Origin of the sequence: Pedobacter lithocola (assembly GCF_042650845.1) — a bacterium.
Classification (GTDB): Bacteria; Bacteroidota; Bacteroidia; order Sphingobacteriales; family Sphingobacteriaceae; genus Pedobacter; species Pedobacter lithocola.
On sequence record NZ_JBHSBW010000011.1, the window covers coordinates 115344 to 173014 of the forward strand.

The 57671-nt window shown below is 35.7% G+C and carries 46 protein-coding genes (2 of these 46 cut by a window edge); 24 read left to right on the forward strand and 22 right to left on the reverse strand.

Going from position 1 to position 57671, the window contains the following annotated elements:
* A protein-coding gene (locus ACFOWA_RS10850) for a sensor histidine kinase (protein ID WP_378984995.1) crosses the window boundary here: on the forward strand, positions 1 to 3354 show its 3' portion. The gene continues 375 nt to the left of window position 1, outside the view; the window shows 3354 of its 3729 coding nt (coding positions 376-3729); the start codon falls outside the window, past its left edge; its stop codon occupies positions 3352 to 3354.
* 1 nt (position 3355) lies between these two features.
* Here ACFOWA_RS10850 and ACFOWA_RS10855 read toward each other — a convergent pair whose 3' ends face one another.
* Positions 3356 to 4258, reverse strand: a complete 903-nt coding sequence (locus ACFOWA_RS10855; RefSeq protein ID WP_378984997.1) for a hypothetical protein — start codon at positions 4256 to 4258, stop codon at positions 3356 to 3358.
* Between the two features lie 209 nt (positions 4259 to 4467).
* On the opposite strand from ACFOWA_RS10855, the gene ACFOWA_RS10860 reads away from it, so the two are divergent.
* Entirely contained in the window at positions 4468 to 6015 is a 1548-nt protein-coding gene (locus ACFOWA_RS10860) for a glycoside hydrolase family 10 protein (RefSeq protein ID WP_378984998.1), read from the forward strand.
* On the opposite strand, the gene ACFOWA_RS10865 is transcribed toward ACFOWA_RS10860, so the two are convergent.
* Positions 6016 to 7158: an acyltransferase family protein gene (locus ACFOWA_RS10865; RefSeq protein ID WP_378985000.1), complete on the reverse strand. Its 1143-nt coding sequence runs from the start codon at positions 7156 to 7158 to the stop codon at positions 6016 to 6018. It lies immediately after the preceding gene.
* Between the two features lie 135 nt (positions 7159 to 7293).
* Complete coding sequence (gene nagB, locus ACFOWA_RS10870; RefSeq protein WP_378985002.1) at positions 7294 to 9219, reverse strand: glucosamine-6-phosphate deaminase; 1926 nt, start codon at positions 9217 to 9219, stop codon at positions 7294 to 7296.
* A 156-nt stretch (positions 9220 to 9375) separates the two neighbouring features.
* Between nagB and ACFOWA_RS10875 the strand changes: the two genes are divergently transcribed.
* From ACFOWA_RS10875 to ACFOWA_RS10885, 3 genes are all read left to right on the forward strand, one after another.
* Positions 9376 to 10572, forward strand: a complete 1197-nt coding sequence (locus tag ACFOWA_RS10875) for an anhydro-N-acetylmuramic acid kinase (protein ID WP_378985004.1) — start codon at positions 9376 to 9378, stop codon at positions 10570 to 10572.
* A gap of 70 nt (positions 10573 to 10642) precedes the next feature.
* Complete coding sequence (locus ACFOWA_RS10880; protein ID WP_378985006.1) at positions 10643 to 13762, forward strand: SusC/RagA family TonB-linked outer membrane protein; 3120 nt, start codon at positions 10643 to 10645, stop codon at positions 13760 to 13762.
* Positions 13763 to 13780: 18 nt separating this feature from the next.
* Complete coding sequence (locus ACFOWA_RS10885; RefSeq protein ID WP_378985008.1) at positions 13781 to 15076, forward strand: RagB/SusD family nutrient uptake outer membrane protein; 1296 nt, start codon at positions 13781 to 13783, stop codon at positions 15074 to 15076.
* A 41-nt stretch (positions 15077 to 15117) separates the two neighbouring features.
* Here the strand turns inward: ACFOWA_RS10885 and ACFOWA_RS10890 are convergent, their stop codons facing one another.
* The gene (locus ACFOWA_RS10890; RefSeq protein ID WP_378985010.1) at positions 15118 to 15864 is read right to left on the reverse strand and encodes a DeoR/GlpR family DNA-binding transcription regulator; all 747 of its coding nucleotides are present in this window, start codon (positions 15862 to 15864) and stop codon (positions 15118 to 15120) included.
* Positions 15865 to 16099: 235 nt separating this feature from the next.
* Here ACFOWA_RS10890 and ACFOWA_RS10895 point away from each other — a divergent pair, with 235 nt between their 5' ends.
* The 4 genes from ACFOWA_RS10895 (at position 16100) to ACFOWA_RS10910 (ending at position 22098) form a co-directional block, all read left to right on the forward strand.
* Positions 16100 to 19201, forward strand: a complete 3102-nt coding sequence (locus ACFOWA_RS10895) for a SusC/RagA family TonB-linked outer membrane protein (protein WP_378985011.1) — start codon at positions 16100 to 16102, stop codon at positions 19199 to 19201.
* Between the two features lie 16 nt (positions 19202 to 19217).
* Positions 19218 to 20807 (forward strand): RagB/SusD family nutrient uptake outer membrane protein, encoded by a 1590-nt coding sequence (locus tag ACFOWA_RS10900; RefSeq protein WP_378985013.1) that lies wholly within the window; start codon positions 19218 to 19220, stop codon positions 20805 to 20807.
* 7 nt (positions 20808 to 20814) lie between these two features.
* Entirely contained in the window at positions 20815 to 21600 is a 786-nt protein-coding gene (locus ACFOWA_RS10905) for a DUF4397 domain-containing protein (protein ID WP_378985015.1), read from the forward strand.
* 138 nt (positions 21601 to 21738) lie between these two features.
* On the forward strand, positions 21739 to 22098 hold the full coding sequence (locus tag ACFOWA_RS10910; RefSeq protein ID WP_378985017.1) for a hypothetical protein: 360 nt from the start codon (positions 21739 to 21741) through the stop codon (positions 22096 to 22098).
* A 46-nt stretch (positions 22099 to 22144) separates the two neighbouring features.
* Here ACFOWA_RS10910 and ACFOWA_RS10915 read toward each other — a convergent pair whose 3' ends face one another.
* The gene (locus tag ACFOWA_RS10915) at positions 22145 to 22747 is read right to left on the reverse strand and encodes a porin family protein (RefSeq protein WP_378985019.1); all 603 of its coding nucleotides are present in this window, start codon (positions 22745 to 22747) and stop codon (positions 22145 to 22147) included.
* Positions 22748 to 22899: 152 nt separating this feature from the next.
* Between ACFOWA_RS10915 and ACFOWA_RS10920 the strand changes: the two genes are divergently transcribed.
* From ACFOWA_RS10920 to ACFOWA_RS10930, 3 genes are all read left to right on the forward strand, one after another.
* Entirely contained in the window at positions 22900 to 23115 is a 216-nt protein-coding gene (locus ACFOWA_RS10920; protein WP_378985021.1) for a hypothetical protein, read from the forward strand.
* A 197-nt stretch (positions 23116 to 23312) separates the two neighbouring features.
* Positions 23313 to 25004, forward strand: coding sequence for a S41 family peptidase (locus ACFOWA_RS10925; RefSeq protein ID WP_378985023.1), 1692 nt, complete (start codon positions 23313 to 23315; stop codon positions 25002 to 25004).
* Positions 25005 to 25196: 192 nt separating this feature from the next.
* The gene (locus ACFOWA_RS10930) at positions 25197 to 27800 is read left to right on the forward strand and encodes a glycoside hydrolase family 2 protein (RefSeq protein ID WP_378985025.1); all 2604 of its coding nucleotides are present in this window, start codon (positions 25197 to 25199) and stop codon (positions 27798 to 27800) included.
* A 478-nt stretch (positions 27801 to 28278) separates the two neighbouring features.
* Here the strand turns inward: ACFOWA_RS10930 and ACFOWA_RS10935 are convergent, their stop codons facing one another.
* The 3 genes from ACFOWA_RS10935 to miaB form a co-directional block, all read right to left on the reverse strand.
* Entirely contained in the window at positions 28279 to 28788 is a 510-nt protein-coding gene (locus ACFOWA_RS10935; protein WP_378985027.1) for an LptE family protein, read from the reverse strand.
* Between the two features lie 7 nt (positions 28789 to 28795).
* Positions 28796 to 30043: a sigma 54-interacting transcriptional regulator gene (locus ACFOWA_RS10940; RefSeq protein ID WP_378985029.1), complete on the reverse strand. Its 1248-nt coding sequence runs from the start codon at positions 30041 to 30043 to the stop codon at positions 28796 to 28798.
* A gap of 140 nt (positions 30044 to 30183) precedes the next feature.
* The gene (miaB, locus tag ACFOWA_RS10945; protein ID WP_378985031.1) at positions 30184 to 31599 is read right to left on the reverse strand and encodes a tRNA (N6-isopentenyl adenosine(37)-C2)-methylthiotransferase MiaB; all 1416 of its coding nucleotides are present in this window, start codon (positions 31597 to 31599) and stop codon (positions 30184 to 30186) included.
* A gap of 376 nt (positions 31600 to 31975) precedes the next feature.
* Between miaB and ACFOWA_RS10950 the strand changes: the two genes are divergently transcribed.
* The 4 genes from ACFOWA_RS10950 (at position 31976) to ACFOWA_RS10965 (ending at position 37207) form a co-directional block, all read left to right on the forward strand.
* Positions 31976 to 33763 (forward strand): hypothetical protein, encoded by a 1788-nt coding sequence (locus ACFOWA_RS10950; protein WP_378985033.1) that lies wholly within the window; start codon positions 31976 to 31978, stop codon positions 33761 to 33763.
* 61 nt (positions 33764 to 33824) lie between these two features.
* Complete coding sequence (locus ACFOWA_RS10955; RefSeq protein ID WP_378985035.1) at positions 33825 to 35642, forward strand: hypothetical protein; 1818 nt, start codon at positions 33825 to 33827, stop codon at positions 35640 to 35642.
* A gap of 57 nt (positions 35643 to 35699) precedes the next feature.
* Positions 35700 to 36254 (forward strand): LemA family protein, encoded by a 555-nt coding sequence (locus ACFOWA_RS10960; RefSeq protein ID WP_378985037.1) that lies wholly within the window; start codon positions 35700 to 35702, stop codon positions 36252 to 36254.
* The gene (locus tag ACFOWA_RS10965; protein ID WP_378985039.1) at positions 36254 to 37207 is read left to right on the forward strand and encodes a DUF3137 domain-containing protein; all 954 of its coding nucleotides are present in this window, start codon (positions 36254 to 36256) and stop codon (positions 37205 to 37207) included. The genes ACFOWA_RS10960 and ACFOWA_RS10965 overlap by 1 nt, the downstream gene beginning before the upstream one ends.
* On the opposite strand, the gene ACFOWA_RS10970 is transcribed toward ACFOWA_RS10965, so the two are convergent.
* The 8 genes from ACFOWA_RS10970 to gltX all read right to left on the reverse strand — a co-directional run bounded on the left by ACFOWA_RS10970 (position 37204) and on the right by gltX (position 46663).
* A complete protein-coding gene (locus ACFOWA_RS10970; protein WP_378985041.1) occupies positions 37204 to 37569 on the reverse strand; it encodes a response regulator in 366 nt (121 codons plus the stop codon). The two genes, ACFOWA_RS10965 and ACFOWA_RS10970, sit on opposite strands and share 4 nt — an antisense overlap.
* A 22-nt stretch (positions 37570 to 37591) precedes the next feature.
* A complete protein-coding gene (locus ACFOWA_RS10975; RefSeq protein WP_378985043.1) occupies positions 37592 to 38179 on the reverse strand; it encodes a chemotaxis protein CheB in 588 nt (195 codons plus the stop codon).
* Entirely contained in the window at positions 38164 to 38982 is an 819-nt protein-coding gene (locus ACFOWA_RS10980; protein WP_378985045.1) for a CheR family methyltransferase, read from the reverse strand. Before ACFOWA_RS10980 ends, ACFOWA_RS10975 begins: the two co-directional genes overlap by 16 nt.
* A 2-nt stretch (positions 38983 to 38984) precedes the next feature.
* A complete protein-coding gene (locus tag ACFOWA_RS10985) occupies positions 38985 to 39356 on the reverse strand; it encodes a response regulator (RefSeq protein ID WP_378985047.1) in 372 nt (123 codons plus the stop codon).
* Between the two features lie 15 nt (positions 39357 to 39371).
* Entirely contained in the window at positions 39372 to 42950 is a 3579-nt protein-coding gene (locus tag ACFOWA_RS10990; RefSeq protein WP_378985049.1) for a response regulator, read from the reverse strand.
* Positions 42951 to 42974: 24 nt separating this feature from the next.
* Positions 42975 to 44102, reverse strand: coding sequence for an ATP-binding response regulator (locus ACFOWA_RS10995; protein WP_378985051.1), 1128 nt, complete (start codon positions 44100 to 44102; stop codon positions 42975 to 42977).
* A gap of 123 nt (positions 44103 to 44225) precedes the next feature.
* Positions 44226 to 45065 carry a KPN_02809 family neutral zinc metallopeptidase gene (gene ypfJ, locus ACFOWA_RS11000; RefSeq protein WP_378985053.1) on the reverse strand — a complete coding sequence of 280 codons (840 nt, stop codon included), beginning with the start codon at positions 45063 to 45065 and terminating at the stop codon, positions 44226 to 44228.
* Between the two features lie 89 nt (positions 45066 to 45154).
* Positions 45155 to 46663 carry a glutamate--tRNA ligase gene (gene gltX, locus ACFOWA_RS11005; protein WP_378985055.1) on the reverse strand — a complete coding sequence of 503 codons (1509 nt, stop codon included), beginning with the start codon at positions 46661 to 46663 and terminating at the stop codon, positions 45155 to 45157.
* A gap of 216 nt (positions 46664 to 46879) precedes the next feature.
* Here gltX and ACFOWA_RS11010 point away from each other — a divergent pair, with 216 nt between their 5' ends.
* From ACFOWA_RS11010 to ACFOWA_RS11020, 3 genes are read left to right on the forward strand one after another with little or no spacing between them, the layout of a single operon-like run.
* Complete coding sequence (locus ACFOWA_RS11010) at positions 46880 to 48085, forward strand: sensor histidine kinase (RefSeq protein WP_378985057.1); 1206 nt, start codon at positions 46880 to 46882, stop codon at positions 48083 to 48085.
* Positions 48066 to 48575, forward strand: a complete 510-nt coding sequence (locus ACFOWA_RS11015) for a DinB family protein (protein WP_378985059.1) — start codon at positions 48066 to 48068, stop codon at positions 48573 to 48575. Before ACFOWA_RS11010 ends, ACFOWA_RS11015 begins: the two co-directional genes overlap by 20 nt.
* Positions 48565 to 48987, forward strand: coding sequence for a hotdog fold thioesterase (locus ACFOWA_RS11020; protein WP_378985061.1), 423 nt, complete (start codon positions 48565 to 48567; stop codon positions 48985 to 48987). The genes ACFOWA_RS11015 and ACFOWA_RS11020 overlap by 11 nt, the downstream gene beginning before the upstream one ends.
* Before the next feature lie 8 nt (positions 48988 to 48995).
* Here ACFOWA_RS11020 and ACFOWA_RS11025 read toward each other — a convergent pair whose 3' ends face one another.
* Together ACFOWA_RS11025 and ACFOWA_RS11030 are read right to left on the reverse strand one after the other, a co-directional pair.
* The gene (locus ACFOWA_RS11025; RefSeq protein WP_378985063.1) at positions 48996 to 49847 is read right to left on the reverse strand and encodes an alpha/beta hydrolase family protein; all 852 of its coding nucleotides are present in this window, start codon (positions 49845 to 49847) and stop codon (positions 48996 to 48998) included.
* A 71-nt stretch (positions 49848 to 49918) separates the two neighbouring features.
* A complete protein-coding gene (locus tag ACFOWA_RS11030) occupies positions 49919 to 50272 on the reverse strand; it encodes a DUF6249 domain-containing protein (protein ID WP_378985064.1) in 354 nt (117 codons plus the stop codon).
* Positions 50273 to 50511: 239 nt separating this feature from the next.
* Between ACFOWA_RS11030 and ACFOWA_RS11035 the strand changes: the two genes are divergently transcribed.
* The 3 genes from ACFOWA_RS11035 to ACFOWA_RS11045 all read left to right on the forward strand — a co-directional run bounded on the left by ACFOWA_RS11035 (position 50512) and on the right by ACFOWA_RS11045 (position 52701).
* On the forward strand, positions 50512 to 50832 hold the full coding sequence (locus tag ACFOWA_RS11035; RefSeq protein ID WP_378985066.1) for a DMT family transporter: 321 nt from the start codon (positions 50512 to 50514) through the stop codon (positions 50830 to 50832).
* Positions 50833 to 51637: 805 nt separating this feature from the next.
* Positions 51638 to 52219, forward strand: a complete 582-nt coding sequence (locus tag ACFOWA_RS11040; RefSeq protein WP_378985067.1) for an RNA polymerase sigma factor — start codon at positions 51638 to 51640, stop codon at positions 52217 to 52219.
* Positions 52216 to 52701, forward strand: a complete 486-nt coding sequence (locus ACFOWA_RS11045; protein WP_378985069.1) for a hypothetical protein — start codon at positions 52216 to 52218, stop codon at positions 52699 to 52701. The genes ACFOWA_RS11040 and ACFOWA_RS11045 overlap by 4 nt, the downstream gene beginning before the upstream one ends.
* A 104-nt stretch (positions 52702 to 52805) precedes the next feature.
* On the opposite strand, the gene ACFOWA_RS11050 is transcribed toward ACFOWA_RS11045, so the two are convergent.
* The 4 genes from ACFOWA_RS11050 to ACFOWA_RS11065 all read right to left on the reverse strand — a co-directional run bounded on the left by ACFOWA_RS11050 (position 52806) and on the right by ACFOWA_RS11065 (position 56264).
* Complete coding sequence (locus tag ACFOWA_RS11050; protein ID WP_025141747.1) at positions 52806 to 52997, reverse strand: cold-shock protein; 192 nt, start codon at positions 52995 to 52997, stop codon at positions 52806 to 52808.
* A 104-nt stretch (positions 52998 to 53101) separates the two neighbouring features.
* Complete coding sequence (locus ACFOWA_RS11055) at positions 53102 to 54028, reverse strand: hypothetical protein (RefSeq protein ID WP_378985070.1); 927 nt, start codon at positions 54026 to 54028, stop codon at positions 53102 to 53104.
* Between the two features lie 40 nt (positions 54029 to 54068).
* Positions 54069 to 54935, reverse strand: coding sequence for a phosphodiester glycosidase family protein (locus ACFOWA_RS11060; RefSeq protein ID WP_378985072.1), 867 nt, complete (start codon positions 54933 to 54935; stop codon positions 54069 to 54071).
* A 78-nt stretch (positions 54936 to 55013) separates the two neighbouring features.
* Positions 55014 to 56264 carry an aspartyl protease family protein gene (locus ACFOWA_RS11065; RefSeq protein WP_378985074.1) on the reverse strand — a complete coding sequence of 417 codons (1251 nt, stop codon included), beginning with the start codon at positions 56262 to 56264 and terminating at the stop codon, positions 55014 to 55016.
* 81 nt (positions 56265 to 56345) lie between these two features.
* Here ACFOWA_RS11065 and ACFOWA_RS11070 point away from each other — a divergent pair, with 81 nt between their 5' ends.
* Entirely contained in the window at positions 56346 to 57644 is a 1299-nt protein-coding gene (locus tag ACFOWA_RS11070) for a D-alanyl-D-alanine carboxypeptidase/D-alanyl-D-alanine-endopeptidase (protein ID WP_378985076.1), read from the forward strand.
* Between the two features lie 11 nt (positions 57645 to 57655).
* A protein-coding gene (locus ACFOWA_RS11075) for an alpha/beta hydrolase (protein ID WP_378985078.1) crosses the window boundary here: on the forward strand, positions 57656 to 57671 show its 5' end (the start). Its footprint extends 776 nt past the window's final position; only the first 16 of its 792 coding nucleotides appear in the window; the start codon lies at positions 57656 to 57658; its stop codon lies off the right edge, out of view.

A 57671-nucleotide genomic window follows, 5' to 3' on the forward strand; every position in this document is an offset into this window, starting at 1 on the left:
TCCAACGGAGATTACGAAGTCATAAAGAAAACAGATAAAGACTTCACATTACTTTTTTTAATCTCCATTCAATCTCGTTATGCCGTTCCAGAAAATAAATATTTTAAGAACGATATGGATGGTTTGCTATCCGATTCGAAGATTATAACTGTTTCCTCATACTACGATAAGGATATTTACAGTATCAAGAGCCGCGAAAATATTTTTCTTTTTGGCTTAAAAGTTAAACCAGGCTATGCAGATGATTATTATTCTGATACACAGGTTTGGTTGTTTGTTGCGGGTATCTTATGTATCTGCATGTTTTTTAATTCTTTATGCTCGTACATTGCTCGCCGAGGTTATTTAGTTCTGGGGAGTTTGTTGTTTTTTGCATTCTTTTTAATAGGGCGAATAACAGATGTAAGCTTTGGCTGGTTTAATCATCATTTTCCTTTAGAACTTTTCGATCCCAAAATCTATGCAAACAGCGATTTTATACCTTCGCTGGGTGATTTTTTATTGAATGTTTTTGCTGGTACATGGTGGCTTTTGTTTGTTTATAATCACAAAGAGCAGTATGAATTTCCAGATTGGATTAAGCGAAGTAAACCGATTGGGTTATTTATTCATGTGCTTTTGTTAATTCATATTGCAGCTATAGCATTCTTTGTCGATGATTTATTTTTCGGCCTCATCAACAATTCTAAAATTAATTTCGACATTATAAATATACTTAAGCTAAGCGGAAACAGCTGGGTAAGCATTGTTATTTTATGCCTGGTTTGGTTTCAGATTTATTTAACTACAGTTGTATCCATTGAAATATCTAAACAGCTTAATGTTACCAATAAAGAGCGGTTAATTTTGTTTTTAACAGGATTTGCAGGTGTTTTTATATATAAGGTTTTTACCGATTTTACCGCATTTTTTATAGTGTATGCCTTGGTTCTTTTTATTATTGGTAGAATATCGTACATCAAAAACAAGCATTTTTCAGTTGGCTTGCTTTCCATTCTTTTTTTCTGTTTAGCCTTCAACACTTCCATAAAATACATTAAGTATAAAGATATTAAAGAAAGAAGTGAACGCGAATTGCTTGCCAGAAAAGTACAATCTACAGAAGATCCAAATGCAATTATTGCCCTGAGTAAATTGGAAAGGCAATTGCTAGAAGATGAATTTTTGGTTAAATACTTTACAAATTCAGGCAAGGCCAATTTTGCAGTTTTAAAAAATCACCTAAAAGATTATTTAGATGGATATTTAAACAGGTATGATTACAATATTTATGATTATAACAAATTCGAAACGGCGATAAGTAATTTAGAAGCACAACCTATAGAAAAATACAAAAGGTTAGTAGAATCGGGCTCTGTGAAAATAGAAGCTTCCAATTTCTTTTATCAGGTAAACAATACTTTTGGTTATCAAGATTATTTTGGTATTGTGCCTGTAATTAAAAACAACATTTTACTAGGCACATTAATCATCGAATTGCGTTCCAAACCATACAATTATAATAATCGGCTTCCTGATTTGCTGGCAGAGCAGAAATACAGCAAAGATGAAGAGTTTAAAGACTATTCTATTGCGTTGTATAATGATGAAAAATTACTTAATCAATCAGGCGCTTACACTTATCCGCTAAATGGAAGTAGCTTTAAAGGGAAACTTAATGATTTTGTAACTATCAATGATAAATCTTTAAGTTACAGCCACTTGATTTTTAAGCCAAGTGAACGTAAAATGGTCATAATAAGTAAAGAAAAGGTTGGTTATGTTGAAAGACTTGCCGCACTTTCATTCTTCTTTTTGGTTTTTATTCTCTTCAGCATCATACTTTATGGCTTGGTTTGGCTTGTTAAAAATCTGGATGATGACAGGGTTGGTTGGTTTAGCATCAATCGTTCTTTAATGATTAATGCAAATAAAATACTTTACAAAACACGTATTCAGGTTTCGATTATTTTAACTGTTGTGGCTACTTTGCTTGTTGTAGGCTGGACCACCTATTGGTATATGAACAACGAATACCGCGGACAGCAAAATGTTTTAATTAAAGATAGTATTAGAAAAGTACAGCAGAATTTTGAGAAACAGGTTTTTAATGAGGGTAAAATTAGTACTGACGAAAACGCTGTAGCCGACTTTAATAACTTTGCCGATGTTAATAATGCCGATTTAACGCTTTATGATATAAACGGAGATGTAATCATGACAACCTATCCTAAACTTTATAATTTTAAAATTATAGGGCGTAAAATGGGTCCGATGGCTTACCAAAACCTAAATGGTTTGCAACGTTCAGAGTTTATCAATCAAGATGAAAAGATTGGTAATCTAACTTACGCAGCGGCTTATGCACCAATTAGAAATGCTCAAAATAAAACCATTGCTTACATCGGTTTACCCAACTACTCAAACGAAGATGAGTATAAAGATAAAATTGCCCTTTTTGTAAGTAACCTAATAAATATTTACGCTTTGGTTTTTGTAGCTATAGGTGTTTTAGCCGTTTTTTTAGCCAATCAGATAACAAGCCCATTAACTTTTATTCAGGAAAGCATTAGTAAAACAAAAATTGGGCAAAGAAATGAACCTATTGTTTGGCGCAGGCATGATGAAATTGGTTCTTTAATCAAGGAATACAATAGTATGATTGCCGCTTTAGAAGATAGCGCAACAAAACTAGCCCGCTCCGAACGGGAAAGTGCCTGGAGAGAAATGGCGAAGCAAGTAGCGCATGAAATTAAAAATCCTTTAACGCCATTAAAACTAGGTGTACAATTGCTAGAAAAATCGTGGAAGGAGAAAGACCCTAATTTCGAACTCAAGTTTAATAAATTTAGTAAATCATTTATCGAGCAAATTGATAGTTTATCAAAAATTGCCTCCGAGTTTTCGAACTTTGCTAAAATGCCTGATACAAAGCTAGAGCAAACAGCGATTTTGCCTGTTATAGAACAAGCAAGAGAGGTTTTTAAAAGCATTGAGCATGTAGAGATAAATATTATGAACCGTTCGGAAATTAATGTTTACATACAGGCCGATAAAGACCAGCTTTTACGAACATTTAATAACCTCTTTAAAAATGCGATTGAAGCAAATGATGAAGAGCAGAAATGTTTAATTAGCGTTTTGGTTTATCATGATAATAAAAATGCCTACATCGAAATAAAAGATAATGGAAAAGGTATTCCTGCTATTCTACACGACAAAATATTTGTGCCAAACTTTACAACCAAAACTTCGGGAACAGGTTTAGGTTTAGCTTTTGTTAAACAAGCGGTAGAAAATGCTGGTGGGACCGTTTCTTTTACATCGATAATTGGAAATGGTACAACATTTTACCTAAACTTTCCATTAGTCTAGTTTATTTAAGGTCTAGCTGTGCCTTGCCCATTGTTGTGCCATCGGTATAAAGAATAACCGTATAAATGCCTTTGATATAGGGCTTTGGATTTGCCCAATCGATTGTGTAGGTGCTATTATCGTTATTATAGTCAATAAATATAGAGTGGCTAAACTGCATTTCTTGTCCATCTGCTTCGAATCGATTGCTTTCATCGGCCAGCAAATTTCCGGCCGGGTCAAATACTCTTAAGTAGATATTATGATGACCTTTTTCTGCAAGTTCGTTTGGCGTTACGCTAAAACGGATGCTTAATTTTTGGGCAGCAGATGATTTAGTTACTTCAATTTTCTTACCGCTAGATTTAGTTCTATAAGCAATAATTTCTGCTTTCTGAATTTTCAAAGCCGCAGCTTTTTTTACCTTGGCGTTTAGGTTTGCGTTTTCATTTGCCAAGTTATTGGCTTTGTCGTTCGCATTTCTAATCGAATTTTCAAGACTATCCTTTGTAGATTTCAAAAAAATATTTTCTTTTTGAAGCTGATTAACCTGGTCGTTGTAATTTTTAATGAAAACTTTCAATTCATCAATTTGAATTTGAGCTTTATCTAATTCATTTCTGGTGATGGTTCCTTTTTCAAGCGAAAGTTTTAACTCAGCAATTTTCTCTCTGGCAAGCTTTTGCTCAGCCAATAGTTTCTCATTTAAATCGAGGTTAAGTGCATTTACTTTATCTAACTCTACTTCTATTTTTTCTACCTCAAGCCTAAGTTTATCTTTTTCTGTACTTACCGTAACAAGTTTTTCACCTTGCTGCCGATCTTTAAAAAACAAATATCCGTTTGTGCCAATCAAGGCAGCGATTACAATTATTAGAAAGTAAATTTTATTTCTATCGCCTTTATTAACGTGTTGTGGTTCCATTTTTAATCATGCTCTTTCGTTTCAGTTAATTATACTTTTTGTCTTCATAGGTAAATGGCACTACAATCAAGTATCGAAAAACGTAATGGCAATGAATTTTTTTAAAAAACATATATGAGTTTGTAAAAAAAATCGTTTACTTGCTAATGTTCAAATTGTATTAAAATTTAAACAACTTTACATCCCGAATAAAAAAACAGACAGAAATAATGTTTAAAAACTTCCTATACACACTTTTATCTTTAATTATACTACCTTATATATCAAATGCACAACCAACATCAAAAATTGCACCAAAAAGAGAGTTTAGAGGGGTTTGGATAGCTACATTAAGTAATATCGATTGGCCTTCCAGACCCGGCTTGTCTGTTGATCAGCAAAAACAAGAGCTGATTGGCATTTTTGAAAGACATAAATCACAAGGCTTAAATGCCATTTTATTGCAAGTAAGGCCAGCTGCAGATGCTTTTTATGGCAAAGGTAGAGAACCTTGGAGCCAATGGCTTATGGGCAAGCAAGGCTTAGCGCCGGCAGCAGGTTTCGACCCGTTGGAGTTTGCAATTAAGGAAGCTCATTTTCGTGGAATGGAATTACATGCATGGTTTAATCCGTATCGTGCTAGCATGAATAGTGTAACGCCTTTAAGTGCCGATCACGTTACAAAAAAACACCCTGAATGGTTTTTTACTTATGGAGGGAAAAAACAGTTTGACCCTGGTATTCCTGAAGTTAGGGAATATATAACACAGGTTATTTTAGATGTAGTAAAGAATTACGATGTTGATGGGATTCATTTTGATGATTATTTTTATCCATACCCAATTGAAGGACAAAGGATTAATGACGGAGATACTTTCTACAAAAATCCAAATAACTTTTCTAACATAAAAGATTGGCGAAGAAATAATGTAGATCTGTTAATTAAAATGGTTGATGATAGTGTTCATCACTATAAAAAGTATGTTAAATTCGGGATAAGTCCTTTTGGAATTTGGCGAAACAAATATGAAGATCCGGAAGGTTCTGCAAGTAGTGGCTTGTCTAATTACGCAGAGTTATATGCTGATAGCCGCAAATGGGTTAAAGAGGGTTGGGTAGATTACATCAATCCACAAATTTATTTTACGTTTACCCGGAAAGTGGCTCCTTTTGGAGTGCTTTTAGATTGGTGGAGCAATAACGCTTACGGTCGACATGTTTACATTGGTCAGGCTGCTTACCTGGTAAATTCGAGAGCAGAACTAGCTTGGAGAAATCTATCTGAAGTTCCGAATCAAATCAGAAAGATTAGAGAAAGTACCCGTATCCAGGGAAGTGTCTTCTTCTCTTCAAAATCGTTAAGTACTGTGGCAAGAGCTTTAGGTGATTCTTTAAAAATCGATTTATACAAATACCCTGCTTTACCGCCACAAATGCCTTGGCTTGATGAAACTCCTCCAAACCAGCCATTAGCACTAACTGCTGATGCTTTAAAGGATGGCGTACATTTAAAGTGGTTAATGCCCACAAAGGCGAAAGATGGCGAAACTGCTTCTGGATTTGTAATTTACAGGTTTGTTGAAGGAGAAAAAATATCAATACTCGACCCTAAAAACATTTTAAAGATGAGTTTTGATGATTATCTTACTTTTATTGATACAACTACCGAAAGCGGGAAAAGATATAGCTATTTAGTAACTGCTTTAGATAGATTGAAAAACGAAAGTGAACCAACCGGACCAGTAGGCGTAGAGATACCAATGGCTAAAGAAGATTAATTAGACTTTTATAATGATGTTCTTTTTATACATAATGTACAACAGAACATAAAACCCAAGCACATAAGTTATTGCCCAAACCAGTGAAGCATTTATCGGAGAAAAAAATGGCTCATAGCAAGTTTCATAAAAACGGACTAAAATACCGGTTTTTGTACCATCGGGTTTTGTCACCTTAATTAAATTTAGCACTCTTGGCATTAATCCGGCCAGAAAAAATACGGTAATTGCGTTAACACCATATACTACAAAGGGCGTTGTAAACTTCTTATAGCCTTGAACATCAATAATCCAATAACAAAGCGCCAGAGCAACTGATGCTAAACCGCCAGCATATAAAACGTATGAGCTTGTCCAGAGAGCTTTGTTAATAGGAAAGTGTAAATCCCAAAGTAAACCTAAAACAATGGCTGCAACGCCAGCGCTAAATAACCAGGCAACTTTTGTAGGGTTATCTACATCTTTTCTGCGCATCCAAATTCCAACCAAAATACCAAATAAACAAGTTCCGATAGCAGGAAGAGTACTTAAAACTCCTTCAGGATCCCATGTTTTTGATGATGCCCAAATGTGGGCTTCTGTTAAAACCCCTCTATCAACCCAGGCTGCTAAACTTGTTTCCTTTTCTAAATTTGGGTAACCAATACCTGGTACAGGAATGAAGGTTAGCAATGCCCAATAAACTGCAAGTATGATTATGAGGGTTTTAAAAATCGTTTTTTGCGATGCTTTTAAAAAAATTATACTGCTGATGATAAATACGATACCAATGCGCTGAAGTACGCCTAAGAGCCTTACGGTTTGTAATGCATGGGCAGGATCGTTAAGAAGCTTGCCAAAAATCGCCAAGAAAAACCCTAAAAAGTAAAGGGTTAAGCCACGTTTAATTGCTTTTAAAATAGTTTTTTTATGTGTTGATGGATCTGCTTTGCTGCTACTCATCGCAAATGCTATTGAAACACCAACAATCCACAAGAAAAATGGAAATACTAAATCGGTCGGTGTACAGCCATTCCACTCTGCATGCTCTAAAGGTGCATAAATATGACTCCAACTGCCCGGATTGTTTACTAAAATCATGGCGGCTACCGTTAATCCTCTAAAAAAATCAAGAGAAAGCAAACGTTGTTTGGGTTGGATCATTTAATCGTGGGTTAGATTTCGAAAACTAATTTAGAGTATTGTTTTTGGAAATAGAAACTTCAAAAACTTTTGTAATCGATTTAAATTAAAAATCCTGCTTTGTATTTCCAAAGCAGGATTTTCCTAAATTATAACCTAATCTTCAAACTTCCACCTAACAAAGGCTTCCATCGCTTCGTATTCGGCTAAACCTAAATCATCATAAGCTTTTGCGGTATCGCGATTGCGATCTTCGGCTCTCTGCCAAAATTCTCGTGCATCATCGCCAGGGAAAACAGCTCTGTCTTTTTGACTTTGATGCTTAAAGATAGCATACTTTTTACGCTCCAATTCCTGCGGACTAATCGGCACCGCCATTTCAATCTCGTGTGTTTCAAATTCATGCCATGCACCACGATACATCCACAACCAGCAATCTTTAGCCCATGCTTCTGTTTTTCGCAATTCGGTTAAAGCAGCAAGGATAATGTTAAAACAAACAATATGTGTACCATGTGGATCCTCAAAATCTCCGGCAGCAAAAACTTGTTCTGGCTTAACTTTTTGTAAAAGTTCTATGGTAAGTTCAATATCTAAATTCGTTACCGGATTTTTTTGATTTTTACCACTTTCGTAAAAAGGAAGTGCCTGGAAATGAATGTGATCATCATCCAAACCGCAATAACGAGCTCCTGCAATAGCCTCACCTTTTCTAATTAAACCTTTTACTGTTTGTATTTCTGGGGTATCAACTTGGTTTGGTTTCTTATCATCAATAAAAGTCCTCATCTTTTGATAAAGATCTTTAAGATGAGTATTATCCATTCCCATTTTCTCCGTAAAATCTACGTTAAACTCAACAAAACGTAAGGCATCATCATCCCAAACAGCAGTATTGCCCGATGTTTGGTAAGCAACATGTACATCATGTTTTTGATCTACCAAACGAATAAAAGTACCACCCATAGATATCACATCATCATCAGGATGTGGTGAAAAAATGATTACTCTTTTTTTAGCCGGCTCTGCCCTTTCTGGTCTTTGAGAATCATCAGCATTAGGTTTTCCACCTGGCCAACCTGTAATGGTATGTTGTAATTTGTTAAAAATATGAATATTGATATTATAAACCGGACCCTTTTCGGTGGCCAGTTGAGCCATACCATTATTGTTATAATCGTCTTCAGTAAGTTTTAAAATTGGTTTTTTCAACGTATTGGCCAACCAAATTACAGCTTTACGAATCAAAGCTTCTGTCCAAACACAATCTTTAACCAACCAAGGTGTGTCAAAACGCGTTAAATCTGACGCTGCAGGTGCATCCAAAATAAACTCAACATGATCTGATAGCTGAAGGTATGTTGCCGGTACATCTCCAGAAATTTCACCTTCAACAGCTTTTTTAATAATCGAAGCTTTTTTACGGCTCCAAGCCATTAAAATAATTTCGCGGGCTTTAAAAATTGTACCAATACCCATGGTAATTGCTTTTGTTGGCACAAAAGTTTTACCACCAAAATCACGTGCAGCATCTCTGCGAGTTAAATCATCTAGGGTTACCAAACGTGTTCCAGAGTTTGGTGCAGAACCTGGCTCATTAAAACCAATGTGACCAGTACGACCAATACCTAAAATCTGAATGTCCAGTCCTCCTAAATCGCCAATCTTTTTCTCGTAATCTAAACAAAAGGCTGGTATATCTTCTAAAGCTAAAGTACCATCAGGAATGTGTACGTTGTTTTTGTCGATGTCTATATGATCGAAAAGATTTTCGTTCATAAAAGTAACATAGCTTTGTGCAGCATTGGGCTGCATTGGGTAATATTCATCCAGGTTAAAAGTAATTACGTTTTTAAAACTTAATCCTTCTTCCTTGTGTAGCCTTACCAATTCTGCATAAACAGCAATTGGCGTAACACCAGTAGCCAAGCCGAGCACGGCAGGTGTGTTATTAGCTTGTTTTGTTTTGATGAGTTCTGCAATGCGATGCGCAACATTTACAGATGCAATTTTCGGATTTTCGAACACGCTAACCGGTAGTTTTTCGAAGCGTGTTTCCTCCAGTAGATTTAATCTTGCCATTTTTTTTGTATGGATTATGATGTACGGAGCAGTAAATATAGATAGTTATGCCCGATTTTTAATAAAGGTTATTTACTTTTATTGCAAGTAAATCGCGAAAAACGAATTAAAGGCACAAACAAACGTTTGATCGTTTTTAGAATAATCACTTCAATTATGAATCATCAGATAGAAAAATTGTACAAAAAGGTTAACAAGCAAGAGCGATTAATTATTGGTTTGATGAGCGGTACGTCGATGGATGGCCTAGATATTGCGCTTTGTAAAGTTAGGGGTAGTGGTGCAGAAACCAATATTAAGATTCTAGAATTTAAAACAGGTGAATTTACGGATGACTTTCGGGCTAAAATAAAAGCCATATTTTCCAAAAAAGAAGTCGATTTGCAATTGGTTTGCCTGATGAATGAGCATATTGCCGATGTACATGCAGGATTAATTAATAGTGCTTTGAAAGAATGGGGTTATAAAAATGATGAAATTGATTTTATAGCAAGCCATGGGCAAACCATTTTTCATGCGCCAAAATCGTTACATAAAATAGCAGATTACCCAAATGGCACTTTACAAATTGGCGATGGCGACCATATTGCGGTAAAAACAGGCATTATAACGTTGTCGGATTTTAGGCAAAAGCATTTAGCTGCCGGAGGAGAAGGCGCTCCATTAGCAGTTTATGGCGATTATCTGATTTTCTCAAAAAAGGGCGAAAATAGAATAATGCTGAACATTGGCGGAATTGCCAACTTCACTTATTTGCCTGGAACATTAAACGCCAATGAAATTTTCTCAACAGATGTTGGTCCGGGTAATACCTTAATGGATCAATATGTTCAGCATCACTACAACCTTTTTTATGATAAAAATGCTGAAATTGCTTCATCAGGAATATTAAATAAGCCTTTATTATCTGCTCTGCTTAGCTGCGATTTTTTTGATGTTGGGTTTCCGAAAACCACAGGGCCTGAGTTATTTAATCTCGAATATTTGTTAGCAGCTCAAAGGCAATCATCAACAGAAAATATAAGTAAACAAGATGTTATGGCAACCTTATGCCACTTTTCTGCAGAAACCATAGCTAATGCAATTCAGCGATGTTTTGGAAATGATGCTGCGGCACAGATATTTATGAGTGGTGGCGGTATGCATAACCCTTTACTGGTTAGCATCTTAAAAGCTAAGTTGCCTTATTCCACTTTTCTTACAACGGATGATTTAAACATCAATCCTGATGCGAAAGAAGCTGTGTTGTTTGCAGTTTTAGCAAATGAAACATTGTGTGGAAACCCAATTAACTTTGGAGAAAGACAAGGTGGGCCATCAATATGTATGGGAAAAATTAGTTTGCCCAAATAAAACATTTTGTATATGCGCTATTTTATTAAATTTGCTCTCAATCCTAATCTTTACTAAAATCCTTAATTTTATGGAAAAAATTTACCAAAAATGGTTGTCAAAGTTTCTTTTAATTTTGATGATTCCATTTCTGTTGCTCTTATTAACAGAGGTGGCTCATGCCCAAACCAAACGCTATACCATTAGCGGAAAGGTAACAGATGGCACAACAAAAGACCCTATTCCTGGGGCTGTAGTAAAAATATTAAATACTACATTATCAACCAGTACCAATTCAAATGGAGCTTACAGTTTTGCGGTTGATTTAGCTGCAGGCAAATATCAGGTACAAATATCTTATGTAGGCTATAAAACCATAACGCAAACTGCCGATTTGGGCAGTTCAGACCAAATTCAGGTAAATGGTGCTTTGGGTACTGATGCTGTTGGTTTGGATGAAGTTATTGTTACAGGTACATCTCAAGGTACAACCCGTAAACAATTGGGTAGCTATGTAAGTACCGTAAAAGGTGATGATTTAAATAAAGCACCAAGCGGAAATGCATTGGCATCGTTACAAGGTAAAACACCAGGTGCGCAAATTAGTCAGAACTCAGGCGACCCGGCTGGAGGAATTTCTGTGCGTTTACGCGGTGTTAGCTCTGTAAACTCATCATCAGAACCACTTTATATTATTGATGGGGTAATTGTAAACAACTCTACCACTCGTGTTACCAATACATCAGGAAATTATGATGGTGGAAACTTTGTAGGTAGTATTGGGCAAAACAGAATGGTAGATATTAGCCCGGCCGATATCGATCATATAGAGGTTTTAAATGGTGCGGCAGCTGCTGCAATTTATGGTTCGAGGGCTAATGCCGGTGTAATTCAGATTTTTACCAAACGCGGTAAAACAGGAACACCGCAAGTTAGTTTTAACACAAGCTTAACAATAAGCGAGTTACGCAAAGAAATAGAAGTAAACCAATCGCCAACTAAATTTGGCGGCTCTGTTGATTTGGTAACACAAGATGTTTTAACCCCAACGCTTACTACAACAACACCAGTTACAAGGTATAACTATCAAGATTATATTTTTCATACTGGCATTGGTAGCGATAATTCAATATCTGTATCTGGAGGTAATGATGATACAAAGTTTTATACATCAGCAGGTTATTTCTATAATCAAGGAATAATAAAAAATACCGATTTCACTAGAATGAATTTCAGAGCCAATTTAGACCAGAAAATTAATAAATGGGCTAAATTAACCGCTGGATTTAATTATGTACATAGTGATGCGAATGAAAAACCAGATGGAAATTCATTCTTCTCGCCTATGAATTCGGTAACCATTATCGGTAACTTTCATGATTTATTTACCAGAGATGTTTTAGGTAATTTAAAAGCTGTTGGCGAACGTGGACGAGTTAATCCGGTATCTGTTATTGAAGATATTAAACAGCGCCAGTTTACCAATAGAATTATTGCGAATACAGGTTTAAAACTTAACCCGGTAAAAAACCTTACCATTGATTATACCATGGGCGTTGATAATTCCATCCAAAACGGAACAACGTACATACCTCCGTTTGCCTATAATGTAAGTACGGGTTTTTATGGCGGCGGTCCAACTTTAGATCCATCATTAAATGGCTATGCAAGTGCCGCAAATGCAACAACTACGTTATTTAATAACGAGTTAAATTTCACTTATGATGCTAAAATCTCTGACTTATTAAGCTCTACAACACAGTTGGGCGGTTCTTATCAATACCAGAAAGATCTTTACAGTCTTTTAAATGGTCGTGGTTTGGCTCCTTTTGTAGAAGTTGTAAATGGTGCTAGTACCGTATTGCCGAACGTTGATAGCCGTTCAGAATTCTCAATTAGCGGTGCATACTTGCAACAAAATTTTAAGTATAAAGATCACTTATTTGTAACGGGAGCAATCCGGGTAGATCAATCTACAGTTTTTGGTGAAGACAATAGAACTCAATTTTATCCAAAAGCAAATGTGAGTTATGTTTTATCATCTGCAGATTACTGGAAAAATCTAGGTGTTTCATCTTGGTGGAATGCTTTTAAACTAAGAGCAGCTTACGGACAATCGGGCAATTTAACTGGAATCGGTGCTTACGACCGTTTTAATGTTTATACTCCAAGTGCGTTGAATAGCAGAACATCTTTAACCTCGCCAACAACATTGGCAAATGCTAACGTAAAGCCTGAGCGCCAGCAAGAGTTAGAGGTTGGTACAGACATGTCATTTTTTAACAACCGTTTAGGCTTAACATTTAGCTACTACGATAAAAGTGTTAAGGATTTACTATTAGGTGTTGTAATTGCACCAACAACCGGTTTTTCTAGTCTATTAGACAATATCGGAGGAAAGCTTAAAAATAAAGGCATCGAGTTAATGCTTACTGGTGTACCTTTAAAAACACAAGATTTTTCTTGGACGACAACCGTAATTTTCAATAGAAATAGAAATAAAATTGTTGGCTCTGGAGCACAGAGGTTAATATCTACCAATGCTGGTGCACCAGTTTCAATAACAGATGGCTATCCGGTTGGTGTATTTTACGGAACTTTCTTCGCCAGAAATCCTGATGGAAGTTTATTGTTAAATGCTCAGGGAATTCCACAAACGGAAAGAGGAGCACAAAAATCAGCAACTGAATTTGAAACGCAAAGAACCAACGGACAGCCATCGGGCACCGTTTTACGTAAAGTATTAGGCGATCCGAATCCAGATTATACAGGGTCATTCGTAAATGATTTTACCTATAAAAAGTTAAGCTTGCACATACAATTAGATGCAGTACAAGGTGGTGATGTTTGGAATGCCGACTGGAGAACCCGTCAAGGTGTTGGAAATGGAAAGGTTGCGGAAGCAGAGCAACTTGGACAATTGCCTAGAGGTTATGTAGCCGGTGTCTATAATGTAGAAGAATGGCGTATCGATGATGGTTCATTTGTTAAATTAAGAGAGGTTTCATTAAGCTATAGTATTGGGCAAGTGAAGTTTATTAAAAACTTAACAGTTAATTTAAGCGGTAGAAACTTATTTTCTTGGGATAATTACAAAGGTTACGACCCAGAGTTAAACTCTGGTGGGCAATCAACAATCTTAAGAAATATCGATTTTGGTTCTGTGCCAATTCCGCGTACTTTCTCTTTAGGTTTACAAGCAAGATTCTAATATTAAAACTTAATTGTTATGAAAAATTTGAAATCAAAATATATAGGGTATGCATTCCTGTTTACATCAGTTACATTTCTAGCTGCTTGTACTAAAGAATACCTAAACCCAAATGCCGCTACTAGTGGCGATGTGTTAACGTCGGCTAAAGGACTAACTGGTGTTACCGTAGGTTTGCAAAAAAATTACTCTACCACCAGGGCAGGAGTATTATACGCTTCAATAACCTTAAACGGATTAACAACCAACGAATTAATATCAATTAATACAGGTAATACAAACGAAGAAAGATTAGTTGCCGGTGGCGTACAGGTTGATGGTACCAATACTGTATTGTTGAGTATTTGGGCTACATCAAATAAGATTATTTACGATGCAGACAATGTAATTAGCAATGCCGCAACCCTGCCAGATAAAAATTATGCTGCAGGTTTAATAGCGCATGCCAGTATTTTTAAGGCATTGGCTTTAGGTAACTTATCCGAATATTGGGAAAGAGTACCCGCTAGTACAGGGCAAAATGTTTCTTTTATTTCAAGGGTAGAAGGTTATACTAAGGCAATTGCAGTAATTGATAATGCTTTATCTGTAATTTCAGCAAATCCTATAAGTACGGCATTCTTTAGTAACATTCCATCTGGTATTGATATTCCAAATACTTTGAATGCGCTAAAAGCTCGTTACGCATTATTTGCTGGCAACTATCCTTTAGCATTAACAAGTGCAAATCTGGTTGATTTAACAAAGCGTTCTACATTTACATATGATGCGTTAAATTTGAATCCTATTTTTGAAATCGCAACATCAACCAATAATGTTATACAACCTAAAAATTTAAGTTTAGGGCAAACCGGTGTTTATGTGCCAGATGCTAACGATGCCAGAATTCCTTTTTACACAGTAGTTAATACAACAGTTCGCATCAACGGTTTTGGAGCATCAACTTTTGCTCAAATCCCGGTTTATTTACCAGGAGAAATAACACTTATTAAAGCAGAAGCTTATGCTCGTCAAGCTACACCAAATTTAAACGGTGCTTTAACTGAATTAAATAAAGTTGTTACTAAAACAGCTGCTGCAGATCCTTTCGGAGTAGGTGCCGCTTTGCCTGCCTTAAACGGAACCTACACACAAGCAGAACTGTTTGATTTGATCTACAAACACAGATGTATCGAACTCTTTATGTCGGGTTTAAAGTTAGAAGATATGCGAAGGTTTAATCAACCACTTGCTGATAGAAAGAGGAATTTCTTCCCTTACCCATTTCAAGAACGCGATAATAATCCTAATACACCTGCCGATCCGGCATTTTAAACAAAAAAATGGTTCCGACTTTACGCCGGAACCATTTTTAATTATAGGATGTTCAAACTTTTTATTTTGTATCCAGAAAGTGCTTCATCAGCGGCATCCAATTCGGTAACCAAGTAGCTGATGCTTTCGATGGCACAAACCTTTAATCGCAACGCAATATCTAATTTCTCAGATATACATAGTACAGCCGATTTTTTAGAACAGGCCAACATAGCTTTTTTTAACTGGTTAATTTCCCAATCTGTATCGGTTAAACCTTCTTCCGGATGGATGGCACTTGTTCCCATTAAACATAAATCGGCTTTAATTTCCGAAAGCTGAGTAATTACATGTCCGCCGTAAGTAATCTGCGAATTTTTTGAAAAAAGACCACCGATTAAAATAACCTCAATATTATTATACTTTGCCAATTCTACAGCCACCAATGGGCTTATGGTAAAAAAGGTTGCTTCGATAGCCTCAGGAAGTTGCTTTACAAATTCTAAAATGGTAGTTCCGCCACCCGTTAAAACAACCATTCCATCTTTAATTAGGTTGGTTGCTTTTTTAGCGATGATGATTTTGCTATCTCTGGCATACACAGTACTATCATCAAATGAAGAATGATAAGATTTCGATAATGCACCTCCATGAACCTTAAAAAGCAATCCTTGATCAACCAATTCTTGCAAATCTCTTCTAATGGTATCTTCAGAAACATTTAATAATTGAACTAAATCAGAAGTTAGCACCCGGTTATGAAGATTAATTTGGCGCATGATGAAATCGTGCCGTTCTTTTTTGAGCATATAGGTTTGGTTTACACGAAAGTAAAAATTATTTTCAAAATTGTGCGTGTTTTTGCGGTTTTGTGCAATTATATACTGTTGGTTGTAAATAAAATAGTTACTTGTTTGTTCTTTTATTGAAAAACATTTATGATATTAGCCTAATATTAAATAACATGCGGTATTTTGCGTGTTTTTACAAGAATCAACCCAAACATCAAACAACTAAACATTTTACTAACCTTATTGGCAGTTTATGAAAAAAAAGTTACTCTTAATTTTTATCGGTACGTTTTTGTTGTTGGCTCATGCCATAGCGCAACAAATAACCGTTACCGGTAGGGTTACGTCATCCGACGGACCAATACCGGGTGTTTCTATTAAAGTTAAAGGAAGCACGGTAGTTTCTCAAACAAATGGAGATGGTACTTATTCCATCAAAGCATCAAAAACAGATGTTTTAACGTTTTCTTATATTGGTTATGCAACCGTGGAAAGAAGCGTTGGTGTAAATACAGTTATTAACGTGGCATTACAATCTGATGCAAAAGGATTGGATGAGGTTGTGATTACTGCGTTAGGTAATACAGTCAAAAAACGTGAGTTGGGAACATCTCAACAAACGGTATCTGGTGCTGCAATTGCTGGTACACAAAGAGAGAACTTCATTAATTCCCTTCAAGGGCGTATTGCAGGCGTTGAGGTTACAAGTTCTTCTGGCGTACCAGGTGCATCTTCATCAATTACAATTAGAGGTGTAAGTTCTATTAGTGGCAGTAATCAGCCACTATTTGTGGTAGATGGTTTACCAATAGATAATAAGACTCTGAATACAAGTGCATTTTATTCAGATAATAGTTCAACTACTGCGTTTTCCAATCGAGGTGTTGATTTTACCAACCGTGCAGCCGATATTAACCCAGAGGATATTGAAAGTCTTGTTGTTTTAAAGGGTCCGGAAGCAGCAGCGTTATATGGAATTGATGCCGCCAATGGTGCAATTGTAATTACAACGAAGCGTGGTAAATCAGGTCAAGGATCAATTAATTATAGCAATAGTTTTCGTATAGAAAAAACCAGTGCCAAACCAGAAATTCAAGGCGTATATGGATTAGGTACAAATGGTATTTCTGGACCAGGCACACTTCAATATTTTGGACCTGCTTATGCGCCTGGTACAGTTTTATACGATAATATTGATGGTTTTTTTCAGACGGCACTTACTCAGAAACATAATCTATCTTTCGATAGGGGTGGTCAAGACATGAGTTACAGGATCTCTACATCATATACAGCACAAAATGGAGTCGTTCCAAATTCTAATTACGATAGGTTTACTTTAAATGGATCTACTAACGGCAAGTTGAATGATTGGATGAAGGTTGATTTGTCCATGACTTACACTTATGCTTTGAATAATCAACCTTTTAAAGGATCTGGAGGTCCGTTAATTGGATTGCTTTTATGGCCTCAAGAAGATGATGCGAGAAACTATTTAACGGCTGCAGGTACGCGTAGGAGATTTACAACTGCCACAGATTTAACATCAGAGATTGAAAACCCATACTTTAACGTAAATAAGAATAAAATTAATTCTATTCAAAATAGGATAACTTCAAATTTTGGCTTTACAATTACGCCAGTTAAGTGGCTTAATCTAAAATCAAACATTGGTTTTGATGTATATTCTAACAAAAATTTATTGCTGAGTCACCCAGAAAGTTCTAGAGGGTTTAATAAGCAGGGAATTATGGATGTTGCAAATGACAATACCAGAAATATTAACGTTCAGAATTTACTGAATTTAACCAAGCAAAAAATAACCTCTGATTTGTCTTTCGATGCTACGTTAGGTAATGCAATACAAGACTTAAGATCTACTATCGATGCTCAGTATGGAGAAGGCTTTTTAGAGCCTAACTTCATCTCTATCAATAATACTACAACGACATTGAGAAATGCAAAATCTTCTATTTCGCAAAGAAGATTATTCAGTTTGTTTGGTCGTGCAACTTTAAGTTATAAAGATTATTTATATATAACCGCTACTGGTAGAAATGACTGGACATCTACTATTCCAATCGGGGCTAATTCATTTTTCTATCCTTCTGTATCTGGTAGTTTTATATTTACTGAAGTTCCTGCTTTTAAAGAAGCTTTAAGTAGTGTGTTTACTTCAGGTAAATTAAGAGCTGCTTTTGCTAATGTTGGTAAAGATGCCAGACCTTATAGTTATGTTCCTTCATTGGAAAGTAAAGCAACTGTTGGTGGAGGATTTGGTTACGGTTTTACTGGGCCAAATTTGGCTTTAAGGCCGGAGTTTGCAAGTTCCTACGAGGTAGGAACAGAATTGGCATTTTTTAAAGATAGATTGGGATTAGATTTTACTGTTTATCGTAAAGAAACTTCCGATCAGATTGTTAACGATATTAGAGGTAGCTATGCCACTGGATATGTTTTATTCAATTTAAATGGAGCTAAAACCAGAAATGAAGGTATCGAAATAACCTTACGTGGTACGCCGATTAAAACAAATAACTTTAGCTGGAATGCCCTGGTAAATTTTGAAAGTGCAAGAGCTACCGTTATAAGTTTACCAAATGAACTTCCTGAATCTTATGTTTCTGATACCAATGTATATGGAACAATTAGAAATGGTACAACTCCTGGTTATTCTACAAGATCTTTAACAGGAACATTCTATTTAAGAAATAATAATGGAGATATTTTAATCAATCCAGTATCTGGATTGCCAGTTAGATCATCGGTTGTTATTCAAGGCGCTGGAAAGGGGTACGACAGACAACCAGATTTCTCTATTGGTATCAACAACACTTTCACTTATAAAGACTTTGCATTGTCATTCTTATTGGATATTAGAAAAGGAGGCGATGTGCTTAATGCTACACAAAGTTTTCTTACACAAAGAGGCTTAAGTACCATGACACTGGATAGGTTAACTCCAAGAATTGTTACAGGTGTTATTCAAGATGGTAAAGAAAATAGCTCAAATCCAACAATCAATAATATTTCAGTCACTCCCTTTTACCAAAATGCTTATTATACAACTTTAAGTGAAGAGCTTTTTATCGAGAAAGATATCAACTGGATAAGATTAAGGGATGTTACCTTACAATATCGTTTATCTCAAAACTTATTAAAACGCCAAAAATTTGTTAAGAGTGCAAGCATCTTTGTAACCGGAACAGATTTATTCTTAATTACAAATTATTCGGGGCTCGATCCCGTTGTGAATGGAAACACAGCTGCAGTTGGTGGTTCTGGTGCTTCTGGGATTGATTATGGTAATTTCCCAATACCAATAGGATTAAACTTTGGCGTTAAAATTGGTTTATAATAAGGAGAAATAAGAAATGAAAAAATTATATATACTATTAATATTAGGAAGTCTTATTTCCACAAGTGGTTGTAAGAAATTCTTGGATGTAAATACAAATCCCAATGCACCACAATCGGTAGAAGCCAATTTATATTTATCGCCAATGCTGCATTGGATGGCTTCAGCACCCCAATTTGATGGAATTTATATTGGGCGCTATACCCAGAATTTAGCCTCTACAGCTACCCAAGATATTTGGGAAAGGCATGGCAATAATCAAGCGGGTACAGCACCTGATCAGGGTGCTCAGATATGGAGAGCCACTTATTTTGATTTTGGGCAAAATTTAATCGATATGACGAATAAGGCAGAAAGTCAGCAACGTTGGGATTTATTAGGTGTAGCGCAAATTTTAAAGGCATGGGGATGGCTTACTGCTACGGATGCCAATGGTGAAATTATTATTAAAGAAGCATTTGACCCAAATAAAACTTCTTTCAGTTATGATACACAAGAATTTGCATATCAAGAAACATTAAGATTAATTGATGCTGCTATAGCCAATTTAAGGAGAACAGATGGAGCAGTAAACGATGCTTATTTAGGTAAAACGGATTTTGTTTATAGAGGTAACCGTGCTCTATGGATTAAATTTGCTTATGGCTTTAAAGCAATGGTTTTAAATCATTATTCTTATAAAACATCACTTTACAAACCAGATGATATTATTGCTGCAATTGATGCCTCGTTTGCTGGGAATGCTGACGATGCTTTAATTCCTTATGCGGGAACAGCAAACGATGATGCCAACTTTTTATCAGCAACAAGAAATAACATAGGCACACTAAGGCAGACGAAATTTATCCTTTCATTACTGGATGGTACCACATTTACGGGGGTCGTTGATCCAAGATTATCCAGAATGCTTGCTCCATCTCCAGATGGATTATATCGTGGTCTTGAGCCAACTTTAGGGATAGGAGCATTAACTGCAGCCCAACAACCATTAAATCTTTGGGGCTACGCTTCTCAAGCAGCTGCAAATGCCTCAGCCACTACACCTGCTAGGTATTTATTTGCACGTAAAAATAAGTTCCCAATCATGACTTATTCCCAGTTGCAGTTCATTAAAGCTGAAGCCGCATATAAAAAAGGGGATAAAGCAACTGCTTTAACGGCGTACAGAAATGCAATTTCAGCGCATTTTGACTTTGTAAATGCAAGAAATACTGATGATGGACAAACTCCAACTCAAATAAGTGCAACGGAAAAAAGTGCTTACCTCGCATCGCCGCTTATTATACCAGTAAATTCAAATGATTTGACACTTTCACAGATTATGTGTCAAAAATATATTGCGCAATGGGCATGGGGTCATTTAGAACAATGGACTGACCTTAGAAGATACCATTACACAGATAAGGATCCAGTTACGACAAATCAGGTGTTTATAGGGTTTACTATTCCTACAGTACTTTTTCCTGATAATCAAGCTAAAGTGGTTCAAAGAATGCGTCCTCGATTTAATTCAGAATATGTTTGGAATAGAGTTGGGCTTAGTGCGATTGGTGGTTTGGCAACTGATTATCAAACTAAAGAAATGTGGATAACAACGCCTCAATAATTTAATTATGAAAAGAAAATACATCATATTAGCAGTAATACTGTTAACTACAATAATTTATTCTTGTAAGAAAAACGCTGTTCAAGAAATTTCAGCACCGATATCTGGAGCACAATTAAAATATTTTAATTTCGCACTAAATGCTCCAGTTGTTAATTTTTATGCTGGAAGTACAAAAGTTACAGCTGCAAGTTCTACCACGGGTGTAGAAAGTGGAACTTCTGGAGTTGCGTTTTCAAATGTTTATCCCTCAACGAACGCATATGCTATTATTGCCCCAGGAACTTATGATTTTATGGCACAACGCCCTAGCACAGCTGCGGCAGATCCTAATCTGGTTATTGCCACTTTAAACAAACAGGTGGCTGAAGGCAAAAATTACTCTATATATTTATCGGGTCTTTATAACACCACAACTAAAAAAACGGATGTATTTGTGATTGATGATGTGCTGCCCGCTATCGATACATCTGGGGCTTATGTACGTCTTGTTCATGCTTCTTACAATGCAAATCCTTTTGATTTGATAATGAAAAATACTACAAGTTTGGTAGAAACCACTGTTGCAACAAATGTAGCTTATAAAAGTGCTTCAAATTTTGTTAAGGTGCCACAGGGTGTTTACGATTTAATATTAAGGTACACTGGTACAGCAACCAATATTGTAATTAGAACTGCGATAAGTGTTACGAAATCCAATACATATAGCTTTAGTTTAAGAGGAGATATAACATTGCCTTACACGGGTACTGCGGTTAACCGGCCAGTTATTGATAATACACCTAATCGGTAATTGGAGTATATGATTTTAAAGCCTCGGATTGATCCGGGGCTTTTTATTAAAAGTAGATTAAATAGTCATTTAAAATATAAAACTATTACAATTTATTGTAATAGTTTTATATTTTAAAATCTATCTAAACTTAAAATTATGAATTTTAGAAAACTATCCCAACTTGGAGTAGCTTTTGCGGTTCTATCTTTAAGTACTAGTGCTTACGCAATTCCAACTCCTAAAAATCGAACATCTATTAATGCATTAGCGTTGGTAGAAGACGCTACTTACAATGTTTCATATGATTCTTTTGTGTTAGGCGCATTGCCTCTTTGGATAAGTAGATCATTTGATGATGGACCTAAGCACATCCTATTAAGGATACAATTTGAAGGGTCACCTTCTGTTTATGAGATGGTCGATTTTGTAGATGGAACCGAATTGCAGATTACCTATAATCAATACGCAGGACCAGGCTTTGTTGAGGTTAGTATTGAATCCATTACTCCATTTTAAAAATAATGCCTTTGAGAGTTTCAAAGGCATTATCTTTTGTATCACCTTACAAAATCTTAAATCCTAAACTCAATTGAAATAAGTTAGGGGTTTGCTTGTATTTTTCGCTTTTACTAATATTTGTTAAACCGGCTTCATAACGTAAATCAACAGAAATAGAACCAACATCTACACCTGCACCTGCTTGTAATCCAAAAGCCTGGTTTTTGTAGTTGTCAAAATCTGTTGCTTGTTGGTAAGCCGAGCTAAAGGTAGAACTATCATCTAAAATTAATGATAAAACTGGTCCGGCCATAACGCGGATATTGTAATTCTTACTTCCAAATTTTGTTCCTAATAAAACAGGAACATCTAATGTGGTAAATTTTACTTTTCCTTCGGCGGCGATTTCGGTATTGCTGTTATTGGTAAAGCTTATAAATTTATTGCCTTTGCTACCAATGTAGGCTTCGGGTTGTACATAAAAGCTAGCACCGCCAATTCTGGCCCATGCGCCAACTTGGTAACCTAATCTGTTTTCTTCGCTTGCAAAATCGGCATCAATTTTAGCAAGATTTACGCCCGCTTTAATGCCGAGATTAAAAGTTTGTGCCTGTGCACTTGCCCAACTTATGGTTAGGAAAGCAATAGAGAAGATAATTTTTTTCATCGTGTTTAAGTTTTTAAGGGTTTTTCAATATAACGCACATTTAACAGAATTATCATATACTGCCAAAATCTATTTAACCTTGCAACAAAATTGTATAAAAAAGATGTCAATCAGCGATAATATTTTTACTTTTGTTTCAAATCAATACAACGATGGCAAATTTTCAATTAACAAAAGATAACGCAGAAAAAGTTAAAATTAAGTTTTTTAGAAAATACCGCGATCTTGTTAATCAACCTTTAGATTTTACTCCAGGAAACGAAGATAAATTAGTAGATGATATTATGCGTTTGGTTAAACGCAATCGTACTTATGTAGAATTTACCCTTCAAAAAGCCCTTGCTGATACTAAAGGCAACCGACTTTAATCTATTATTTTTCCATTTTTTTATTTTTGCTTATCTGGATTTGTGCATTGATGGTAACATTAACAATTCCTCGTCTATTTAGCAGATTAGCCTGTTTTTAATCTTTATCTCTTTTTGTACATTTACGCTGTACAATTCAATAATAAATCTCGAAGCAGGATTTCAATTTTGCCAGCAGATTTCAAATTCAACAAGGGATGAAAAAAATTAAATATTTAATTATTACGGCAGTTTCTGGAATTGCTATTTTATCCTTTTCTTTTAAAGAAGATTTATTTCTGGTTTCGAAAAACCTCGACATTTTTGCTTCGCTCTACAAAGAAATCAATATTAATTATGTTGATGAAACCAGTGCGCCCGAATTAATGAGAACCGGAATTGATGCAATGCTGGAAAGTTTAGATCCATATACAGAATACGTTCCTGAATCGGAAATTGAAGATTATAAACTAAAATATGTAAGCACACAGTATGGCGGTATTGGCGCTGGAACTGTAATAATTGATGGAAAACTTTTCGTTAATGAAGTAAGCGAAGGTTATGCCGCTAATAAATCTGATGTTAAAGCTGGCGATCAAATCATCAAAATTAATAATATCGAAATTAAGGGAAAGGAACGTGGGCAAATTAGTCAGCTCCTCCGCGGACCAAAAGGAACGGCTGTAGATTTAACCATAAACCGAGATGGCAAAGAGCTGGTTAAGAAAATCATCCGTGAGGAAATAAAACAGCCAAATGTGTCTTATTTTGGAATGGTTGGTGATGGTGTTGGATATATTAAATTGGATAAGTTTTTGGAGAATTCTGGACAGGAAGTTAAAGATGCTTTATTGACTTTGAACAAAGAAAATCCAAAAGGTATAGTACTCGATTTACGAAATAACGGGGGCGGCATATTGCAAGAAGCCGTAAAAATTGTAAACCTTTTTGTTAATAAAGATTTGCTGGTTGTAACTCAAAAGGGCAAAAATGCCGAGAAAACCATATCATATAAAACACAATTTCCACCAGTTTCAATGGCTGTTCCACTGGTTGTTTTGGTAAATAATAATTCAGCTTCGGCTTCAGAAATTGTTGCCGGCTCACTCCAAGATTTGGATAGAGCTATTGTAATTGGTCAACGCAGTTATGGTAAAGGATTGGTACAACAAACTTTCAATTTGCCTTACAACAGTTTGGTAAAAGTTACGGTAGCCAAATATTACACTCCATCGGGTAGATGCATTCAAAAACTCGATTATAGCCACAAAAATGCTGATGGTGTTGCAGAACGTTTTGCCGATTCCACCATAACGATGTACCAAACTAAAGCTGGCAGAAATGTTTATAGCGGCAATGGCGTATATCCTGATATAGTTGTTGAAGCGGCAAAATTGAGCCCTATAACCATAACGATGTTAAATAAAAGCATGTTTTTTAACTATGCAAATCAATATAAAAAAGACAAGCCTAGTGTAGCATCAGCCAAAACATTTCAAATTACAGATGCCGATTATGCGGCTTTTGCAAATTCACTTGCAGATAAAGATTTAAGTTATCAAAGCCGAACAGAAAGATTACTGACCGAGTTGCGCTACGAGGCAGATAAGGAAAATAAAACTGCTGAAGTTAAAGCCGATTTGGAAAGCCTTAAAAATAAGCTAACTTCTGCTAAAAAAGCTGATTTGGCAAATCATAAATCAGAGATTAAGCGAGTTTTGGAAACTCAAATTGTGAGTCGATATTTTTATGAAAAAGGGAGAATTGAACAGAGTTTCCAATACGATAAAGAACTAAATGCTGCTAAGTTGGTTTTTAATAATCAGCCTCAAATGCTAGCCATTTTAAAAGGCGATGGCAATTATAAGGTAATTGGTAAACCTGTTAAAGAAAGCACAACTATAGATTAGCAGCAATAAGCTGTACTCAAGTTTGGTTAATAATTTGCTAATTTATTTTTCTTCGGATAGATGTAAATACCAAGAGAGAATACATAATCAATTCGCATAAATCATCCTTTGAAATCAAATTTTTCAAACCGCTTCTTATTCTTTTACGCTATAATTTCCTTTCTTTGTGGGCTGTAACAAACCTAATTTTTAATGAGAAATATTTTAATTATCCTGCTTGTATCCTTTCAGTTTTTCGCCCATGCACAACAACGTTATGAACTTAATTCGGGATGGGTTTGCGCCAATGTTAAAGATGTAAATGCTAATGGAAGTCAGATTTCAACCAAAAGTTTCGCTATAAACAACTGGATGACAGCTACCGTTCCGGGTACAATTTTAACCACCTTATTAAACAATAAAAAAGTTCCAGATCCTTTTTACGGTATGAATAATGAGCGGATTGCCGATGTTTATAAAACCGGGAATGCTTATTACACCTATTGGTTTGTTAAAGATTTTGATGAAAAGGCGATTGGAAACGAACAAGTTTGGTTGCAATTTAGAGGCATAAATTATAAGGCTGATGTTTTTTTAAATGGTAAAAAAATTAATTCGGCAACTATTGAAGGCATGCATTTGCGTAGCCATTTCAATATCACCAAACTGCTTGCCGCTAATGGCAAAAACAGGTTGGCTGTTATTGTTCATCCACCAGATTTTGTAGGCAACCCGAATGGCGGGCAAGGTGGCGATGGAACTATTGCTAAAGGATTAACTACACAATATACCGCCGGATGGGATTGGATTCAACCCACTCGTGATAGAAATACCGGTATTTGGGATAAGGTTACGATAGAAAAAACACAGTCAGTAAACCTTCAAAATCCACATGTAATTACTTTAGTTCCGGGCAAGCGTTTAGCCGATGGTAAACAGAAACCGGCAACTTTAAAGGTTTCGGTAGAAGTAGAAAACCCTTTAGATAAAGCCATATCAGGTACTTTGCAATATCAATTTGACGGAAAAACCATTCAAAAATTAGTTAGCATTAAGCCGAATCAAAAAACCGAGATTAATTTTGATGATTTGACAGTTCAAAACCCAAAACTTTGGTGGCCGAATGGTTATGGTGAACATTATTTGTACGATTTGAAAATTAAATTTATTAGTAATGCTAAAGTATTTGATGAAGAAAAGTTAAAAGTCGGCATTCGCCAGATAGACAACATTTGGAATGAGCAAACTAGAAGTATGGGTGCTTACGTTAACGGACAGAAAATTTTTATTAAGGGTGGAAATTGGATTATATCGGATGCAATGCTTCGTTTTACAGATGCCAGATATGATGCAGAAGTTCGTTACCATAAAGACATGAACCTAAATTTAATTCGAATTTGGGGTGGGGCAATTTTGGAAAGACCAGAATTTTACAACGCATGCGATAAATATGGACTTTTAGTTTTTCAGGATTTTTGGTTCAGCGGCGATTGTAACGGAAGGTGGATTGACCCAATGAAGAAGGATGATCAATGGGCAAGAAGAAAGTATCCCGACAACCATAACTTGGTTTTAACCGCAATTGAAGATCAGGTAAAAATGATCAGAAATCACGCTTCATTGGCATTCTGGTGCGGTGGCAATGAAATTACGCCGCCTGAAGATATTTTACAGCCACTAAAAAATGATATTTTGCCTCGTTTGGATGGAACGCGAATTCTCTATGATTTTTCTAACAGTGATGAAATGTCGTTCAATAGCATTGGAGGTAATGGCGATGGTCCATACGGAATACAAAATCCATTAAGCTTTTGGGCAAACAAAACTTTCCCTTATAATTCTGAAGTTGGTTCGGTAGGTGTGGGCGATTATGAATCTTTAGAACGATTTATCCCGAAGGAAAACATGATAGCGCCACAGTTTAAAGAAAAGCCAGATTCTGTATGGGATTATCATAAATACATTGGCTATGACGAGTACATAAATCCTTATGGAAAAGCGAAAGATGCTAAAGATTTTGCCATGAAAGCTCAGTTGGTAAATTACGACCAGTACCGGGCTTTGATGGAAGGTTTTTCATCGCACATGTGGGAATGGTACACCGGTTCAATCATTTGGAAAACGCAAAACCCTTGGACAGCAATGCGAGGCCAAATGTATGATTATTATTTAGACCCAAATGCCTGTTTATATGGTTTAAGAAAAGGGAGTGAGCCACTTCATATCATGATGAACCCGATTGACAGCATGGTTACTGTAGTAAATAATGGCTTTAAAAATTTAGACAATTTAATGGTGCAGGCAAAAGCTTATGATATGGATGGAAAGGAAAATTTTTATTCTCAGGTTTTCAATTCAATAGGTGCTTCATCGGTTCGAAGGTTTTTTCCTTTAAATGATTTTTTAAAAAAATTAGATAAAAAAGAAGGTGTTTTTGTTTCGTTAAGATTGTTGAATTTAGAACAGAAAATCTTGAGTGAAAATTTATATTGGCTTCCTGCAAAAGATGGAGAATATAAAGGATTGCAAAAAATGAAAGCTGTATTACCAAAAATCGAAGCAGTTGAGAAGATTAAAGGAAAAGTTTTGGTTACCATCACAAATGAAAATAATAACCCAGTAGCATTTTTTAATAGGATTGCATTAATTAACGCTAGTACTGGTAAAAGAATACTTCCAGCGTTTTATAATGATAACTACATAAGTGTTTTGCCTGGAGAGCATAAAACAATTACAGTAGAATATAACGGAACAGAAAAAACAGCACTTGAAGTTTATGGCTGGAACGTAGAACGCACAAGAGTAGAGATTAATTAATTGTTTCTGCAATTTGTCACGTTGGGCTTGTCGAAAAGTTTAGTTTCAACTGTTAAGTCCTTCGACAAGCTCAGGATGACATGGCGTGTAGGCCATGCCTTAAGTAATACATTTTATCATGCTCGGTTTGTGGCGGTAGCTACCCCTGAATCTGTTTGATTAGATTTACGTTGGTTAGACACCAGCTAAGAGTTGACTTAAATAAACAACCCATTGTATCTGAATTCGCTCTTGTAAGGTTCAAGATATATAATCTAGATAGAGTAATAGTTCAGCACTGCCTTTAAGGTTTCATACCAAAAAAACTTTTTTGACTATAAAAAAACCTTAGAAATAGAACGGAAAGAAATTTTTCATAACAGAAGGGTAAACACGGCTACAATTGACAATGATATACTGAACTTTAGCTTCCAAAATAATTTAAAGCCAGTTTATAAATATGCCCAGCTTTCCAAAAATTCTAAGACATCTCACTTAACTACCACTGAGCGAATGCCCTGTTGAAAATATCTTCTGTAAGCTGCTTATTAATGGCCTCGATGGCTACAGGCTGAAGCGATTGTATGGATGCGCCATTTAGGGGAAAATCGTAATATCTCGAAAAACTCTCTTCAAAGCTTTCTTTATCATGCCCTTTTATATTGTTAATGTACTTTACAGCTACGGTTATAGTTAAGCGGTTATTTGAAGCTGTTGGCGTACTGCTTGATGTTAAAGCCACCGGCCTGATGTCGTACCCGGTAATTCTACCTTCAAAAATTGCATCGCCGTCGCTTGGTGTAATGCTTAATCGCGTTTGACTACGAATTCGAGATTTAACAGCCTCGGTAAACTGCTGACTTAAAGTTGGGATTACCAACTGCGCACTGTTTTCGAAAAAACGTACGGTTACCGTTTTCATTTCAGGCGGAATGGATGCTCCACTAAAAGTATAAGCACAAGAACTTAATGCAGCAACAATTAAAAATGCAAATATCTTAATCTTCATAAAATGTTTATAAACTCAATTCTTTAATCTTACGGTAGAGCGTACGTTCAGATATTCCCAATTCTTGAGCAGCAAATTTTCGTTTTCCTTTATGTTTCTTTAAGGCTTTTTTTATCAAGTCAGATTCTTTATCAAATAAGGATAACGATTCTTCCACCTCTTCGGCATCGTGAGCAAAATTATAATCTGCGTTATTAGCGCTATTGTTATTTGCATTTGCGGTTGGCTGTTGTATGGTAAAACCATGCTCTTGCCCGGATGGCAACTCAACATCTCTATAAAGTTGGTTAATATATTGAGGGTTATCGGCCAAAACAGTAGCCGTATTGCCACCATGTTGAATAATCTCTGCAACCAGCTTTTTAAGCTCAACCATATCCTTTTTCATATCAAAAAGCACCTTATACAAAATGTCTCTTTCTGTAAAATCTTCTTTCGATTGAGAATTGATGGTCATGGGCAAATTGCTGCCAGCTTCATTAGGTATATAATTTAAAATTGCTTGTCCGGTAACGTTTCTATCTTTCTCTAAAACGCAAATTTGCTCTGCAATATTTTTCAACTGCCTAACATTACCTGGCCAGCTGTAATTGGTTAAAATTTTAATTGCTTCTGGCTCAAGGTTTAATCCCGGACTACGGTATTTATCGCTAAAATCTGCGGAGAACTTTCTAAACAACAGGTAAATATCTTCCTTTCTTTCGTGTAAAGCCGGGATGCGCAATGGAACGGTATTTAAACGATAATATAAATCTTCACGAAATTTTCCGTTTTTTACCCGATTGTAAACATCAACATTTGTTGCAGCAATAATACGAACCTCTGTTTTTTGTACTTTTGATGAACCTACACGCAAATATTCGCCACTTTCTAAAATCCTAAGCAAGCGAGCTTGCGTTCCTAAGGGAAGTTCAGCCACTTCATCCAAAAAAATTGTTCCGCCATTGGCTACTTCGAAATAACCCTTTCTGGCTTCGTGTGCTCCGGTAAATGAACCTTTTTCGTGGCCAAATAATTCTGAATCTATTGTTCCTTCGGGTATGGCACCACAGTTTACGGCAATAAAAGCACCATGTTTGCGGGCGCTCATTTGATGGATAATTTGAGAAAAAACCTCTTTACCACTACCGCTTTCACCAGTAATAAGTACCGACATATCTGTTGGTGCTACCTGGCTTGCAATATCTATAGCACGATTAAGCAGCGGCGAATTGCCAATAATACCGAACCGTTGTTTTATATTTTGTGTATCCATTTATTAGTATCAAGTATTTAGTATCAAGACCGGTTTGTAATATCAAAACTTGGCGTCATAAATTCTGTTATGAGTTACGTGTTGAGGGTTCAGGCGTTTGATTGGCATCAAAACATGCAACCTGCAACAGGTAACCCATATTAAACAATCCTTCCAATCAGCGTGGCTGATGTACATTTTTCGATCAATACATTTGCATATTGCCCTGGTTTAACACCATCAATAGCAGGGAAAATTGCCATTGCTCCGCTATCTCCTCTTCCACAATAATCCTGGTCAGATTTTTTTGATGTGCCTTCTACTAAAACACGAATCGTTTTACCAACCCATTCTTGCAAACGCAAAAGCGAATGTGCTTGTTGCTTTGCTAATATTTCTGCTAATCGGCGTTTTTTTATTTCCTCTGGGATATCATCTTCCAGTTTGCGGGCGGCTAACGTTCCTGGTCTTTCCGAATAAGTAAAGTTATACGCAAAATCATATTTCACATAATCCAACATACTTAAAGTGTCCTGATGTTCTTCTTCCGTTTCGGTACAAAAACCTGCAATAATATCAGTAGAAATTGCACAACCCGGGATAATATTTTTTATAGCATCAATCCTGTTGATGTACCATTCTCGGGTATAGGTTCTGTTCATTAACTCTAAAATGCGTGAGTTTCCCGACTGAACCGGTAAGTGTATGTAATTGCAAATATTATCGTATTTAGCAATAGTGTATAAAACCTCATCGGTAATATCTTTTGGATGCGATGTAGAAAAACGAACCCTTAAATCTGGGTTAATCAAAGCAGTTTGCGCTAAAAGCTGTGCAAAATTTACGGTTTCTAAACCATCTTCCGATGTCCAGGTGTATGAATCTACATTTTGCCCTAAAAGGGTAACTTCACGATAGCCAGCCTCGAATAAACTTTTAGCTTCTGCGATAATCGAATGTGCATCGCGACTGCGTTCTCTGCCCCGTGTAAATGGAACTACACAGAAAGAACACATGTTATTACACCCACGGGTGATGGATATAAAAGCTGTAATGCCGTTGCTATTTAACCTAACCGGACTAATATCTGCGTAGGTTTCTTCACGCGATAAAAGTACATTTACAGCCTTATGTCCACTTTCTACCTGCTCAATTAAGTTGGGTAAATCACGGTAAGCATCCGGACCAACAACAACATCAACCAAACGTTCTTCTTCTAAAAATTTAGATTTTAAACGTTCTGCCATACAGCCTAACACCCCTACAATTAATTTTGGATTGCGGCGTTTCTCCACCCCAAATTGAGAAAGTCGATTTCTAACCCTGGTTTCTGCATTTTCGCGAATAGAACAGGTATTGATAAAAATTACATCTGCTTGGTGGTAATCGCCAGTGGTTTCAAAGCCAGTTTCCGAAAGTATAGATGCAACGATTTCACTATCAGCAAAATTCATGGCACAACCATAACTTTCTATATATAATTTACGTGCATCGGCTTTAATAGGTGTTTCTAAAATTAAAGCTTCACCCTGCCTTGCTTCATCGTGCGTCTTATCCTGTACTTGTAAATCAATCATTATTTAATAACATTTTGGGGATTGCAAAAGTACATAAATAAAATTAAAAGTGACAAATTGACATATTTAGTTTAAATGTTTACACAGCAATTATTAAATGATGGTAGAATGTATTTTTTATAAAATTGTAGTGCAATTTAAATAACCACAGCCGCAACAAGTTTCACAGAATGATAAAGAGATATTGAGCTAACTACCTTTCAGGTACTCACTGCCTTTATTATGCAAACTTTGTGGCAAAACTGCAAAGCACAAAGCACTATGGTGATAAGAAAATACACAATATTTAATTAGTATTCCTGATATTGTAAAGACCTAAAAACCAACTATAAAACCTTTCTAACAGGTATTTGTTATCTTCAAATAATATACATCAATGGCATTTCAAAAATCAAACAAACTCTGGATTTGGATAGGTAGTATTTTCGGGGCAATTATATTAATACTAGCTTTTGCGGCAATGTTTATCAACGCTCGGTGGAAGCCTGTGTTAACCGAGAAAATAAAACAGGGCGTTTACAATGGTTCAAACCATCTTTACAAAATAGATTTTAAAAGCATCAACATTAACGTTATTACAGGCAGTTTAGCGCTTCGCGATGTTACGCTTACACCAGATACGATGGTTTTTGATAGCTTGAAAACCCAAAAGAAAGCACCTGCCCATATCTACGAATTGAAATTAAAAAAACTCCAGGTTACGCGTGTAGGTATTTTAACGGCTTATTTCAAAAAGCAGGTTATCATCAAAGAAATCAAATTAGATAAGCCATCCATCAATATGATTTTTAATAAAGTGCCAAAAAATACAGATACGGTGAAGGTTGAAAAATCGCTTTATGACCAAATATCACAAACTTTCAAATCTATACGTGTTGGTGCCATTAAAATTGTTGATGCAGATTTTGACTACATTAACAAAAGTGGTATTAAGCAAACAAAAAATTCTATTAAACATCTTGATATCACCGTTAAAGATTTTCTTCTGGATTCGTTATCAGGGAAAGACACTACAAGATTTTACTATACAAAAGACATCTCCTTTCAACTAGCAGGATATAAATCGACCACAAAGGATAAAATGTATGCTATGAAAGTAGATACCATCAGTGGTTCGGCAGCAACTAAAAAAATTACAATTAAAGGCTTTAAGCTTACACCATTATATTCAGAGCTAACCTTTGCAAGAAAATACAAAATTCAAAAAGACAGATACAATTTAGCCTTCGATAGAGTAGAATTTAACGGTGTAGATTTTATTGGTTTAAATAGCGACCAAAAGCTTCATGCAAAATCGTTAAATATTGGTCCGGCAAAGGTTGAAATTTTTATGAGCAGAGAATCGCCAACTCAACCAGGATTAGATAAGGGTAAAAACTATCCACATGTTGCATTAAAGCGATTAAACATCCCAACCATCATCGATACCATCAGATTAAAAAATATCGATTTAAAATACGCAGAATATAATCCTGCAAGTAAGAAAACAGGGTCGATTGATTTTAAATCTTTAAGTGGAAATATTTTAAATGTAACCAATGATAGCTTAAGGTTAACCAAAAACAATCACGCCGTTGCAAATCTAAATACGCTTTTAATGGGTTATAGTAAACTAAATTTAAAAATTGATTTTAACCTAACCGATAACAATGGTGCATTTGCTTACAGCGGGAGTATGGGTAAATTTGATATGAGGCAGCTTAACTCTTTATCAAAAAACCTTGGTTTAATCGAAATAGAATCTGGCAATATCCAAAAAATTGATTTTAAAGCAACTGGAAATTTACGATCAGCTTCTGGTACATTAAATATGTTATATACCAACTTAAAGGTAAAACTGCTGTCGGATAATATCGATGGCGAGGGAACAAAAGAAAAAGGCCTTTTATCTTTCTTAGCCAATGCGGTTTTAGTTAAAGATGAAAACCCTAAAAAAGGTGAAGAAATTAGAAAAGCACAAATGACCAACAGCAGGATAGCATCGGCATCGTTCTTTAACCTGATGTGGAAAACCATTTTTGTAGGCATAAAAGATATTGTCGGCGTAAGCATTGTTCCTGAAAAAAATCCGGTAAAACAACAAAAAGTTATTGCAAAAAAAATAAAAGAACAGGCAAGAGCCGATAGAAAAGAAGCCAGAAAAGCACGAAGAAATAAAAACTAACAACACATTTTCTACAAATGCGTTTTAAATGTATATTGCTGATAAAACCGCCTTTTGTTAAATGATTGATATAAAAAAGTCTCGTTACAAAATTATTAAATGGATAGCTGGTGTAGTTTTAATTTTGGCAGCAATTCTATCATCAATTGCATGGTTTTTAAATGTAAAATCGCGACCAATACTTACAGAACAGATAAAAACACTGCTTTATAAATCTACCGATAGCCTATATACCATCAGCTTTACTAAGGTAACAACCAATATTTTAACCGGGAGCGCATCATTACAAAATGTAAAAATTACTCCCGACACCAATCGTTACAAAAGGTTAGTGGCTTTAAAAAGGGCGCCAAATAACTTATATTCTGTATCATTAAAAAAGTTGGTGGTAAAGCATTTTCACCCTTTAATAATGTATCATGAGCATAAATTGCAAATCGATGAAGTTATTTTTGATAAGCCCGAAGTGCTTATGGTAAATAGGCAATTGGCTTTTAACGAGAATCGTGCTCCAAAACCTATCCAATCTCCATATACCATTATTGCTAAAAGCTTAAAAGAATTTAGCATAAAATCTATTTTTTTTAAAGATGCCAGTTTTAAATACAGGAATAATAATGTGGTTAATCCTGCAGTTTTTTCTATCGATGATTTAAATATAACACTGGTTGATTTGCTTATCGATTCAACTTCTTTTGATGACCCAAGTCGTTTTTATTTATTGAAAGATGTGGTTATAAATTTGAAGGATTACAATTATCCAACGCCTGATAAAATGTATAACATTAAGCTAAGCAAGCTCGATTTCAGGGCATCAACCGGGCGGTTGCGGATAAGCAAATTTGCTTTGGAACCTTTGTTTGATGAAATGAAGTTTGGACAAGTGTCAGGATATGCGAGAGACCGATTTGATATTTCCATGAATGACATTTCTTTGAATGAAATAAATTTGCCGCTTTACATTTCCAAGCAAGAATTAAGGGCAAAAGAAATGGCTATTGCAAATGGTTTTGTAGCCGTTTTTAACAATAATAGTTTGCCCAAGCGTGAAAAGGAAAAGCGAATTGGCAAATTTCCTCACCAGTTATTGCAAAAATTAGGCGCCCCTGTTTTAGTTGATAAAATACAGCTTAAAGATGTAAGCATTAGTTATGCGATTTATAATAAGGAAAGCCAGCAAAGGGGAAAACTCTCCTTTGAGCACACTTCGGGCATAATAAAAAATGCAACCAACATTGATAATGTAAAAATTGCTCATCCCATAATGGAAGCCAATTTAACCACCTATTTATTGGGGCAAGGGAAATTGGATGTCGATTTTAAATTCGATTTAGCATCAAAAACTGGTGATTTTGCTTACAGCGGCATTTTACACGATTTTAATGCCAGGGTTTTAAATCAGATTACAAAACCTTTGGGTTTGGTAAGAATTAACCGGGGCAATGTTGATGAGCTAAAATTTAATTTTAAAGCGAATGAGGCTGGCGCAAAAGGAACAGTTGATTTTTCATACTTTGATTTGTCGGTTGCTTTAATGAAAAACGACCCTGAAAAAGACCACTTGGTAAAACGAGGTTTGCTTTCTTTTTTAGCTAATGCATTGATTATCAATTCTGAAAACCCTACTGCCGATGGAAAATTTATCTCGGCAAATGTAAATTATGCCCGACCAGATAGCACCTCTTTTTTTAGTATGATTTGGAAAAGCCTTTTTCAAGGCATAAAACATAGTGTAGGAATAACTGAAGAAAAGCAAAACGAAATGCGTGATCATATTGCCAAGTTTAAGGCAATGAAGGCAAGTCATCATATGCGAAAACAAAAACGATTGGAGCGAAGGCAACAAAAAGAGCGACGAATTACAAATGATAAGCGTTAGGTTTTAAGTTTTAGAACCTTTTGATATATTTATGCATTAAACCAAAAATCTGAAACCATGTTTATCGCACTCGCCTTCGCCGTTCTATTCCTAATCGGGATTTTCTTTTACAACTCATTGATTGGTAAAAAGAATCAGGTTATCAATGCTTTTTCTGCTATTGATGTAATGCTCAAAAAGCGCTTCGATTTAATTCCTAATTTAGTAGAAGTGGTAAAACAGTACACTACTTACGAACAAGGCACGCTAAGTAAAATTGTAGATTTACGCACAAAAGCCATTTCTGGTAACGTTAGCGACGCGGAAAAAGCAGCTATAGACGCACAGTTAAGCAGTAGTGTTAAAGGTTTAATGGTTAATGTAGAAAACTACCCTGATTTAAAAGCCAACACCAATTTTATCAACCTGCAAAGCACCTGGACAGAGAGTGAAGAACAGATTGCCGCAGCAAGAAGAACCTACAATTCGGCTGTAACGGATTACAACAATGCAATTATGATGTTCCCTGGAAATATGTTTGCAGGTATGTTAAATTTCCACCCAACACCGGTTTTAGCAACTGCTGAAGAAGAACGTAAAAACATTAGCGCCAAAGATTTATTTAACAGCTAATGGTATCGGTTGAAACCAACACCTCGTTGCAAAGTTTACTTGCAACTTTAGAAATCCAACGACAGAAAATTTCATCAACACAAAAAAAAGGATATTTATTTATTGCCTTGGGCGTGGTTATTGGTGTAGGCGGTTCGGTACTAGGTCAGCATGTGCCTGCTATAATTGCCGGGTTGATTCCACTCATTTATGGTATTGTTATTCATTATAAAATAGCTGATGAATTAAAGGCATACCGAGAAGCATTTAAAATTGAAGTGATTGGAACGGCACTAAGATCGCTCGACAAAAGTTTAACCATTGAGCCTTATTACGGCATTCAATGTGACGAGTTTGAAAGCACCCAACTTTTTTCTAATACTCCGGATAGATACAGCACTGAAGATTTAGTAAAAGGAAGTGCTGGAAAAACAGGGTTTTATTTTGCAGAAGTTCATGCAGAATATAAAACTGAAGTACAAACCAAAAATGGCACTAGAACAGAATGGCATACCATTTTTAAAGGAATTCTTTTTGCCGCCGATTTTAATAAAAACTTTAATGGTGTAACACTGGTAAAGCCAAAAGATATTTTTGGATCGATGGGTGCATGGTTTTCTAAAAACTTATTTTCTTTCAGCAAAAAGGATGTTGTTACGCTAGAAAACTTAGAGTTTAACAATGCGTTTATTACGCATGCCACCGACCAGGTAGAGGCTAGATATATTCTTACCCCAGCATTAATGGAGCGGATTTTAAGGCTAAATCAAAATGCTCAAAATACAATTTCGCTGTCGTTTATACATAGCAGAATGTATATCGCGTTTCCTTTGGATAGAAATTACTTCGAAGCACCAATTTTTAAAACTTTATTAAATCCAGAACTACTTAATCAGGATATTGCTGCGATTAACTTTATGTATGATATTGTAAAAGAATTGGATTTAAACACCAGAATTTGGGGAAAGAATTAGCCTAAATGTTTTTTAACAATGGCTTCTATTGCGGCAATATCAAATGGTTTAGAGAGATAACTATCTGCCCCAGCCTGCTCTGCTAAGGATGAAATATCATTATTTGCTGAAAAATATATAACCGGGATATGCTTCAAATCTGCATTACTTTTAATGGCTCTGGTTGCTTGAATTCCACCTAAATCTGGCAGCCAATTATCCATAAAAATGATATCAGGCATGTATGCTGCAACCTGATCTTCGATTTCGTTTGCACTTTCTGATGTTTTAACCTCATAGCCTGCATCTTCAAAAATGAAGGTACATAAATCTAAAATATCTCTGTTATCATCAAAAACGAATACTTTTTTCGCATCAGCCATAAATCTAATATCTAAGCAAACCTTATTTTGTTGCTAATTTATTTATAAAGTTTGCCATATTTTCAGCATCTAAAATTGTGCCTTTTTTAACATTTAATACAGCCTGTTGAGGCATATAAGGCATTATTGCGGTTTGTGGGTCTTGTATAACCACTGAACCCCCAAAATTGTTTACTGTTTTTAAGCCTTCAACTCCATCAGCATTAGAACCCGAAAGCAAAACGCAAACCAGTTCATTTTTGTAAATTTCGGCTGCAGATTGGAAAGTTACATCAATTGATGGTCGAGAATAGTTAACTTTCTCAGAATAATCCAATGAAAAAGTTTTATTCTTCTCAATTAATAAATGATAATCTGCGGGTGCAATATAAACACATCCGTCCATAATTTCTTCTTTTTCCTCTACTTCTCTAATTTTTAAACCTGTTCGGTTTTGCAATAAGTCGGCCAGAAGGGTATCGTTGCCTGGTTTACGATGTGTAACAATGATAATGGGGAAATTGATGCTTTTATCTAAATCCGGAAAAATTTTAAGCAATACATCTAAACTGCCGGCCGAGCCACCAATAACCAAAGCACTACATTTATCAGGAGTTAAAGCTTCCTCCATATTTTCTCCAGTTTAATTCGCTTAAATTCTTTTGCTTTTGGCCAAAAATCCAAACTCTCTTTACTACCAAGCGCTAAAAAGCCAAGTTGTTCTAAGCTGTTATCAAAAAGTTGAAATACCTTGTGCTGCAATTCTTTATCGAAATAAATTAGTACATTTCTACATAAAATTAACTGAAACTCATTAAAAGAGTGATCGGAAACCAAGTTATGGGTTGAGAAAATCATCTTTTTACTTAGCGTTTCATCAAATTTTGCAAGTGTATAATTTGCAGTGTAATAGGTAGAAAAATCTTGCTCTCCGCCAGATTGTAAATAATTCTCTGAGTAACCTTTTAAATAGTTTAAAGGAAACATTCCTTTTTTTGCTTTTTCTAAAACAGATGGGTTAATATCTGTAGCATAAATAAGCGATTTATTAAGCAGGTTAAGTTCTTTCAATACTATGGCTAAAGAATATGCTTCTTCTCCGGTAGAGCAGCCTGCAACCCAAACTCTGATGAACGGATAAGTACCTAAAATTGGTAGAACATCATTTCGTAAGGCTTTGTAAAAGGATGGGTCGCGAAACATTTCTGTAACATTAACCGTAATTTCTTCTAAAAATCGTTTAAAGTATTGCTTATCAGATTTTACCGTATATCTAAATTCTGCAAAACTCACAAAATTATCTAACGCGTATAATCTTAAAATTCTTCTTTTAAGAGAAGCTGGGGAGTATTCTGAAAAATCATAGCCATGCGCATCTAACACATCACCAAGCAGTGTTTCAATCTGTTCGTTATCTATTAAATCGCTAATCACTTTTATTCTGTAACTTTCTCTATTTGCAATAATAGCTCATCAACATTGATGGGTTTAGAAACATAACCGGCAGCGCCTGCGAGCAAACATCTTTCTTTGTCGCCAACCATTGCTTGCGCCGTTACCGCCAAAACAGGAATGTTTCGCAGCTCTTCTGACTGTTTCATTACCGCCATAGCCTGGTAACCGTCCATTTCGGGCATCATCATATCCATTAACACAACTGATACTTTTTTGTTTTCTTGCATAATGGACAAGCCATCTTGCGCACTCAATGCCGATAAACATTCGAAACCTTTGGCTTTAAGCACTGCTTTTAAAGCGAAAATATTTCTATTATCATCATCAATTATGAGAACTAACTTTTGTGGCATATAAAATTATAGAAATTAAGATTTATAGTGATTTTCGTATAACCAAACACGAAGCAGCGACACCAACTGATCCATATCAACTGGTTTGCTAATATAATCGGAAGCACCAGCGGCAATGCATTTTTCTCTGTCGCCCATCATTGCTTTTGCAGTAACAGCCAGAATTGGTAAATTTCTGTATTTTATTTTTTGTCTGATGGCCGTAGTAGTTTCATATCCATCTAGTTCTGGCATCATCATATCCATTAAAACCACATCAACATGTTGGTTTTCATCCAATAATTTGAGTGCCTCTTTACCATCTATAGCTGTTAAAACATTCATTTGATGCTGCTCCAAAACCTTTGTTAGCGAGAAAATATTTCTAACGTCATCATCAGCTATTAACACCGTTTTACCTTTTAAAACATCTTGCAGTTCTGAAAACTTTTTAGGCGTTTTAACTTTCTCTTTACTTTTTTCTTCTACCAAATGAAGAAACAACCCAGCTTCATCTAAAATACGTTGATAAGAATGAGCGGTTTTTACTACGATAGAATCGGCATATTGTTTTATTCTACTTTCTTCTCCTTTGGATAAATTTTTTCCTGTAAAAATGATGATTGGAAGGTTTTCCAAACCAGGGGTTTTCTTTACCACCTCTAAGGTTTCATAGGCATGTTTATCAGGAATTCCCATGTCTAAAATCACACAATTAATATCCGATTTATGCAAGGCAGAAACGCTATCGCCAACCTGATTTACAATTTCGGTTTGAATATTGAAATTGCTTAAAAAGTAACTTAAAGCTTTTGCATGCTGTTCGTTTTCTTCAACAATTAATACTTTTTTCGGATGTCGGCTTAATGCATGTTCCAGTTTTTGGAAAATTTCCTGCATGTGCTCAAATGCGAAAGGCTTATTGATAAAATCGACAGCACCTTTTAATAAACTTTCTTTCTTAACCTGTAATGATGACATGATGTGCACCGGAATCGGGCGAGTACTTGGGTCAGCTTTAAGCTCTTCCATAACCTGCCATCCATCTTTTACGGGCAATTGTATATCTAACAATATGGCTAAGGGTTTGTAGGTTTTTGCCATTTCGATACCTACATCACCTCGTACCGCAACCAAGCCTTTGTAGTTTCTTTTTCGGGCAAAATCCAATAGCGTTTTAGCAAAAGGCGTATCATCCTCTACAATCAAAATTACCTTATCATCGGGCCCGATATCGTTACGGTCATCTTCAATTTCTTGCGGAATATTTGCAACCGTTAAGCGACTTATTATTGGGTACTGCTCTACAATTGTGGTATTTTCAATTTTTGGTTGATGATTTTCTATACCTTTATTTTTGTCGATAGGGAGAATTAAGGTGAAAATACTGCCTTCGTTTTCTTTACTTTTTAAATCGATGTAGCCGCCTAACAATTTTGCCAATTCTCGGCTTATAGAAAGCCCTAAACCTGTTCCGCCAAATTTGCGTCTGGTAGAACCATCTGCCTGTTGAAAAGCTTCAAAAACCATTGCAAGTTTATCTGCCGGAATACCAACTCCTGTATCAGTAACTTTGAAAACCAAGGCATTTAAGTGCTCATTTTTATTGATGTTAAGCGTTACAGAACCTTTAGTTGTGAATTTAATTGCATTTGATAAAAGGTTTTTCAGAATTTGCTCCAAACGCATTTTATCGGTATGGAAATATTCGGGTACAACAGCTGTTTTATCTATTATCAACTCCAATGATTTTTCTTTTGCAACCGGATTAAATAACGATCGCATGTTAAACATCACTTCATCAACCTTGATATTTGCACGGTCGAGTTCCATTTTACCAGCCTCGATTTTTGATAGATCAAGAATTTCATCAATTAGACTGAGCAAACCTTGACCCGAGCTTTGTATCACTTCAGCATATTCCTGATGTTCGCGATCCATTGCTTCATTTTCGGCCATTAACCTTGATAGCAATAGAATCGAATTTAATGGCGTACGCAACTCATGCGACATATTGGCCAAAAATTCTGATTTGTAGCGAGTACTTAATTCTAAAGCCGCTGCTTTCTGCTGTATCTCAACATTTCGTTCCTCAATCAGCTGATTTTTTTCTTCAAGAAGGCTGCTTCGCTCTTCCAACTCCTGGTTGCTTTGCAATAATTCTTCTTGTTGTACCCTTAATTCTTCTTCTGATGCCTGTAACTTTTGAGATTGTGCTTCCAATTCTGCGTTCATTCCCTCCAACTCGCTATGCTGAACCTGAAGCTCTTCAGATTGTGCCTGAGTTTCTTCTAACAATTGCTGCAGCTTAAACCTGTTTTGTGCTCCCAATAAGGCAGTACCAACATCAGATAATATAGAATTTAGAAACTTTAGATGCAGCTCTGAAAAAGAGCCTATTGTACCCAATTCTAAACCGCCGATAGAAACGCCATTTCTAATGATGGGTAATACTAGTAATTGAGCAGGTTTAACACTTCCTGAAGCATATGAAATAGTCAGCTCGTTATTTGGTATTTCATTTAGCAAAATTTGTTTGCCAGATTTTACCACCTGACCAATTAAGCCTTCGCCCAATGCCAAACTCTCTGCCAAATGTTGCCCTTGTAAAGCATGCTGACCTTTTAAGTGCAAATAACCATCATCTTTAAAAATGTAAATAGCACCTAACTGACTGTTTGTATAGCTTGCCAAGAATTCAATAATATCATCTGCTAAATGAAAAACATCTTTCTCGCCAACCATTTTAACATTTAAGTTGGCAACACCAGTTTGTAGCCATTCGTTTTCGGCAAGTGTATCAAAAGATTTCTTTAGCGATGACGACATGGTATTTAATGACTCGGATAATTCTCCGATATCATCTTGAGCCTTGCTATCTAAAGTTACGCCATAATTACCATTAGAAATTTGCAATGCAATTTCTTTTATGGCAATAATACGTTTCTCCATCTCCAGTTTTTTATCCTCAATTTCCTTCTGCATTTTTACACGCTCATCAAAATCGACAGACACTTTTCTGTAGAAGAACAAAGTGATTAATATGGCTAGAATAGCTGCAATTAAAATAAGAATAGGCGTGTAAGAAGTTAGTTTGTTTAATTCTGCGCTCCTTTCTCCAAGCAATCTTTGCTCTTCTAAAACCATACGGTTAACTGTAGAACGGGCTTGGTCCATATAAACTTTCCCCTGAAAAAGTACTGTTGGATCTACTTGTCCGCCTAAAGATTTTATCTCAATAGTAGATTTTATAATATCCAGCCTCCGTGTTAGTATGTCTTTTAATTCGGCAATGTTTTTCTGTTGTTTTGGATTATCTCTTGTTCCATCTGCAACTTCATTTAAAGTGCGGAGCGCTGCTTCGGCTGCGCCGTTATAGGGTTCTAAAAAAACTTTATTGCCGGTTAAAAGATATCCCCGCTGACCAGTTTCTGCATCCTTCAAAGTAGAAATAACACCTTCTACTTTCATAATGATTTCATCACTATGCTTAACAAGTTCGGTACTTTTAATCAGGTTATTTATACTTATGTATGAAGCCAAAGAACTGATAAAAAGGATAATAAGCGACAGACCAAGGCCTAAGCGTAAATTATTTTTTAGCGTTGTTTTCATTAATTTATTTGTGAGTAATCCGCATTAATTTGCTGAAATTTCATCCGCACCTATCGGGATGATAAAATAAAATTCTGAGCCTTCATTGGGGGCACTATTAACACCAATTGTGCCATTGTGCCTGCTAATAATTTCAGAACAGATGTATAAACCTATCCCTAAACCATTAAAATTATTGCTGTTTTCTTCTACGCGATAAAATTTATCGAAAATTTTATGATGTTGTTCTTGAGGAATTCCGATACCAAAATCTTTAACAGAGAGGTAAAGTTTTTCATCTTTAACATTAACGGTAATATTTATCTGGTTAGTTCCGGGAGCATATTTTATTGCATTCGTAAGAAAATTGATCACCACTTGCTCAAGGCGCATTTCATCACCAAAAACCTTTTCTTGTATGGTTCCAAATTTAGTAATGGTAAATTCAGGGTTAGATTGTTGCAGCATTTCAATGGTATTGTTTACCATCGTTTCAGCGCAAAAAGTTTTCATATTAAACTTCAGCTTGCCACTTTCTATTTTTGAAATGTCCAGCAAATCAACTATCAATTCGTTAAGTTTTTCTAATTGAATGCTTGCCTTCTCGAGGTGATTTTGTGCCATCACCTTATCATCTTTATTTATGCTACGCTGCAATAATTGTATATAGCCTTTAACGCTTGTTAGCGGTGTTTTTAATTCGTGGCTAGCAATACTAATAAACTCGTCTTTCTTATGTTCGGCTTCTTTTCGAAACTCAATTTCTTCTAGTAACTTCTCTTGAATTTCGTTTAACTTTCTGTTTTGCTCGTAAATACGGTAAAAAGTTTTAATTTTTAGCAGTAATACATTTATATCTACTGGCTTGGTGATGTAATCTAACCCACCGCTTAGGTATCCTTTAGTTATAAACTTGATTTCGGTATTAACGGCAGAAAGAAAAATTATGGCAGTATCCTTTGCTTTACTAAATCCAGAAATTGCCTCCGCAACTTCAAAGCCATCCATATCTGGCATTTGAACATCAAGGATAATGAGTACGTAGTTATTTTTTAAGACTTTTTTTAGCGCTTCTTCACCAGATGGTGCCGTATCTACCTCAAAGTTATGTGCTTGCAATACTTTCTGTAAGGAAATTAGGTTTTCAGGCCTATCATCTACAATAAGAATCATGATTTATTAAACATAAAGATAGTCGGGATAATTTGTTTGGTTAAGCAGGTTTTTTGCTATAGTAAGTAAACGCAGTGGTTGTAAAAAAGTTTTAAAAATGTGTAAACCTATTAATAAATAGCCTTATAACTGGTTGCTGTTAAAAGTATCACCCTGTTTAAAATCGCCTGTTTCAAAACCTTTTTTAAACCAATACATACGTTGTTGAGATGTACCGTGGGTAAAAGAATCTGGTGTTACCTCTCCTGTTGCTTGCTTTTGTAGTTTATCATCACCAATGGCATTTGCTGCTGTAAGTGCTTCTTCAATATCTCCATCTTCCAGCTTAAAATCTTTCAGGTTTTGAGCATTGTGAGCCCATAAACCTGCAAAAAAATCGGCTTGTAGTTCTAATTTAACTGATAAACGGTTGTATTCTGTTTCACTAACCTGACCACGAGCCTGTTGCAATTTATCTGATATTCCTAAAATATTTTGAACATGATGACCAACTTCATGGGCTATTACATAAGCCTGAGCAAAATCTCCGGCTGCGCCAAAACGGTTTTTCAAATCGTCATAAAAAGTTAAATCGATATAAACTTTATGGTCGCCAGGGCAATAGAAAGGACCCACGGCAGAGCTTGCACTTCCGCATGCTGTTTGCACACCATCGCTAAAAAGAACCATTTTAGGGTGTTCGTATGTTCTGCCCATGGCTTCAAATTCTTTATCCCAAACCTGTTCTGTAGATTCCAAAACACCAGAAACAAATTGAGCTTGTGGGTCGTTTTCGGGTACACCTTGCTTAACCTCGGTTGTTCCGGCGCCTTGCGGCAACTGACCAACCAAACCAGTTAAATCTTTACCAAAAATTAAACCCAAAACAACAATAATAATACCTACACCACCACCAAGAATGGTTTTACCACCTCCACCTCTTCCATCTTCTACATTATTACTTCCTTTACCGAACCACTGCATAATTATATTTTTATTACTTAACCTCGTTTATTTTAAAATGTTATACTAAAGTATAAAATATTTTTATTGATTAATTATACACTTAAAGTTTAGCTATTAAAAACTACAATCGCATTTTCAATTCGCAATTTCGTTTCTTCTTTACCTAAAAGTACGGCAATATCAAAAACCCCAGGACCAAATTTGCCACCAACAAGCATAATACGAAAAGGAAGCATAAGTTCTCCAGGCTTAAATCCCTTTTCTTCTGCAAATGCTTTAAATGCTGCTTCCGCATCAATGGCATTATCTAAACTTAGGTTGTTTGCGTAATCATGAAAAAATGTAGCCTTTTCTGCTGTCCATTTAGGTTTTACCGAAGCCGAATCATAAACTGTTGGTGATGCAAAAAAGTAACTGCTTTGCATTACAAAATCTGGCAATAAAGTACATCTATCTTTTATTAAATCGATAACTGTATTTAAAAAAGTATCATCTGTAGCGGTGAAGCCTGCCTTCTCCAATTCATTTTTTACCTGTAATTGCAAACTATCAACTGATGATTGTTTTATCCATTCGTGGTTGTACCATTTTGCTTTTTCAAAATCGAATTTTGCACCGGCTTTGCTTATCCTTTCTATAGAGAATTTTTCTTCCAATTCAGCAAGGGTAAAAATCTCTTTTTCAGTTCCATCATTCCAGCCTAAAAGCGCAAGCATGTTAATAAAAGCTTCGGGCATAAAGCCCATTTCTTTAAAGCCTTTGGTTACATCGTTTGTTTTTGGATCTGTCCAATTCATTGCATAAACCGGAAAACCAAGTCGGTCGCCATCGCGTTTGCTTAATTTTCCATGTCCATCGGGTTTTAAAATTAAAGGTAAATGCGCCCATTGTGGCATATCGCTTTCCCAACCCAAATATTTCCATAGCAAAATATGAACCGGTGCAGATGGTAACCACTCTTCACCTCTAAAAGCATGCGTAATCTCCATCGCCTTATCATCAACAACAACAGCTAAATGATAGGTTGGCATCCCATCCGCTTTCAGTAAAACCTTATCATCAACTATAGCTGTTTCAAAACTTACATCGCCACGTATTAGATCATTAAAATGAACATTTTCATCTTCAGGCACTTTAATTCTAATTACATGAGGCGTTTGTGCCGCTAATAAATCTTCTACCTCACTAATAGTAAGTGTTAAAGAATTACGCATTTGCATACGTGTTGCCTGTCCGTATTGAAAATTAGGAACTTCTTTACGCTTTGCATCCAGTTCTTCGGGTGTATCAAAGGCATAATAGGCGTAGCCATCGCTAATTAATTGCTCTGCAAATTTTCTATAACTTGGTTTACGTTCGCTTTGGCGGTAGGGGCCGTAATTACCTGGCGTATTCGGACTCTCATCTGGCGTAATGCCGCACCAAGCTAAACAATTAACAATATATTCTTCCGCACCTTCTACAAAACGATTTTGATCGGTATCTTCAACACGTAAAACGAAAGTTCCATGGTGTTTTCTGGCAAATAAATAATTAAATAAGGCAGTACGAACACCGCCTAAATGCAAGCCGCCGGTTGGGCTTGGGGCAAATCTTACTCTAACTTTTTTATCCATGGTTTAATCAACAAGCACTGAGCATGCTTCGGCTACTGGTTAATCCATATTCCTGGCTTTGCTATGCTGGGCACAAAGATATGTTTTTCATCTGTTTTTATTGTTTTCATCTGCCACGAAGCTATTTAACCTGAAAATTATTGTGTTTGGGTTTTTTAAAAAGCATAATGGTTTTGTGTTTATTTCGTTTTGTTGTTGTAATTTGCCCACCGAAGCATGAATCCATACGAAAAGAAACGCCGCTGGAAGTTTTTCCTTCTCATTTTCGCCATCCTAATTGGCATAGCTTCGGTATTCTACACCGATTCTTTTGTAAAGAAAATGCAACGCGAAGAAGCAAATCAATTTCAGTTGTGGGTAAAAATTACTGAACGTTCTATGCTTTTGCTGGATAATGAAAACTTAAACAGCATTATAGAAACCGTTAGACAAAACACGAAAATGCCAGTAATTTTGGTGAATAAGGATGATGTAATTATTTCGACTACTGGCTTAGATAGTACAAAAACCATGTATCCTGGCAATGATAAACTGGTTTATGATAGCTTATACTTTGTAAAACAGTTGAAAATAATGAAAGCGCAGCATAAACCTGCTACTGTAAAAATTTTCGACGATGAGTTTAAAGCTTATTATAAAGATTCTTTTATCCTTACCCAACTTCGCTATTTCCCATACATTCAAATGGGTGTAATTTTTCTATTTCTTTTAACAGCTTACGCAGCATTTAGCTCCGCAAGGAAAGATGAACAAGATCATGTTTGGGTTGGTTTGGCGAAAGAAACTGCGCATCAGCTTGGTACGCCAATATCTTCATTAATGGCTTGGGTAGAGCTTATGAAATCGAAGTTTGATGCAGAAGACGATCCGTTAATTGCGGAGATGGAAAATGATATTAAACGACTGGAAATTATAACAGATAGGTTCTCTAAAATTGGTTCAAAACCAATATTGGAAGATCATGTAGTATATATGGTTATCAGCAATTTTATCGATTATTTTAAAGTTCGTACATCTGATAAAGTTAAATTTACCATTACGGGCGATGAACAGGTAAGAGCCATGTTAAATGTGCCATTATTCGATTGGGTGACAGAAAACTTATTGAAAAATGCGGCAAATGCAATTGAAAATGAAGGCTCTATATCAATTAATATTATAGAGAACCTGGCAAAAGAGCAGGTTTTTATCGATGTTACAGATAGTGGAAAAGGCATACCAAGATCTAAGTTTGATGCAGTATTTCAACCTGGCTATACCACCAGAAAACGCGGCTGGGGTTTAGGTTTATCACTAACCAAACGTATTGTAGAAAATTACCACAGCGGCGAAATCTTTGTAAAAGATTCGGAATTGGGTAAAGGAACAACATTTAGAATTATATTAAAAAGTAGTTTAACTTATGAACCGACCACAGCCTAACGATTATCCTGCTTGGGGAGAAACCTATATTAGTAAGGTTGATAAAGACATTTTTGAGATTTTAGAAGAACAGGTTTTTACAATACCTGTTTTATTTCAATCGAATGCGGAGAAAGAGAATTTCGCATACGCTGAAGGCAAATGGACCTTGAAGGAAATGCTTGGACATATTATAGATTGCGAACGCATTTTTGTGTACCGAATGACTTGCTTTGCCAGAAATGAGCAACAACAACTGCCCGGTTTTGAAGAAGATGATTATGTGGCTAATGCACATTTTGGCGAACGCAATTTTGATGATATGATTGAAGAGTTTGCTGCACTTAGAAAGTCTAATCTCTATTTTTTTAAAAGCTTAAATGAAGTAGAATTAACTAGAAAAGGAATAGCATCGGGCAGAGCAATAACAGTTAAATCTATTTTATTTATTGCTGCAGGGCATATTGCACACCATGTTGGAGTATTAAAAGAGCGTTATAATGTGGTTTAAAAATTTTTCCGTTGACGAGTTAAACAATCGCCCTAAAAATCATATTGGTGGTTTGCTGGATATAAAATTTACAGAAATTGGTGAAGATTATATCATCGGTACCATGCCCGTTGATGAGCGAACGCACCAACCTGCAGGTATATTACATGGCGGTGCTTCGGTTGTTTTGGCCGAAACATTGGGTAGCATAGCTTCGTATATGTGTATCGACCCTGAAAAATACGTTGCTGTTGGTTTAGAGGTAAACGCAAATCACCTTCGGCCGGTAAGAAGCGGTTTGGCTAAAGGTATTTGCACGGTGATTCACCGTGGTGCAAAAACCCACATTTGGGATATAAAAATTTACGATGAGCGTGGCAAAATGAGTTGTATTAGTCGGTTAACGGTTGCTGTTATTAATAAGCCGCAGTAAAACAAAAACTAATTTTTATTACTAGGTTTTTTATTTTCTAAATCCTTAATCCATTTAATCGCCTCATTAAAAGGCTCCTGAGAGGCTTCAAATGTAGTGTTATGTCCCAGAGCTGGAAATAACCTGTATTCATACAGTTTATTAACGCTTTTAAATTCTTCGATATGTTCTATTGATAATTTTGCTGGAACCTGAACATCCTTAGCCCCAAAAAGCCATAGCCCTGGAATTGAAAGTTTAGAAAGCGCATCACGAGGATTAGTATCTATAAACTGATATTTATCCGGGTCGTTCTTTATATGATTACGCGATTCGCTTTCTGTGTGTAAATCCCAAAAATCAGATTTTCCTTGCGTAAAAAACTGAAATCGAAGTTGTTCACGGGCGGTAACAACCGGACCACTAAACAATACCATAAAATTCACTTTAGAATTTTTTTCTGCTGCAATTGGAATTATCCAGCCGGCCTGACTGTATCCTATCAGGCCTACTGGAATATGTTTAGCGGGTAAATGTTTTAACAGAAGGTTAACGGCAGCGCTTGCATCCCTAGCCAATAAATTTAGATTAGCTGAATCAATATTATTGGTGCCAACTTCAGGTCCGGCATAAATTCCGCTTGATTCGCCCACGCCGCGTTTGTCGTAGGTTAAAACCATCATACCATGGTTTGCCAAAAGCGAAGCAAACTGCATCATCCGCTTTTCCTGACCAGAGCCATGAACCACAATTAATGCCGCATGAGGCTTTTTAGGATTAAAAATTGTACCTTTTAAAGTAACTCCCTCACTTTCAAATTCAACATTTTTAATAATGAAATTAGTTCCTTGTGCAACCGATTTGTGAACTGACGTCAACATAAGGAGCATAATTACATATAAGCGGTAATGATACATACAGTGATTTCTAGCTTAAAACATCTACTTAAGAACTATTTATCAATTGCTTTCTTTTCGATGATGAATGAGGTGATCAAACCTAATCCCCCGAAAATTCCTAAGCAACCGAAGTAAACTGCAACCGCCTGACCTTCTTCTGTGTGTGTCATGTTTGGTCCGAAAATGCTTCTTACGGTAAACAATGCAACCAACAAACCAATACCTAAACCAACCAGCAATAAACCGAATTTTAAACTTAAATATGGTCTTGGTGCCGATTTACCGATTCCAGGATTGATACCACGTTCTATCATTGCCATTTTTTCTTTGTTTGATAAATAGCGTATTCCAAATACCATTGCGAATGTGCCTAAAAAGATAGAGATTGGGACTAATATAGCTTCCATGATTATAATTTTTTATGTGTTTAAATTTTTAAATTGTATTGAACCGTGTTCTGTGTATTATGACTACATGGTTTTTAATCAGGTTACAGGCTAGGTGTAAATATTCGTGATCAGGATTTAAAATGATTATAAGATTTACAGTATTAATGAGCCATTAGGTTTTGAACAGGATATTGAAACTGTAATGTTATAAATAGTAGAACTTAAATTTAAGCTTCAACTTTTTTTACCTTTGCACCATGAGTTGGATTATATTAATTATTGCAGGCCTTTTCGAAGTTGGCTTTACTACTTGCCTAAAACTTTCTAATAACTTTAGCAATTTGAAATGGAGCATCGCTTTCTTTATTTGTATTACTTTAAGCTTTATTTTGCTAAATAAAGCTTCGCAAAGTTTGCCAATGGGTACTGCTTATGCAGTATGGACGGGCATTGGTGCAGTAGGAACAGTAATTATTGGTATTGTATATTTTAACGAACCCGCCACATTTTGGCGCATATTTTTTATCTGCACATTAATAGGTTCTATTGCTGGGTTAAAATTTTTCGCATCGCATTAGCATTAAATTTTTAAGCAAATTTATTTTGAAGCGTAAAAAATAATTTCAAATTGGTTTAAAATACACTAATAGGTTTATAATTTTTAGCAGCGCAAGAGTTGTACAAGAAACTAAATTTGCTCCCGTTTTGCGCTTTACTCCGCTAACAGCCAAAAGGCTGCTGCTCCGTGTTCGCTTCAACCGGGGCTAATTTGCAAATGTAGTATTCCATTTTAACGGTTTGCATGGAGCAAAACCTTTGTTTTTAAACCTGATGGTAGCGGCAGCCCGAGCTTTTTTGCGAGGCTACAGCAAACAGCAGGGCTGCAGACCGCCAAAAGCACTGCATTTTCATTTCTAAAATAATTTCAAACTGGTTCATAAATCTGCCAAGTGTTTTATATTTTTTAGCAGCGCAAGGCTTGTGCAAGAAACTGAATTTGTTCCCGTTTTGCGCTTTACTCCGCTAACAGCCGAAAAGGCTGCTGCTCAGTGTTCGCTTCAACCCGGGCTAATTTGCAAATGTAGTATTCCATTTTAACGGTTTGCATGGAGCAAAACCTTTGTTTTTAAACCTGATGGTAGCGGCAGCCCGAGCTTTTTTGCGAGGCTACAGCGAACAGCACGGCTGCAGACCGCCAAAAGCACTGCCTTTTCATTTCCAAAAATCACATAATAATTGAAATTAAATCTTCTCAACTAGCGACAAAGATTTCTCGGCTACGCCCAAAATGATTATCAATTTTTATATTGCCGTTTAGGTAAATTCGCTTAATTTAAAATTGATTGTAACCTATGTATCTTAAAGGTAGTCTTAGCATTAAGTATGAAGCAAGAATTACCAGATGTAGAGCTGATTCAAAGTGTATTAAACGGTGAAACCGGGCAATATGCTTTGTTGGTAAAACGCCATCAGCGTTTTGTTTTTACACTTGCTTTAAGGTTTGCCAAAAACCGTGAAGATGCAGAAGAAATTGCTCAAGACTGTTTTATTAAAGCTTACAAAGCACTAGGAACTTTTAAACAAACAGCGAAATTTAGCACCTGGTTATACACCATAACTTATACAACCGCAATGACTTTTTTGCGGAAAAAACGTTTAGATACCTCTTCAATTAGTGACGAGGCTACCTTTTTGCAATTGGAAAATCAAACATCGGCCTTTAATGCAAATGTTTATGAGCAACAAAATAGCCATGCTTTTTTAAATGAAGCTATAACACATTTATTACCAGATGATGCTGCAATTATAACTATGTTTTACAAAGGCGAGCAAAGTTTAGAAGAAATTGGCAAAGCTTTAAATATGGAGCCAAATACCATAAAAGTAAAACTACATAGAGCAAGGCAAAGGCTTAAAGAAAAATTACAATATTTGTTAAAAGATGAAGTAAAGGAGTTACTATGAACACAATAGAACAACAACTTTGGGATTATATAGATGGAAATTTGAATGAAACCCAACGAAAAAGCATCGAAGAAAAAATTGAAACTGATGTTTCAGTTAAACTTCAATATGAGGAATTATTAAATCTGAATATTGCTTTTAGTGAAATGGAACTTGATGAGCCATCGATGTCTTTCATCAGAAATGTGATGGAAAGTGTTAAGCTAGAACCAGCGCCGGTTTTGTTAAAAACGAAGGTAGATAACCGTATAATTTATAGCATTGGCGGTTTTTTCGTGCTCTCCTTACTCACACTTTTAGGCTACGTTTTTTATAATGCTACTTTTACCATGCCTGATTTGAGCAAATATTTTTTGGTAAATTTTGAGCTTGATAAATTTATAACACCTACCAGCTTATATATCTTTTTGGGTGTAGATTTGGTTTTAGGGTTAATTTTTATGGATTATTTTTTAAGAAAAAAGCTTAATCATAATAAATAACATGGTGTAATGGTGGTCAGAAATGAATGCACCTCTTTCAAAAAATTTAAAAATAAAAAAGCCCCGATTTGCAACCGGGGCTTTGTTGTAAATATGATAGTTAATTAAATTACTTTCACATTAACGGCATTTAAGCCTTTTTTACCGTTAGCAACTTCGTACTGTACTTTGTCGTTTTCACGGATTTCGTCGATAAGACCTGTTGAATGAACAAAAATTTCGCTATCTCCGTTTGCAGGGACGATAAAGCCAAAACCTTTAGTTACATTGAAGAATTTTACTGTGCCTTCTTGCATTGTATTAAATATTAAAATTAAGTCTGCAAGGTAAGTTTTAATTTTTAAAATCAAAATAAATTTTAACATTTTTTTAACGTTAAAATTTTGTAAATAGCAGATTACTAAGGCCTTTTAATTGCCTTTCCTAATATCATTAAAGTAATTTGCGAATTGTGGGGGATTCCTAAGGTTGTTCCGGGCAATACATTAAACAGGTTTCGAATGTAAATATCGGCTATTGCCTGAACTGTTTTTTTCTTATTTGCTGCATCTTCTGGTAGAACTCCATCAACACGTTGAATGTGGATTCCGCCTTGAAAATCTACAATTGCAGCAGCCTGATACGCAAAATCTTTATATGCTCTGTTTATGGTTATTTTATACTGTGGAAACATATAATCGTACGATTCGGTTCTGTTAGCTACTTTATCAACCGTACTAATTTTTTCTATGGCTACAATTTTACTTTTGGGTATAAACTGAGCTGGTTCTGTGGCAGCAAAACCAGTGTCGCTTTTTAGGTTTACTGTTGCAGAACGTTTTTCTATAAAATTGGTATCGGCTTTGGTTGGTTTTTGTAATTGTTTGGCCGTCGTTTTAAGTTTGTTTTTAATGTATTTCTGAGCGTAGAAAGTCATGTTAACATCCGAACGGACATCAGAAGCGACAAGTTTTCCATCTACCTGAACACGCTGAAAAACTAGACTATCATTGCTGATGTGTTTTACCTTAAAAAATTCTGCCGCGAAATTGTACAGATTGCCATGATCGTACTGAAGATAAAATTTTTGCATTCTATGTTTTTGAGGACTCCATGCCATCATGGTATCTTCGGCTGCAACTTCAATTATCCACGATGGTTTTTGCATAAAACCTTCTGCGTTAAAGGAAAGTCCGTTTTTAAACCTGCGCTTAACCTCTTCATATCTAATTCCCTTTACGGGTTCGAAAGCAAATTCACGAGAGCTTGTGTTTATAGATTTAGTTCCAGATTCGCAGGATGACCACAAAGCGACAACAAATAAAAGGTAGAAAAAATTCTTAATCATAATTATATAACGCAACAAGCACAATTTTAAACTAAATAATTTATTTTTTCTTAACCAGAATTACATTGGCTACTTTTCGTTGCCCTTCATGATCCCATTTTTTATTATCTGTTGGATAATTGATGATGCCATTATCCGAAAAACCATCTATCCACAATGTTGTAGAACCGCCACCATCAAAATTTAAAATGCTGGAGCAACCGAGCCAAGTCATGATGTTGGTTAGCTCTGGTAAACTCATTCCAGCAGAGTTATCATTTCGTCCATCAACCGTAAGCATAATTATCTTGCCATTTGGTTTTAAGCCTAAACAAGTTCGAGGGTGCCTTAATTGGCTGAAAGATGATGTGTCCATGGTCTCCTTAATGCCATTTATAGCCAGTAAGGGTCCATTTAGCATTACATCTTTTTCCATCAATTTAATTTCCCAATCGGGGTTTCCATCCCATTTTTTTATCGCTATTTTACCATCTGCAATAACTACCGCAGCTTGTTGGTGCTTTGCTCTCGAACCATCTTTTTGCAATCGATTAACATTGATAACCTTATTATTCAACCGTACATAATCAACCGAACCACCATTTTTAACATCAAAAAAATTACCGTTAATTGCCGCCAAAGCTGTATCTTTTTTACCGAAATCGCTGGTTGTGATTAATTTTTTTTCTTCAGCGCCGATGGTAAAAACTGCTTTCCTGCCATTATTTTTAATTTCCAAATAGGAGATATTTTCGTTTGCGCTGAATAGATTTTTAGAATTAAAATGATACCGATAGAGACGCACTTTGGGCGCAACTCTATTTTTCTGCCATTTAGCTTTTACAAAAGTTAGCGAATCTAAATTTTGCGCCAAAACCGAAAATGAAATGCATATCAATGAAAGGAGAAAACCAGATCTTTTTAGCATAGGAATGAATTTGAATGCTAATTTAGAGGCAAATAATTGGTTGAAGCTGTTGTAACCTGAAAATTACCTACAATCAGCTTAAATCCTTCTTTCAAGATGAATAACCTTGAAAAAGGTTTTTTTCTCTCGATAGATTTCTAATATAACGCTTTTGTTAGCGCCAGATTTGAAAAGCTCGGTTAAGTCACTCAACGTATAAGCGTCCATAGATCTAAAATTAACGCCGATTATTTCGTCATCTGGGCAAAGACCAGATTTATCTGCAGGCGAGTTTTCATCAATTTCGCCAATTAAATATCTTTTATACTCTTTCTGGTCTAGATAGATTACCATCCCAATCATGTCATGCTCGAAAGGAGTTTTAAAAAAGCTATTGGGTTTTAAATACATAAACCCTTCATGATAGTTGATTTGAAGGTTAAACTTTTTAAGTAAATCAGCTCCCAAATTGCCATTTCTACTTTTTAAATCAATTTTTTGAGAGATAACGTTATAATCCGGGAAACCAGAAATTACATCATCAAATTCAAAATCGCCAAAAGAGAAAGATTTTATTCGTCCTAAATAGCCCTTTATCTGTCCGCTTAAACTCATGCCCAAACTTGCTTTAATTTTTGAGTATGGTAAAGGAAACATAGCTCCATTAAACATTTCCATTGATAAGGCATGGCTTGCACCCGTATCCATCAACAATTTTGCTTTCGTCTTACCACTGTCTGGCACCTCTATCTCCGCATAAATATAGGGCTTCAAATTTTCAATCACTATCGGAATTTTGGTTCCTTTATACTTAACTTTTTGGTTTAGTTTGCTAAAAATAAGGCGCTTTTCTACGTACCGAATATCTACAATAAAGCTGCTAAAAAAGCTGTATCCAATTATGCCATAAATTTTTGTACCCAAATGACCAGATAGATTGAACAAATCTTCTTTTAAAATTGCAGTTGGAATGTGTTTCATTTCTGCCCTGTTTATTTTGGCAGTAATGTTTTGAGAAACAAAAGCTTCAACGGGTTCTAAACCCAAACCAGAAACCTTAATTTTACGCATATTGGTAAAATTCAAGGAGTCAATAATCGAAGGTTCGGTAATTATCATTGGCCCAACACCTGTATCCAACACAAAATCGTACGGACCTTTACCATTAACATAAATTGGGATTATGATTAGGTTTTTAATAAGTTTAAAACTTAACGATTGCCTTTTTTGATTATCGAGAAATTGAAAATCTTGGGCTTGTGTTATGGTAATAAAAGGCAAAAAAATGCATAGGCAAACAATTAATTTGCGAAACAAGGAACGCATTGCAAGCTTATATTTGGTTAACATTTAATTAAATTTAATAATTTAGTTGGTAATTATTACTATAACTTTAAAAACATGTTTCATTCCCGATGTTTAAATAAATGCTTGCCCATATTTTTATACGTAATTAGCTTGCTTTTAGGTTGTTCTGCCGATAAAATGATAGCCAAAAAGGTTTCAAAAGAATTTAAAAATTCTGAGGTGATAAAGCAATATCACGTTGGTTTTTCGCTGTACAATTTGACAGAACAAAAGACAATTTTTGAGCAAGATGGAGATAAACTTTTTACTCCTGCATCGAACACTAAATTATTTACGTTTTATGCTGCATTAAAACTGATTCCTGCTGTTATACCGGCTTTACGTTACATAGAAAAAAATGATTCACTAATTTTTTGGGGAACCGGCGATCCATCTTTTCTTCAATCGGCATTGAAAGACAAAACCGCTTACAATTTTTTGGCAAACAGCAATAAAAAATTGTTCTTTGCGACGGGTAGATATACCGGAAATTCCTTCGGTACCGGCTGGGCTTGGGATGATTACAATGACTACTACCAGGCAGAAATTAACGAACTGCCCTTATTGGATAATACCGTTTGGGTTAAAGGAAGCTCAAACGGCACTTTCTCTGTTGTACCAAAAAGTTTTACATCTTGTTTTGCGATTGATAGCACTAAAAAACAGGGTGATTTCTTCGTTAAAAGGAAAATAAACACAAACGAATTTGATTATAATGCTGTGCCTGTAAAGCTAAACTACTCCCAGCAAATCCCATTTAAAGTAAGTAATGGCACTACCTTAAGCTTGTTGGCAGATACGCTTCATAAATCAGTAGAACTTATTGAAATGAAAATGCCCAATAATGCAAAAACATTAAAAGGCATGAGTAGAGACTCCGTTTTAAAAGCCATGCTGCTGCCAAGCGATAATTTTATTGCCGAACAGCTGTTACTGGTTTGTGGAGATAAACTGAGCGACACATTAAATACTGAAAAAACGATATCATATGTGCTAAAAAATTATCTAAACAACCTACCTCAAAAGCCCCGCTGGGTAGATGGATCGGGTTTATCCAGAATGAATTTATTTTCTCCGAATGATATGGTTGCTGTGCTTAACCTAATTTATAAAGAGGTAAACAATCCTGCTAAGTTGTTTGATATGTTACCTGCAGGAGGGAAAACCGGAACATTAAAAAATGCTTATCCTAAAACCGATAATCCTTTTGTTTTCGGCAAAACGGGATCCTTAACGGGTATTCACAATCAAAGTGGCTATGTTGTTACCAAAAAAGGAAAAACGTATATCTTTTCGTTTATGAATAACAATTTTGTAAATCCAACGGCTGCAGTAAGAAATGAAATGGTTAAGCTTGTAACCTACATACACGATAATTTTTAGTTTGATATAAAATGAGATTACTTTTCA

Bases quoted from the DNA above. Each gene is read 5' to 3' on its own strand.
- ACFOWA_RS10940 (WP_378985029.1), bottom strand. From the start codon at position 30,043: ATGGATACACAAAATATAAAACAACGGTTCGGTATTATTGGCAATTCG.
- ACFOWA_RS11045 (WP_378985069.1), top strand. From the start codon at position 52,216: ATGAACACAATAGAACAACAACTTTGGGATTATATAGATGGAAATTTG.
- ACFOWA_RS10960 (WP_378985037.1), top strand. From the start codon at position 35,700: ATGTTTATCGCACTCGCCTTCGCCGTTCTATTCCTAATCGGGATTTTC.
- ACFOWA_RS10885 (WP_378985008.1), top strand. From the start codon at position 13,781: ATGAAAAATTTGAAATCAAAATATATAGGGTATGCATTCCTGTTTACA.
- nagB (WP_378985002.1), bottom strand. From the start codon at position 9,219: ATGGCAAGATTAAATCTACTGGAGGAAACACGCTTCGAAAAACTACCG.
- gltX (WP_378985055.1), bottom strand. From the start codon at position 46,663: ATGGATAAAAAAGTTAGAGTAAGATTTGCCCCAAGCCCAACCGGCGGC.
- ACFOWA_RS10970 (WP_378985041.1), bottom strand. From the start codon at position 37,569: ATGGCTGATGCGAAAAAAGTATTCGTTTTTGATGATAACAGAGATATT.
- ACFOWA_RS10950 (WP_378985033.1), top strand. From the start codon at position 31,976: ATGGCATTTCAAAAATCAAACAAACTCTGGATTTGGATAGGTAGTATT.
- ACFOWA_RS10910 (WP_378985017.1), top strand. From the start codon at position 21,739: ATGAATTTTAGAAAACTATCCCAACTTGGAGTAGCTTTTGCGGTTCTA.
- ACFOWA_RS11010 (WP_378985057.1), top strand. From the start codon at position 46,880: ATGAATCCATACGAAAAGAAACGCCGCTGGAAGTTTTTCCTTCTCATT.
- ACFOWA_RS11060 (WP_378985072.1), bottom strand. From the start codon at position 54,935: ATGCTAAAAAGATCTGGTTTTCTCCTTTCATTGATATGCATTTCATTT.
- ACFOWA_RS10915 (WP_378985019.1), bottom strand. From the start codon at position 22,747: ATGAAAAAAATTATCTTCTCTATTGCTTTCCTAACCATAAGTTGGGCA.
- ACFOWA_RS11030 (WP_378985064.1), bottom strand. From the start codon at position 50,272: ATGGAAGCTATATTAGTCCCAATCTCTATCTTTTTAGGCACATTCGCA.
- ACFOWA_RS10855 (WP_378984997.1), bottom strand. From the start codon at position 4,258: ATGGAACCACAACACGTTAATAAAGGCGATAGAAATAAAATTTACTTT.
- ypfJ (WP_378985053.1), bottom strand. From the start codon at position 45,065: ATGCAGTGGTTCGGTAAAGGAAGTAATAATGTAGAAGATGGAAGAGGT.
- ACFOWA_RS10905 (WP_378985015.1), top strand. From the start codon at position 20,815: ATGAAAAGAAAATACATCATATTAGCAGTAATACTGTTAACTACAATA.
- ACFOWA_RS11065 (WP_378985074.1), bottom strand. From the start codon at position 56,264: ATGTTAACCAAATATAAGCTTGCAATGCGTTCCTTGTTTCGCAAATTA.
- ACFOWA_RS10995 (WP_378985051.1), bottom strand. From the start codon at position 44,102: ATGATTCTTATTGTAGATGATAGGCCTGAAAACCTAATTTCCTTACAG.
- ACFOWA_RS10935 (WP_378985027.1), bottom strand. From the start codon at position 28,788: ATGAAGATTAAGATATTTGCATTTTTAATTGTTGCTGCATTAAGTTCT.
- ACFOWA_RS11025 (WP_378985063.1), bottom strand. From the start codon at position 49,847: ATGTTGACGTCAGTTCACAAATCGGTTGCACAAGGAACTAATTTCATT.
- ACFOWA_RS11055 (WP_378985070.1), bottom strand. From the start codon at position 54,028: ATGATTAAGAATTTTTTCTACCTTTTATTTGTTGTCGCTTTGTGGTCA.
- ACFOWA_RS10975 (WP_378985043.1), bottom strand. From the start codon at position 38,179: ATGGAGGAAGCTTTAACTCCTGATAAATGTAGTGCTTTGGTTATTGGT.
- ACFOWA_RS10900 (WP_378985013.1), top strand. From the start codon at position 19,218: ATGAAAAAATTATATATACTATTAATATTAGGAAGTCTTATTTCCACA.
- ACFOWA_RS10875 (WP_378985004.1), top strand. From the start codon at position 9,376: ATGAATCATCAGATAGAAAAATTGTACAAAAAGGTTAACAAGCAAGAG.
- ACFOWA_RS10895 (WP_378985011.1), top strand. From the start codon at position 16,100: ATGAAAAAAAAGTTACTCTTAATTTTTATCGGTACGTTTTTGTTGTTG.
- ACFOWA_RS10955 (WP_378985035.1), top strand. From the start codon at position 33,825: ATGATTGATATAAAAAAGTCTCGTTACAAAATTATTAAATGGATAGCT.
- ACFOWA_RS11040 (WP_378985067.1), top strand. From the start codon at position 51,638: ATGAAGCAAGAATTACCAGATGTAGAGCTGATTCAAAGTGTATTAAAC.
- ACFOWA_RS10865 (WP_378985000.1), bottom strand. From the start codon at position 7,158: ATGATCCAACCCAAACAACGTTTGCTTTCTCTTGATTTTTTTAGAGGA.
- ACFOWA_RS11050 (WP_025141747.1), bottom strand. From the start codon at position 52,997: ATGCAAGAAGGCACAGTAAAATTCTTCAATGTAACTAAAGGTTTTGGC.
- ACFOWA_RS11020 (WP_378985061.1), top strand. From the start codon at position 48,565: ATGTGGTTTAAAAATTTTTCCGTTGACGAGTTAAACAATCGCCCTAAA.
- ACFOWA_RS11015 (WP_378985059.1), top strand. From the start codon at position 48,066: ATGAACCGACCACAGCCTAACGATTATCCTGCTTGGGGAGAAACCTAT.
- ACFOWA_RS10965 (WP_378985039.1), top strand. From the start codon at position 36,254: ATGGTATCGGTTGAAACCAACACCTCGTTGCAAAGTTTACTTGCAACT.
- ACFOWA_RS10920 (WP_378985021.1), top strand. From the start codon at position 22,900: ATGGCAAATTTTCAATTAACAAAAGATAACGCAGAAAAAGTTAAAATT.
- ACFOWA_RS11035 (WP_378985066.1), top strand. From the start codon at position 50,512: ATGAGTTGGATTATATTAATTATTGCAGGCCTTTTCGAAGTTGGCTTT.
- miaB (WP_378985031.1), bottom strand. From the start codon at position 31,599: ATGATTGATTTACAAGTACAGGATAAGACGCACGATGAAGCAAGGCAG.
- ACFOWA_RS10880 (WP_378985006.1), top strand. From the start codon at position 10,643: ATGGAAAAAATTTACCAAAAATGGTTGTCAAAGTTTCTTTTAATTTTG.
- ACFOWA_RS10990 (WP_378985049.1), bottom strand. From the start codon at position 42,950: ATGAAAACAACGCTAAAAAATAATTTACGCTTAGGCCTTGGTCTGTCG.
- ACFOWA_RS10890 (WP_378985010.1), bottom strand. From the start codon at position 15,864: ATGCTCAAAAAAGAACGGCACGATTTCATCATGCGCCAAATTAATCTT.
- ACFOWA_RS10925 (WP_378985023.1), top strand. From the start codon at position 23,313: ATGAAAAAAATTAAATATTTAATTATTACGGCAGTTTCTGGAATTGCT.
- ACFOWA_RS10930 (WP_378985025.1), top strand. From the start codon at position 25,197: ATGAGAAATATTTTAATTATCCTGCTTGTATCCTTTCAGTTTTTCGCC.
- ACFOWA_RS10860 (WP_378984998.1), top strand. From the start codon at position 4,468: ATGTTTAAAAACTTCCTATACACACTTTTATCTTTAATTATACTACCT.
- ACFOWA_RS10985 (WP_378985047.1), bottom strand. From the start codon at position 39,356: ATGCCACAAAAGTTAGTTCTCATAATTGATGATGATAATAGAAATATT.